Origin of the sequence: Arcicella sp. LKC2W (genome assembly GCF_034931005.1) — a bacterium.
Taxonomy (GTDB): Bacteria; Bacteroidota; Bacteroidia; order Cytophagales; family Spirosomataceae; genus Arcicella.
On sequence record NZ_JAYGIN010000018.1, the window covers coordinates 57,672 to 115,342 of the forward strand.

Below are 57,671 nucleotides of genomic sequence, written 5' to 3' on the forward strand. Positions count from 1 at the left end.
TTTTCATAGTTAGCTTTTAAAAGACTTGGATATTTGAGATAGAAACCGCTTTAAAAGATTACGATTTGTATAGATGTTTTTACCTAAAAAAGCCGTAGGCTTGGTACATTTTGTAGCAACGGATTTCAATCCGTTGAAAATTATATGTCAGAGACATATTAGCGTTGTAGGTTCGAACCATTTTAAATGTTTTGTTACAACTGAACTCTAAAATATAAATATCTTTTCATCAACGGATTGAAATCCGTTGCTACAAAATTTATCGAGCCTATGGCTCTTTTTAGTCGTGTAAAGACAAGCAATTAATTACAAAATTGAAGCTAAATATTCCATTGCAATTGGTGGACTTGCCAAGATTGGCACTTGCTTTTCGTCATCACTTAGCATATCTACGACCCTTGCCATGCTGGCTTGTGCTAACACAATGACATCTACTTTTTTAGATAATTCTTTTAAAGCATCACCCACTTTTTGGTCGTGTGTAGCGGTATCTCCACTCATTAATGCCTCAAAAGCACCTTCGCAAAGTACAGCGGTTATGGCTATATCTTTACCTGCTACTTTTGCCCGTCTTGCTACTAAATCAGAAGTAGGGGCTAAGGTGGTTTGTAGGGTAGCAATCACCCCAATTTTATGCCCAATCTGAACGGCTTTATCTGCCATTGGTTGGTCAACTCGTAATACAGGAATATCTTGCAAACTTGCTGCAATTTCTACGGCTGGTCCAATAGATGAACACGTGTATAAAATATAGTCTGCCCCTGCTTCTTTGGCTGATTCGGCATAATTTACAACTCTTGCCGAAGTAGATTTAGTGAGTTCACCACAAGCAATGGTGTTTTTGATAAGGCTATCATCTACAATATTGAATGTTTTTAGATGGGGTAAATATTTGGCACACAATTCTGCAAAAAGCGGTACAAGCGTAGCTGAGGTGTGGATGAGTCCTAATGTTTTTGGCTTATCTAACTGATTTTCGTTTGAATTTGACATATCTATATTTTGTTAAAAAATGCTATTGGTTACTCGGAAACAAATAAAGTAAAGTAATTTTCGCTCCCTACTTGTCCGCCTTTAAAGTTTACTTCTAAGCCCTCAATCATCACATTATCGGAATAGGCTTTGCACAACGGAGCACCTTTCACCACAGGGGTAATCATTTCTACCGCTTTTATTTGCATGGCTCTTGCAGCATAACTACTGGTATCTCCGCCCGCTACAACCACTCGTTTTATATTACACTGTTCAACGGCATATTTGGCAATTAATCCCAAGGCATTTCCCAAAATTTCAGAAGGTAAATTGTCTGTTTTTTTATCGCCTGTATGAACAATTATTTTATTTGATGTCTCGAATTTTTCTGATAATATTTCAAATAGTGTTTCATCTAAACAATTACGCTTACTAATTGCCAAAGCGTCAAGAATTATTTCGTCAAAACCATGTTGTTTTGCATATTTTATCTGATTGGCACTTATGGGTGAACAACTACCCGAAACGACCAATAATTTTTCGGAAGGTGCTAATGTTTTCCATTCTTTTTTTGGATGTAAAATATTGGTTTTATTCCAATAACCACCCAAAGCCATTTCTACGCCAGAGCCACCAACTGAAAATAGTGGAGAATTTTCTGATGCCATTTGCTCCATAAATGCCCCGATTCGTGGCATTTGTTCATTGTAAAGTGCATCTATCAAAATTACTTTTTCATCGGTCAATTTATCTGCCCAATTATTTTGTGGTTGTTGCATTTGCACAAAGTCCAACAAACCAATGTTTTGAGTCGTTTGTTTGGATAAATGGATACGTAAATCACTCTCCGATGAGGGCGTTACGGGGTGTTTGCTCATGGAAGGGTGGCGGTCTAAACGATATACATTGCCTTGACTGCCAATACCCATTTGGGCAAATAAATTGCCAAAAACACAATATCGACCCAATGCAGGTGTGCCACCAATGACAGGTATTTTTTTGTTTTGAAAAACTGCCAAACCACAATCTATTGCCTTGCCGATACTTCCGATATTTTGTGACGAATCAAATGTTGAGCATACTTTATAGTGAATGTGTTGGGGCTGAATTGATTTTATTGCCGTGAATGCTTCCATCAAAACTTCTTCCATTTCTTCGGGGGGCAATGCTCTTGTTTTGCCCGCTACGCCAAAGGCATTCAGATTGGGAAATTTCGCTAATGTTTCTTGGCTTGGGGGGTCGATAAATAATATGCTTTTAGCCCCAGCCGTAGTAATAAATTCCAGTGCATCGGTCGAGCCTGTAAAATCATCGCCATAAAATGCTAAAAGTATTTTTTTCATGTTGTTATTTTTAAGGAAGTATTTAAGACTCGAATACTTGTTGGCAGAAAACCTCACCCGTGCGAATTAAATTATTTCCCGAATTTCTCAGCCGCTTTATCAAATTCCTTGTATTGATTTCTGGCTTCTTCCAACGTCAAACCATCAACGGTAGCTTTCCATGCTTGTTGTAATGCCACCACACCTGCCGCTGCACCCATCGGATGAGCCATAATTCCGCCACCCGCCATATACAGCAAATCAACGGTTTGGGTTCTTCGATAAGTTTCAAATGCCTGTCCACCCCATTGCCCCGACGACACAACGGGCAAAATATTTTTATGATGGGAAAATGGCTCTTTTAGCGATTGAATAGAATTTACAACGCTGTCGTCCGTTTCCCAAAATTTATTTTGGATACCATTTACGTGTAATTGGTCAACGCCCGCTAAACGCCAAATTTTCTGATAGGCTTTAAAATCAATGCCTAATAATGGATGACGAGTCATCATTCCCCAACCATTTCTATGGGCGTGAATTGCCAATGTTCCATTATCGCAAATCTTTTTGGTAGCCGACAAACCGACACTATTAATGCTAATCATGGCACAAGTGCCGCCAGCATTTACTACTTTTTCATAACGGTCTTGCATTTCATCGACTTCGCCAGTAATGTTGAAGGCATACATTATTTTTTTGCCCGTTTTATCCGCATAATCATTGATAACTTTCATCACGACATCCAACCTATTTTCAAAAGTAGAATTGGCGGATGAACCCATTAATTCATCATCTTTTACAAAATCAATTCCTGCTTCTGCCAATGTTTTTACAATATCCGCTGTTTGCTCGGGACTCATGCCAATAGACGGCTTGATGATAGTGCCAATCAAGGGTCGGTCATGTACATTGGTTAATTTTCTGCAACCTTCAATCCCAAATTTCGCCCCCGAATAATGATTTGCATAACTTTCTGGGAGGTCAATATCCATCAATTTTAACCCTGTAAATTGAGTGATTTCATACAAATTACCTTGAAGAGTGGAAACCATCACAGGAAGATTAAACCCAAAATTTTCGATACTCCAACTTACTTTTACAATAGCTCTGTGGTATTTGCCATCTTTGCTATTCGCCCCAGGAATAGCAGGTTCAGTAACGGTTTCCAGATGCTCAATACTTTCTACACGGGCGGCAAATCGTTGCTTTAATTCTTCCGTTTCGTTGGGGACTGACACAAAAGTGCCAGATGATTGCTCGCCCGCTAAAACTGCGGCAGCTTTGGCTACTTCAAAAGGTGTTTCTATATAATATGTTGCTGTAATTCTTTCCATTTTCATTTCAAAAATAGCCTGTAAAACCTCACCCCCGACCCCTCTCCAAAAGAGAGGGGAGATTACTCGGACGAATGCTCCCCTCTCTTTTGGAGAGGGGGCGGGGTGAGGTTGGTAGCACAAATTTGTTACTTAAAATTATTTAATTGTCTCATATTCAACCACATATTCTTTCCCTTTTTCAACCGTCAATTCAAAGTTTTTAGGTGAAATTTCTTTCACAATTCCCTGCTTGCAACTTGGTTTTATGGTACTTTTAAAACGCAAAGTTCCTGTACCTGATTCTGCTCCTGTAACGGTAATTTTCTTATCTGAAACTGCTAATTTTACCTCTCCTTTTGGCGTGGGAACTGAGCCTTCCATCCATTGTAAACCGCCTAATTGTGGCTCTATCAAATACGTTTCGTAGGCGGGTGAAAGTGGTTTTACTCCTAAATAATATTTTCCTAAAAGATAAATTGGACTTGCCCCCCAAGCATGACAAAGGCTTTTTCCAAATTCTCTGCCGTACATTCCATAGTGTTCCGCTCCTTTTTTATTGGGGTTATATTCTTCCCAAAATGAGGTTGCTCCGAGGTTCAACATTCCGCCCCAATAGTCTTTCATTTCTTTCAATACATATTTTTGTTCGCCCAACGCACAAAGGGCTTCCAATTCATAAAAACGCATATAAGGGGTGGTAATTTTCTGGATTTTATCGTTCAAAAGCACGTGCGTTTTGATGTCTTGTTTCTTGGATTCGTCTAAATAATTGAAGAAAATAGCGAACATATTAGTGTAACGAGTTACGTTTTCGGTTTGCTTTCCATCCACTTGGCTATGGACAAAAGCGTGTTTTTCGTTGTTCCAATAATTAGCAAAAAACTTGGTTTTTAGTTCCGTTCCAATGCTTTTGTAACGGTCTGCTCCTTTGTTATCGTTGGCGATATTGGCACATAAAGCCATCGTTTCTAAGCTTCGGGTCAAGAGTAATTGCTCAAAACTTACTTCGCCTTTTTTGCTCAGACCTTCTGCCCAGTCGATAAAAATCCAGTCACCCGCCAAGCCTTCCATCATGCCATTTTTATTTCTACGACTCAAACAATATTCCATTAACGTCTGCATTCTTGGATAAAATTGTTTGATAAATTCTTTGTCGCCCGTGTATTGATAATAATCGTAAATGCCTAAAAACCAATAAAATGTATAATCCATAATGGTATTAATGTGGCTCGTTACGGGGTCTTTTCCACGCAATGCCAATAAAGTACGGCTCACGGTTGGCGAATCGAAAAAGAGGTAATAGTTCATCAAATAACTTTGGTACGCATCGCCCGACCAAATCCAACGGTCACGCTTGATTCCGTCGATAAAAAACTCACGTGTATTGAGGTGCAAGGTATATTTAGCAACGTCGTAAATCTTATTAATTTGCTCATCCGAACAACGAAAACCACCTCTTTCAGCAACGGGTAAATATTCGTACAACATTGAAACAGAATCAAGCGAAATTGTACCGTCAAAAGTTACGTTTACATATCTAAATGCTTTGGTCAATTCCATCGTGGAATCCTTTTTTTGCGAAAGATTAATTTCCAAATTATCTAAGGTTTCGCAATGTTCGGGCGAAAGGGCTTCTTCTTTCGATTCTCCGTAATAAATCGTCAAATTCCCTTTTCCTTTCAAGCCTTTTAACTTCACAAAACCGAACGTTTCTTTTCCAAAATCCAACAAAATGGCTTTATCTTTTTTCTCCGTTTTTACAGCAAATTGCTCTTGTGTAGTCAACGAAAATTTAGAAGGTGGAATTTGTGGCGTATTAAAATTCCAGAATCCTGCATTCAGCCAAGTTGTTCCCGATTGGTCGGATGCTTTTCCTGTTTCATCAATCCATTCTTTGTCTTCAAAAGTCACCAACCACGTTCCGTCAGATACAATCGTTTTTCCTTTTACGAAAATAGAAGGCACTCTATCCTGACAAAAAACCTTTAAACTAATGCGGTGTTTTCCTGCGGGTACGGTAATTTTTTTTGGATAACCTGTAAATGGTTTGCCGTCTAATTTTACGTTATATTGTCCTTCTACAAATAATTCAACTTCCTCATTTTCAGGCACATTGAAGTCTTTGTGAAAATCAATTAGGTTATAATGGCTATCTAATTTCCAGAATGGAGGCAAAAACGAACCCCGTTCTGTACGACGATTTTGCATTTTATTGCCCAACCAAACTTCATAATCCCCTGGATACCAAATCCAAGTAGCTTGTTGTGCAAACGTGGGCAATGAAAGTAAAAAGAACAAAAACGCCGACAGCATTTTTGTCAAGGAAGGAAACTTTTGTATTGACATTGTTTTTGATTTTATATTAGTAACACAGACTTTAGTCTGTCATTTTTCCTTTCTTTTTTACAGACTGAAGTCTGTGCTACTTTTACCCAAAATATAAGTACAAACTCACCATTACAACGGCTAAGGAAATCCATAAAATCCATACTCGGCGGGTGGGTTTTATACGGTCGCTGATTTCTTGTGCAGTCGTTTCATAAACCGTAGGATTTTTGTCGAATAATGAAATTAGAACGGCTACCACAAACAAAAAGGCAAAAATGTAAAAAGATAAAAGCATATAATGAGGCCAAATTGGGTATTTATCGGGCGTAAAAACCCATAAATACAATACGCCCACGCTTAAACTAAAAGCCGAACCGAATGATAAAATACCATTTACCGCTTTACGAGTGGTACGTTTCCAGAAAACCGTCAAAAGAAATACGACCGATAAAGGTGGAGCGATGAAGCCTAAAACCGATTGAAAAACATCAAAAAGATTCAGTCCTTTGATGTTATCAATTGCCAACGCCATCATAATCGCAAACAAACAACCAGCGATTACCGACATCCGCCCAACCTTGATGAGTTCCTTATTGGTAGCGTTCGGATTTATCTTTTTGGCATACACATCCATCGTGAAAACCGTACTTAGTGAGTTCAACGAAGAGCCAATTGTACCAACTAAAACAGCAATCAATACTACAATCACAAGCCCATTCATGCCCGCAGGAAACAGGTTTGTTACCATCGTCATGTAGGCTTCCGAAGGGTCTTTTAAGTTAGGATAGAGGATAAAACAGATAACGCCCGTTAGGATAAAAAGGGGTAAAGACAATATTTTTAACCAGCCGATAAAATTTACGCCCATTTGCCCTTGTTCCAAATTTTTTGCTCCCAAAACCGATTGTACCATTGCTTGGTCAGTACAAAAAAAGGCAATTGCCGAAACGGGATAACCCAATAAAATGGCTTGCCAAGGATATTTTTTATCGTCGGAAGGATGAATTAACGACCAATAATTACTCGGAACACTGTGGTACATCGCTGAAATTCCGCCTACTTTTATCAAGCCCAAAATCGTTAAAGTCAGCGAAACGCCAATCAATAAAATCATTTGAAAAACATTCACTTTAGCAATGGCTTTTAGTCCGCCCGCAAAGGCAAATAAACCCGCAAAAAGTACCAAAACAATCACCGATTGCCACATCGGAACGCCTAAAATTTGTCGAACTAAAAAACCTCCTGCGAACAAACCCAATGATAACCAAGAGATTAAAATTTTGATAAGAGCGTACCAAGCTAAAATATTTTGGGTAGAATTGCCGTAGCGTTTCCCCATAAATTCGGGCATCGTGGACACGTTGGCAGCCAAATATTTTGGAGCAAAAACGATGGCTAATAAAAACAAAAATACGAAGGCGTACCATTCAAAATTGACTGCCACAATGCCCGTGCTGTACCCAATACTGGCAAAAGCCAAGAGCATGGAAGGACCAACATTTGTTCCCCACATATTGAACCCGATACTTGCCCAACCCAATGATTTATTGGCTAAAAAAAGGGTTTCATCATCTTTGGTTTTGGCAGAAAAACTGGCTCGATACCCGATAATTATCAAAATAACCAAATAGGCAATCACGATAATATAATCCAATGTGGTTAAACGTTCTACGATATTGGTCATGTTAGTAGCATAGACTTTAGTCTGTATAAATTTGTAACACAGACTTTAGTCTGTATAAATTTGTAACACAGACTTTAGTCTGTATAAATTTGTAACACAGACTTTAGTCTGTATAAATTTGTAACACAGACTTCAGTCTGTAAAATTGTTTATTATTAGGTTACGTACAGGTTAAAACCTGTGTTACTTACCCGTAAAATCAAAATAAAGTACCAATTCAATGGCACGTTTTGGGTCTTTTTCGTAATCATAAAAAATATGTTTCATGCTCATAGACCCTGTATTTTCGACACGGTTTGTTTTTGAACCTAAGCCCGAAATACCTTGCATAAATGAAATATCCCCACTCGGAAAGTTGAGTACATAATTTTGATAAGGGTCTGTTTTAAAAGCTGGCGTAAAGAGTCTGAAAAATACATCTTCGTTTTCGGTAACTACCGTAAAATCTTGGGTAGTAGTCAGAAATTTACACCAATACATATTGGAATGATAGCCCTTAAATTCAGGATAAACGAAAGGAATTTCCCCCGTTTCGGTATTGTTATAATCCTTTTTCCAAACCCCAAATTGATTTCCCTTCATCCGATTTTTCCAAACTCGATAAGGGCCATTTCCCATATATTCCACGCCTTTTATGTCTTTTTCGGGGAAAGAAAAATTAACGCCAAAAAAGGTTGTCAAATAAGCCGCAGGGAAATAGTTAACTTTCATTTTTACCCAACCAGAAGGATAAATCGTCCATTGAAGCGTATTGTAAGCACTTTTTTGATTAAAAGTAGATTCTATAACAAGATTTCCATCGACTGATTTTTGCGTAAATCCTTGAAAATTAGTCGCTCCTTCTTGCACAATTGGACCCTTTGCAAAAGGAATAATGCCTTTTTGGTTTTTAACTTCTTGTAGTAATCCCGTTTTTTTATTGAATGAAATGGTCAAATCTTTTGCCCGAACTTGATAAATTGAATCTAATTCTGTCAACGCTACAACTGTTGAACCTTTCGTTTCTACTAATTTTTTAGCGATTGTTTCGGGTAACGTAATTTTAAAACTCCACGTAAAAATTTCTTTTTTGTACGCATCAAAAGCCGTTACATACAATACATCGTAACGTTGCCAATCGCTTGGTAAATCGATGTTTAGTTGTCCTTTTTCGAGTGGATTTAGGTTTGGAGCATGGATAATTCCTGTTTTTTCGGTATTGTTTTTTGTGCCTAATTGCTTCAATTTCCAAGAAAAAGACGTGTTTTTGAGATTGGTAAAATGATAGCGGTTTTCAATAGTTAGTTTTCCGTCAAAAGCAGAAGTAATTTCTTTGGCTTCCATTTTTATTGGACTCCACACTTCTTTTATCGTGAAATAACTGCCTTCTTTTTCTCGATAAGGACCCACAATTCCATCGGCGGCATGATTTCCGTCGGTGTCTAAAATACCATTTTTATCGGTTCTGACAATTCCTTGGTCAACAAAATCCCATAAAAAACCACCTGCTGAAAGGGGAGATACCCACATTTTTTCCCAATAATCTTCTAAACCTGCTCCGTGTCCACCGTCGTACATTCCATGAAGAAATTCGGTGGGCATTACAATATGATGACCGTTGTCGTAGTTGCCAATTCCATAATTATAATCACGATAATGTTGGGTGTCGAAACCGCCAAAATCTTCCCATGCGTGAATTACAGGACGTTTTTGAATATCTTCTTGCGGAAAAATTGGGTCAAGTTCGTAATTATGTCCGCCTTCATTTCCGTTAATCCAAAAAATAACCGAAGGGTGATTTTCATCGTGAACCATCAATTCTTTCAATAATTTTGTACCCGTTGGCGTGTCATAATTGCCGTGCCAACCCGCTAATTCATCAAAAACAAAAAGCCCTAACGAATCGCAAACTGCCAAAAAATGGTCGTCGGGTGGATAGTGCGACATTCTTACGGCGTTCATGTTCATATCTTTCATCAAACCAACGTCCAATAAACTGATATTTTTGCTCAACGTTCGTCCCGAATTTGCCCAAAAAGAATGACGGTTTACACCCTTAAATTTCACTTTTACACCATTCACATACACGCCGTCACGCTGACGAACTTCCACCGTTCGGAAGCCAATTTGTTTGGTTATTACATGAATTACTTTGCCATTTTTTAGTAAGCTAACCACCAATTTATACAAATTTGGCGTTTCGGAAGTCCATAAATTTATGGCAGAATAGGAGTTTTCAAGAGAGACAATTGTTTGTCCCGCAGACAAGATTTTTGTAAATGAATTGCCAACTTTTCGCCCGTCCATCGTATGCAATTGAGCATTGATTTCTACCTTTTCAGTCAATGAATTTACGTGAATATTGGCTTTCAAATTACCCTTTGCATTGGCATCAATAGCAATTCGATTAATGTGTTCAAACGGTAAAATTTCTACATAAACGGGTCTAAAAATGCCCCCAAAAATCCAGAAATCCCCTTTGCGTTCAGCCTCATTAACTGATTGATTTTCAGAATGTTTACTCGCCGTTACTTCAATGGTATTTGCCCCAATTGTTACTAATTTGCCAATGTCATATTTAAAAGCATAGTAAGCACCATGATGTTTTTCGCCTGCTATTTTACCATTAATTTTCACCTCTGCATCGGTCATAACTCCTTCAAAAACAAGGTTGATAGCTTTGTCTTTCCAAGTGGCAGGAACGTTAAAGGTATGCTTATACAAACCTTGCTCTTTTCCCCTCGAACTGTCCTTTGAAAAGCCGTAATTGTACTTGCCAAAACCTTGTAATTCCCAATTGGAAGGTACAGGAATGGTAGTCCACTTTCCCGAATTTCGTCCTGCGGTACAGAAGAAATCCCAATTTACGGTTTGGTCATTTCCTGTGCCAGATAGATACACTTTTTGTGTTTCTTGGGCAGAAATTAATTGGGGAAAAATTAAGAAAAACAGTAAGTAAAAAAGGTATTTCATCTGATTTTATTTCGTTCTAAAAGGTCTTGCAGGAAGTCCAGCTTGGTTAAATAAATTGGGTTTGGCGGTTTCATCCCAAGCAAATCTAACTGCCGTTGGATTGGTAATATTTGGAGCAGAAACGATAACTTTATTCTCCTCAATAATGGCATCGGCAGGTACAAATTGCCCATCTTTTCCTGCTATTTCAAAGAATGTCAAAGGTTTTTCGTCCTTACTATACAATCCATTTTCAACATTTTTGAAAGAAATTATAATCTTTTCGTTTTCAATTTTCATGCTCTCGAAATCTGGTCCAGATGCTACGATTTTATTCTTACCATAATCATTTTTTAAAGCCAAAAAAGCCAATCTTTTGCCAATTTCCCATTTATAAGAAGGGTGTAATTCGGTCAAAGAATCAATCAAATCGGTGGTTGTTACATAATCGGTTTGGGACAGAATTTTGCTCACGTTGGCCTGTGCTTCCCAAAATGCAGGTAGTGTTCTGTTGTTTAAAACCACTTTTCCTTTTGATGAAGAATATAAATAAGGGACGATTTGAACATAATAAAAAGGCATTTTTTTGTCATGCCAAGCCTTCCGCCAACTCGAAATAAGCGTGGTCAATTTCTGCGTATATTGGACAGAATCCTTCAAAAAACAATTACTTTCACCTTGATACCACAAAAAGCCACGCATCGTAAATTGTTCAAGTGGACGAATCATGGGATTATAAAATTTGGCGGGTTCTCCATCCACTTTTTTGTCCTTGAAATCAGGTGATTCGGCAAACCCTTCCGTTGAAATCCAAGGCTCAATTCTACTGCCCGGAATTGCCGACGAAATCATTCCGATTGGTACGTCAGTTTGTAAATTTATTTCCTTCGCAAAAAAATACCCAACTGCCGAAAATGAACGAAGTGCAGAGTCTTTGGCAACACTCCAACCACGATGTAAAGAATCAGGCTTTACGAGTTCTTTACGGTTCACTAAAAAAATGCGAATATTTGGATTTTTGGCAAATTGCAATTCATCCACTGGATTTTGTCCTTGTACGTTTGGGCGTGTCACTTTGTTATTTTTCCGCATGGTATATTCCATATTCGATTGTCCCGAACAAAGCCAAACTTCTCCTACCAAAATATTCTTTAAGGTTATCGTATTTTTCCCTTGAATAACCATCTCTGCAGGAATATTTGATGTTTTCAAGGAGGCTAATTTCATCCTCCAATTGCCTTCTGAGTCGGTTTTTGTAGTTTTACGTTGCCCTCCAAATTGTACGCTTACTTGTTCACCAACGGAGGCTTTTCCCCAAACGTTGAGCGGTTTATTTCGTTGCAAAACCATATTATGCCCAAATATTCGAGGTAAGATAACCTGAGCATTTAGGGCTGAATTCATATAAAAAATGCTTAATAATAGCAGATATAGTTGTTTCATTTTTAGAATTTGGTAGGACAGGTTTTCAACCTGTCTAAAAATTATATTGTTTCGCTAACAGGTTAAAATCTGTCCTATGATTTATTCCAAGACAGGTTTTAACCTGTGCTACTTTTGGAGCAACGCATTTAAAATTCTCTTTTTTACCTTGAAAATCGTTCCGTGTTTATGTCCTTCGGGAATTGAAATTTGTTTTGAAATATCTGTAAACTTCTCAAAATCAGTCGTTTTCATCGCTCCATACGTTTTGTCTTGATAAGAATCATAATAAATCAGCCATTCATTTCCAACTTTCACCACGGAAGGACCTTCGGTAAAATTCTTGGTAAATGGAGCGGATACATTTGTAAAATCTCCCGTTGGCGTTTTGCCAAAGGCTACTTTAATATTGCGATTGGGGCGAGTGTTATCTTTTAAAATCAAGATAAAATCTTCCTTCTTTCGCTCGACAATCACTGCATCAATTACACTAAATTTAGGGTCAAGTAATAGTTTTGTAACTGTAAATGTTTTGAAATCAGCAGTTTGTGTGAAATACATTCGATGATTATTATTTTCATCTTCAATACCTTTTTCAAAACGATTTGGAATACATGATGCCCAAATGATGGTAAATTGTTTGGTTGATTTATCGAAAAATAACTCAGGAGCCCACACATTTATCGTGGTAGGTTCATGTTCCATGACCTTGATAAATTGTTGTTCCGACCAATGAATTAAATCTTTTGAATTGGCGTAACCAAATCCCAAATCTCCCCGCCAACTACTTGTCCAAACCAAATGAAAAGTGCCGTCATTTCCTTGCACAATGGACGGGTCACGCATTACTTTTTGACTGCCACTGGTGGGTTTTAACAAGATTTTATTCAAGTCCTTCCAATGATAACCGTCGGTGCTGTGGAGCATTCGCAAGCCATCGGTAGCAGGTTCGTGAAAGGACGTAAACAGATATACGTCTTTTGAACAAGCCGTTGCGAAAAGCGAAAGGAATAGTAGATATAAAACATGGCATAATTTAGTGGGATTAGAACTTCCCGAAAGTTTAAAACTTTCGGGAAGTTGAGCCAATAAGTTATATGTCAGACTATAAATTAGGTTATTTTTCATGGGAATTGTAACAGGTTAGAAACCTGTTCTACAAACTAATTAAGTTTAGTAGCTTTAAATGATTTGATATAAAAAATAGCCTCTGGGTCTTGCTCTCCCGCTTTTTCTACGTCAAAATTTTGGTCAGTTGGCGTATCTGCATTTGGATAACGACGAATTTCTCCTGTTCTGAAAACTACTTTTTTAAAGGAAGTCACAGGAGCAAAAAACAGTTTCGTTCCCTTTTTTTGCCCATTGATATACACGTCATACATCCGCTTAAAACGGTCGAGTTCAAGGCGAATATCGTATTGTTTATTGGCTTCGTAAGACTGAATTCCCGAATGGCGATAGCCCACTTTTGCTTTTAACAAACTATCCGAATCGAATATTAACCGCACGGCAGCATTTCCTTTTTCATCTTGAAATTCAATATTTAAAATGCCTTTATTGGTCTGTGATGGAATAATCGAAAATTCAACATTCACTCTTTTTGAGGTTGGAATTACTCGTTCTACTTTGGCAAAATCAAATTTATCTTTATCTCGCAAAGTCAAGGCTTTTGAGCCATCGGGAGCGTTTTCAATTTTCACCGAAGCCCACAACGGACTATAAATATTCCATAGATTTAAGGCTTTTTCTTGGGGCATTTTGGCAAAATCTTCCGCAATATTTTCGGTAACATCTTCCGTTACTGGCACAGGAATTTTTGCTACCCAAATATCTTCTTTGTTCATGCTATAAGTCACCCACAAATTGCCATCGGGTGGCGTGCCGTTTCCTTCTTCAATACCTCTGACATATTGAGGCCCATAAGATTTGAAATTACCGCCGTAACGCATCGTTGTAATTTCGCCATTTACTAACAATAAGTTCTTGTAATCCAGTCCGTTATCACTCGTAGAAATTGCCAAAGGCCAACGAAATTCCGATGGATTATAAACCGTTGCATAACGTCCATCCGATAATTTTTGACCCCAAATTTTAGCATTACTATTCACAAATCCCGGGGCTCTGAGGGGATTATATTCCCACGTTTTGCCTTCATCTTTACTGATTGAGGTCAAAGCGTGTTTCCATAGTCCGACCACATTTTTATTGAGTAAATGATAATAACTAAACGCTTTTGCTTCTCTTTTTAATGGAATCAAAGGGTCATCTCGGTCTGCTTCTTCCACCCACTGTTGCATCATCAAAGGCGTTGCCAATAATTCGTCACAGGCTTCAATAAATCCTTTGTCTTTGCTGCTCGAATAAAAGGGATAAGCCGATTTTGATTTATCCCAAGTGGCATTATTCCGAATAAAATAAATGCTTCCAAATGTTCCGTCGGGCAATATTTCACGAACCACTCGCCCGATTCCTTTGCCGTCGTTGGGGTCGTCTTTGGCATCCATTGTAATCCCGTAATATGCCAAAACCAACAAGCGATTTTTCTTAGATACAAAAAAGCCCATACGTTGGTGCATCACAGCAAATAAATCTTTCGCCACACCTTTATAGCCTGTTTTTGTCCAACCATCGGGAATTTTATAAGGAGGAAAAACGACTACTGGTTTAGACCAATTATAACCGTCTTTTGAAGTCAATAAATATGATTGACTTGGCGGAATATGCTCGCCAATGGGGTCGCTGAGGTATTCTAAATAAAAAGTATTTTGCCAATATGCCAACATTGGAGCGTGATTATACGTCCAATTACTACCTCCTGCCAGTTCTGGATGCTCACGATTTGCCCGAAATGTTTGAATATTATGGACACCAACCGCAGGCGTTAATTGCCCATGATGATAGTCCACATTCACGAGTGTATTGCCCGTATAACGGACAGTATCTTGGGCTTTTACGCAAAAAAAAGTGGCAAAAAATAATAGAATTAGTGAATATTTCATGGGTTGAATTAGCTACGGTTAAAAAGTTAGTACACAGATGACACGGATATTAAAAATAACACAGATTTTCACAGATTACAGAACAAAATCTGTGTCATCTGTGTCCCATTGTTTGTGCCAAACTCTTTATAGTTTTGACAGATTAGAAATCTGTCCTACTCAACGGCAACCAAACACTCATTTCTGACTGTCCTCGATTTGCCCAAGCAAAATAGGGAATTAAGGTAATTTTTGTCTTGGTTGACGCTTTGGTGCTAATGGGTTGATAAAGCGAATTTTTCCAGTCTTTTTTCCCTGCCGATTTTACCGTTCCATCAAGCGTTATTATTTCTGCATTGCCGATTTTACTTAATTTTGCCGTCCATTTTGTATTCGTAGGAATCGAAATTGAGCTTACTTTTTCAGCATTTTGCAAGTCGTTTGACTCTAAACAATATACAATTGGCCCTCTTTTTACGGCTACTTGATTACGAGTTTCTTCAACCAAAGGATTCGATTCCATCAATTGCACTTCCATCGGTAAGCGTAGTGATAAAATATCTCCTTTTTTCCAAATTCGTTTGATTTCAATGTATTTTCCTGCCTCAATTTTATTCGTTAAAGCAACACCATTTATCAGAATTTTAGCATCATTAGCCCAAGCGGGAATTCGTAAGAAAAAAGCAAATTCACTTTGTTGTATTTTATTGATTTTCAGCTCGATAGAGCCATTCCAAGGATAGTTTGTTACTTGTTCCAACGATAATTCTGAACCATTTTCTACGATTGTATTCAACTTATTTGCTCCATAAAGATGTACATAAAGCCCATTATTTACGTGACTATAAAAATAATTACTCACTTCGGCAATGGTACGCACTATGTTGGGCGGACAACAATTTGACTTACTAATATATGCCTGACGACCGCCATTCCAACGCAATTCATACGGAAAATCGTTGGAAGCACGGAGCGGATTGGTGTAAAAAAACTTGTCGCCATCCAGATTGATACCCGATAAAATACTATTGTACAAAGCCAATTCCATAATGTCAGCATATTTGGCATCACCCGTAATTTGCAACATCCGCCAATTCCACAATAAATTCCCAATATTCGCACAGGTTTCGTTATGGGCGGCATGGTTTGGTAATTGAAAAGATTTCCCATACGCTTGGTGAATTTTCTGAACGGTATCAGGTTTATAGGCAGTTCCATCGGGTGAAACGCCATCGTACAATGCCCCACAAGCACCTGTGATGTACATTTTATGATTAATTACATCGTCCCAAACTAAATCAAGAGTCGAAAGCAACGATTTATCACCTGTTTCTGCGTAAATATCTGCCGCCCCTGCAAACAAATAATTGGCTCTCACGGCATGACCAATCACCTTTTTCATTTGTCGAAAAGGCACACGGTCAGAATTATCATCCGTACCTTCCGATTCCCCTCGAATATCAATGAGTTTTTTTGCCAATGCCAAATAACGTGGCTCGTTCGTGGTGCGGTACATTTCCACAATACCCATATAATGCGAAGGACAAATGGCGTTTCGGGCTTGTTCGGGCGAAGCAGTATTATAAAAACCAATTAAAAAATCAGTGGCTTTTTTAGCAATTTCTAGCAAATTTGTTTTACCCGTTGCCCGATAATGTACGCAAGCTGCCGTCATTAAATGTCCAAAATTGTAGGCTTCAAAACTCAATTTATCATCAAACATTTTGGGTTTATTGGTTACTTTTTGTTCGATGATAGATTTGGTATAAATATATCCGTCCGCTTTTTGTGCCTTCCCAATTACTGCAATGGCATTATCCATCAACAAATCCAATTTTTTGTCTTTGGTTTGGGCGTACATACTTGCCAGAGCTTCAAGGGTTTTATAAAAATCTCCATCATGGAATGACGGCCCTCTAAAACGTCCTTTTGCCAAGCCAGCGGCTACTTCAAAATTATGAAAAGCATGGCACGAAACGGTATCATTATAACGATTCCATAAGGTCGGAACCATCGTATTTTTACAAACTTCAAAACGATTTGCCCAAAAACCTGTCGTCCAAGAAACATTTCCTAAATCGACACTTTTGAGTTTAGCGAAATTGCTTTTATTGGTATTAGTCAAGCCTTTATTTTGAGCTTTGAGTTGACCTACTGATATCCAAAAAAAGAGAAAGATATAAACGTTATTTAGATATTTCGACATTATTGATGCACGTTAAACAGAATTGATTTTATAAAATCTTATCATTACAAAACAAAGGTACGGTCATCTATAAGGTTTTATTTGTACCATTTTCTCAAAGTATTATACCATTTTGTCTTTCCATAAAAATACTTTTCTTTGAAATTAATATGTTTTAATTCATAAACTGCTATTCTGTGTTTTTTAGGCTATGAATGGGCAACTTATACGGTATGATAATATTGTACCTAATTGAAATGAATATATTTCAAAATGAGTAACTTTTAAGGAACGGCTCTTTTAAAGGTTGTGACTAATAAATTCAAAATAATAAACTATGAAAAACCTACTCGTATCATTTTATTTAGTCAGTATTTTATTAGGAATATGTTTCAAAAATTTCGCTCAAACGACGATTGATGATTGCAATATTACTTGGACAAGTCAAAGCAAAAATTCCAGCGAATCAATGCCTTGCGGTGGGGGAGATATTGGGCTAAATGTATGGGTAGAAAATGGCGATTTGTTGTTTTACATCGCTCGTAGTGGCACATTTGACCATAATAATTCTTTACTAAAATTAGGCAGAATGCGGGTGAAATTGTCGCCAAATCCGTTTGAAAATGGTAATTCATTCAGTCAGACATTAGTTTTAAAAGATGGAAACGTAGTCATAAAAGGGAAAAAAGGCAAACTCGAATCAGCCATAAAGATTTGGGTTGATGTTTTTCACCCAATTATTCATGTTGACATCCAAAGTAATCAAAAAACTCAGATGGTAGTTGCTTATGAAAGTTGGCGACAAGAAGACCGCATTTTAAAGGGCAAAGAAAACAATCAAAACTCCTATAAATGGGCTCCGCAGAGTATCATAAAAACGCTAAAAGATAATGTCAGTTTTGAGGATAATAATCTCCTTTTTTATCACCAAAATCAAAATGAGTTGTCAGCTTTTGATGTAACCGTGAAGCAACAAGGTTTAGACAGTCTTAAAAGATTTTTGTATAATCCTATCAAAGATTTAACCTTTGGAGGATTCATTGAAGCTCGAAATTGTAATGCCATTGGAACGACTTTGGGGAAATATCAAGATACCGATTTTAAGGCTTGGAATTTTCAAAGTAAAAATAAAAGTAATAGCCATGAAGTCAATATTTATTTACATACCGAACAAAGCGAAAAGTTAGGAAATTGGCAGAATGAGCTGATTAAACTCATGTTTGAGAATCAAGGAATTATAAAAATAAATCAAAAAAATACTGAAAATTGGTGGCAAAATTTCTGGAATCAAAGCTATATTTTTATCAATAATGAATCTGCAAAAGATAAATCAACATGGGAAATTGGGCGTAATTATCAGTCGTTTAGGTATCAATTAGCTTGTAATTATTTTGGAAAATATCCTACAAAATTTAACGGTGGCTTATTCACCGTTGACCCGTCACATACTGATTCGACGTTGAAATTTACACCTGATTTTAGGAATTGGGGCGGTGGTACGCATACGGCACAAAATCAGCGGTTAGTATATTGGGGAATGTTAAAATCGGGCGATGTGGCGATGATGAAACCGCAGTTTGATTTTTATCTCAATATCCTAAAAAATGCTGAACTACGCACCGAATTTTATTGGAAACATAAAGGTGCTTCTTTCACGGAACAACTCGAAAATTTTGGCTTGCCAAATCCAGCCGAATACAATTGGAAACGCCCAAAAGACTACGACAAAGGCATGGAATACAATGCTTGGTTGGAATATGAATGGGACACAGTCTTAGAATTTTGTTTGATGATGCTCGAAACGGAACGCTACGAAGCCAAAAATATCAACGAATATGTTCCTTTTATCGAAAGTTGTCTAACATTTTTTGACGAACATTACCAATATTTAGCCAGAAATAGGGGCAGTAAAGCACTCGATGGTGAAAAACACCTGATTTTATACCCAAGTTCGGGAGCGGAAACCTACAAAATGGCGTACAATTCTACGTCAACCATTGCAGCTTTAAAAACAGTTTTATCTCGATTATTAGCCTTACCGAAAGGATATTTATCCCAAGAAAAAAGAGAACATTGGGAAGCTATGTTACAACGAATTCCCTCAATAAATTTTAGAACTTTTGAGGGAAAAACCACCATTTCGCCTGCCAAACATTGGGAAAGAATTAACAATTCAGAATGTCCACAATTGTATCCCGTTTTTCCTTGGGGAATGTATGGAATTGGCAAGGCAGGTTTAGATACTGCCATCAATACCTATTTATATGATGTTGATGCTCAGAAGTTTAGAAGTCATATTGGCTGGAAACAGGATAATATTTTTGCGGCTCGTTTAGGACTTACCGCAGAGGCAAGTCGATTAACATTACTAAAATTACAAAATGCTCCTCGTCGTTTTCCAACTTTTTGGGGACCAGGTTATGATTGGACTCCCGACCATAATTGGGGAGGCTCGGGCATGATTGGGTTGCAGGAAATGTTGTTGCAAACGGATGATAAAAAAATCTATCTTTTTCCTGCTTGGGATAAAAGGTGGGACGTGCATTTCAAACTTCATGCACCTTATCAAACAACCATCGAAGCAGTTTTGAAAAATGGAAAAATAGAATCATTGATTATTACGCCCGAAAGTCGGCAAAAAGATGTGGTGTTGATGTTGAGATAAATATTAAGCACACAACTTCCCGAAATAACTCCGTTATGAGTTAAACCCAAAATGGATATTGTTTCGGGAAGTTGCTCAATCAAAATAAATTAAAAATTATTTCGGTAGTATATACTTAATGTCGCAAGTTAAATTTGAGTCGAAAAAAACCTCACCCCCGACCCCTCTCCGATGGAGAGGGGAGCATTCGACCCTATTTTTCTCCCCTCTCCATCGGAGAGGGGTTGGGGGTGAGGTTTTGCGACATTAAGTACATACTACCGAATTATTTATACGAATAAAGTTGAAGTTTTTGAATTTCATAATCTCCAACGGAAATTCGTAAATGTCTGCCTTGGTGAATTTGGTCGCCGTTCATGTGTCGGCGAGTTTTCCAGATATTATTTTCAAAATAACCTTCATCAACTTTCAAAATACCAATATTTAAAGCTGGGTTTTCCAAAGATTTAAAGGTCACCACCACGCCAGAACCTGCCACATAAAACTCATCTTCGCCCGTTTGAATAATAATCACACTGGTCATTGGCCATTCAGCAGATTTTGCTTCTGGCGACCAACCCAAAGTATAATCGTGGCGAAATGTAAATTGATATTTCCCTAAATTAATAACCGTTTCTTTGGTTTCGTGGTCTAATAAAACCGCTTCAATTTTACCCTGTCCATGATTTTTAATCAATAAAGGCGTTAATTGTTCCAACAAAGCATAACTTTTCCCCAAAGGTTCATTTTGAGGTTTTTCAGGCGATTCAATCGAAAAAGGGGAAAATCCCAATGCCTCATAATGCCCGATAGCATACAAAGATTTCGCCATAACGGTATTATCAAAACGGTGTTCGGGAATGAATAAGGTTTCACCATGACGAGTGTATAAATCATTCCAATGCTTAAAATCGGGATTATAAAAATCAGGCGAAAGCAAATCCATAGCAGGCATGGCGGCTTTCCAAAGGTCAATAACGTGTGGCAAAGGCCCAGCACTCGGGTAACCGCTTCCTGGTAGTTTGTTTGGACGATTCAGAGCGGCATTAACAAACATCGGAATTGGATAGATTTTTTTGCCCGCTTCTGTAATCGTGTTGGTATATTTGGCAAAATACCAAGCCATAAATAATTCATCGGTCGCTAATCCTTTACCAAAAATTTCTTCCCAAGTACCACTATTTTTAAAGCCATTTTGTCCCCATCTTACCAAAATTTCGGGGGCTAAAACTGCTTGATTTTTCTTTAAATAATCCATCAAAACTGACGGCACATCACTTTTAAAAGCCGCATTTGCCAAAGGATGATAATCACGGGCAGAAGGCAACATTCCAATTTCATTTTCAACTTGAACCATGATAACTGTCTGTTCATTTTTATCAAAATCTTTGATAAAAGCCATTAATTTTTCAAAGGCTTTTAAATCTGCTTGAAGATTATTTTCGCTAAATGGCGTTAAAATTTCTTGGCTTTGGTTTTTATCATCTTTTGCTCTTGGAAATCTTTCTTGGTTGAGTTTCACCCAAGCAGGTACATGGCTCGACATACTATTTTTCCATGATGCAAACCAAAGAAAAACAATTTTAATCTGATTTTTACGAGCTTCCGTAATGAGTTGTTGCAGTAAAACATAATCAAATTTTCCTTCTTCTTTTTCGAGTAATTCCCAATAAACAGGCATTAAAACGGTGTTGAGGTTCATTGCTTTGAGTTTCCCCCAAATTGGTTGCATATATTCCATCGTTGAAGCCGACGAATTCCCCAATTCACCACCAAGGATAATCATGGGTTTTCCATTGACAATTAACTCCGTTGTTTTGCCTTTTTTCTCAAGATGTGGTAATTGATTTTGGGCAAAAATTGTTTGCTGAAAAGCTACTAAGAGAAGCGTCAGGATGAGTTTTTTTGGAGAAATTTTCATTAAAATCAATGCTTTTTATTACACTGTTTAATAAGTTATTTCAACTTCCCGAAACAATTCCATTGTGGGTTAAACTTTCGGGAAGTTCCCACAATCAAAGATTTTAGGATAAAAATTATTTAGAAAACTTATTAAACAGTGTATTTATGAGGAATTGCGATAAATAATTTGGACTTTAATTTGCCCAACAAATGAACAAACTAAAGTCCGTTTTACTAATTGAAAATGATTATTTATTTTTCAAAGCATTCAAAACACCATAATACGCTGTTTTCTTAGAATAATCTTTGTTAAATAATAATGGGAAATCTTTTCCTCCATTTGATAACCAACTTGTATCATCCGTCAAACCCCAAATGGTAATACCTGCTTGTTGAGCAGTTGGTACATTTGTCATGTACGACTTCACGATATAAGCGTACATATTAGCTTGATATGCAGCAAATTGTGGGTCTAAAACAAAGCCAACTTTTAGATTTGGATTAACTCGAACATCTAATTCTGAAACTCTTACTTTCAAGCCCGTTGCTGCCATTTTCTTGAACATATTGTCAATATTTGCAAAAGAAGTATTCCAAGAACTGTGCATTTGCGTTCCGATACCGTCAATTTTAGCACCTTTTGCTTTTAATTGAGCAACATAACCAATCAATGAATCCAATTTTGTTGGATTATTTTCAAGGTTATAGTCATTGATGTAAAGTTCTGCACTTGGGTCAGCCGCTGAAGCATAATTAAATGCTTTCAAAGCCCAATCACGACCTAAATATTTCGACCAAAAAAAGAAATCAGTTGCATTACTTGCCACCGAAGTATTGGCATCTGTCCGTAAAGCTCCATTGCCATCTGCCATAGGTTCGTTTACAACGTCCCAAGCTTTTACTTTTCCTTTATAGCGAGTAACAGTTTGCGTGATAAAATCTTTCATGGCTTTATCAACCGCCGTCACTAAAGCAGTTCCTGTTGGTGCAACGGCAGCAGAAGCATCAAATACTTGAACATTATCCACAAAATAAGTATTTGCGGTGCTACCCATATCCATTAAAACCATTGTTTTTGCACCATTTGCTGTAAAAGAATAAGTCTTCAAAACCCAATCAGTTGACACAGAATAATCAGCCGAATATTGAGCAGAAGAGCCAGTACCTCCTGTTGAAATTCGCATTTTTCCACCATTAGAAGAGGATTTAATGAAAAATGTCATAGTATAAACTTTTCCAACAGTTGTGGCAAACTCATCACTTGCCATTTGTACATTCCAAGGATTTCCACTTGTTCCAACAACTACTTTCAAGGCTCTTGAACCAGTTTGTATTTCGGATGTAACTTTAGTTTCTACTAATGAAGTACCACCATTATATTTTGACCAGTTATTAAAATTATCGCCAGAACCAGTTTCAAAACTCCCATTCGCCAATAAATTAACCGCCGCAGGCCCAGAACCACCACCCGTTACAATTTTCATATAAGTAGCATTCTGATTTGCGTGCCAACCCAACGTATGTCCAAAAACTTCTAAACCTGCTGCGGTGGCGGCATTGTACATCGCATCTGATTTAGTAAAGTCAATTGTTCCGTCATTTTGTACCAAAGCACCGTGTTTCATGTGATACCCAAACGTCACGGTTTTTGCCTCAGCCGCTACTGCTCCTCGATAAGTGGCATCATTTAAAAATGGCGTATAATCAACCGCAATGCCAATTGGGAAATTGGTAGCTGCTGATTTTAGCGTTCCATCGGTAACAGGAAATGAGCCAGTATTTAAAACATCAACCTCATACTTACTGCATGAACTTGCCATAAAACTTGCCGTAGCAATCATTATGGATGAAAATATTCTATATTGTTTTTTCATGATTTTTAGCGAATTAATAAGAGGTTGTGTAAAAAGTTTTAGTTTTACTTCGGACAAATTCGGGGCAATTATAACTCTTAAATTGTCCTTTATTCCTTATTTGAATTAGTTAGCAAAATAATACCCAATTAAATATCTTCCTTTTTTCTCTACTGAAGGTTTTAAATCCTTTGGAGGGGTAACACCGAACTAACCTATTCACTTACTTTTTACACTTCACTCTACTTTTTGTGTCTCTTATTTGTACCCTTCGTTTTGGAATTGCGATTTATTAACTTCACAAGTAGCATCTAATTGAGACTGCGGTATTGGACGTAAATAGTGGAAATTACTGATTGTGGCTACATCAGGATTATACCCTTTTGTTTTGGTACGGTCAATCAATTTTCCTCTTAACGCCAAGTCTGCCCAACGGATACTTTCACCGCAAAGTTCACGAGTACGTTCATCCAAAATAAAGTCAAGATTAATGGCACTTGCCGTAATTTGATTTTTAGCAATACGAGCATTCAAATCTGCGGTAGTTAAGTTTGGACGGTACGCCGCACGTGTTCTCAAAATGTTGATTAATTGAGCTGCTTCATCGTTTTTACCAAGAGCCATTGCCGCTTCTGCCGCCAATAAGTAAACTTCTGATAACTTCGCCACCACAAAAGGACGACCAGAAACATCTTGAAAATTGGCACGGTTTACGGCTTCATATTTTTTCAACGCAGGGTAAATATTATTTACTCTCTTTTGATTTGTGTACATTTCGCTCGGTGCAAAAACGACAAATTTCTTAGCAGCAGCACCTGTTAAGGCCTTCATTCTATTGGCAATTTCTTCGGTTGGAGCTAAATAAAAAGCCGTATCTCCTAATGTTAAATTAATCGAAGCCATATTTGCCACATAAGTATCATAGTCAGCAGTACCTTTTGTGTAAAAAGTCGCCACATAATAAGTATCACGGAAGGTGTGCATAAAACGGCTATCATTAAACTTGTCAGCAAAGGCAACATCTAAAGTCCATCGGGTTGGTAAAAACTGACGTAACGGACGACCATATTGTAGTACACGAACTGGAAAAAATGCCTTACCACCTTTTGTAACTGCCTGATAATTAGACACAAAAAAGTTACAAGAAATATTAACCTTTTCAGCAAAATCGGTACTTGGGTTATTTACTTCATTGGCGATATTATTCAAAGGAGTACGTTCAATTGAGAAAATAACTTCTTTGTTATAATCATTTCCTTCTTTGTGGACATCGCCATAATCTTGCAATAAATCCACTCCGTATTTTGCTTTATTATCAATTACTTTTTTGGCATTATCATAAGAATTCTGAAAATCTGTTGCTTGCTTAACCGTAGAATAAGCACGGTACAAATAAACTCTTGATAATAAATGTAATGCGGCAACTTTTGAAAGTCTAAATTCTCCCGCTGGACGTTGGTCTGGAAGGTTTTCACTCGCAAAAATCAAATCATCAATCATCGCTTTGTAATTCTTTTCGAGTAAATCTGCTCCCAAACGATTGAATTTACAACTCGGTGTTGCATTGAATTTTAATTCTCCAGAGCCTAAATCTAATGGAACTGCTCCAAAATTTTGAACCAATAATAAATAGTATAATGCTCTTAAATATCTGGCTTCGCCAACCAATTTTGCTTTTGAAGTAGCATCTAATGTTACCGACGGAGCAAATTCTACAACGGCATTACACAGGTTAATATTGGAATAATTACGTCCCCAAGGTGTACCAATAGCACCATTTGTTGGACTCAAATTATATGTTCCCAATTCACGAGTTTGGTCTGTTGCTGCTCCTTGGTCGCCAAAACTGAATTCGTCTGTACCAACATTCGCTAAAATTAAAGCTCCTTGAGGACCAAAATCATAGCGCATACCTGCATAAGCCGTATAAACTGCCGAATACAGACCGTCAGAAGTTTTGAAATAATCAATGGTAAAGGCAGTTCGAGGTGTTTCTTCCAATACCTCTTTACAACTTAGGAAACCACCGCCCATAATAACCGACAAGAGAATGGCTGATATTTTATGTTTTATTTTCATTTGATGTCAAAATTAAAAATGTGTTTTACTCGTACTTGCTTGGCAAGTTTTGAATAGAATTCAGTTATCAATTTGCTGAATATCAATAAATTGAACTATTCAATCCTAAAACCTACTTAAAATGAAATGTTAGCTCCAAAAATAATCCCTTTCGTCGGAGGTGTTGAAAGTCTAACATTTAGGTTACGTCCCGAAATATTTCCAGGTCCACCACCTACTAAACCCGATGAGCCTTGACCGCTTGGTTCTGGGTCAATTCCACCTTTATCTAAGTACGGAGCAAATAAAATAAATGGATTCGTTGCGGTTGCATACACTTTTACACCACTCATTTTTACTTTTTTGAGTAAAGTTTCGGGTAAATTGTACGCTAAATTGATACTTCTAATTTTGATGAATGAAGCATCGTAATACCCAAGCGTTGAACCTGCCGATAAGATTGGACTTATTGAAGCAGAAGGCATTGGAAAATCATTTGTTGGATTAGAAGGAGTCCAATAATTTACGGCTAACTGATTTCTACGACCATCTAAAATAGTTGCATACGTTGAAAGTGGTTGGTGCAAAGCACTTACCAAAGTTCCACCCATACGTACAAAGGCAACAACCGATAATTCAAAGTTTTTATAACTAAAACGGTTCGTCATACCACCTTGCCAATCAGCTTGAGAGTTACCAATTACACTTCTATCAGCATCCGTAATTTTACCGTCATTATTGAGGTCTTCTAATTTAATTTGACCTGGAACAGAATTATATTTAGTTGCTACATCGGCTTCGTTTAATTGCCAAATACCAATTTTTTTGTAGTCATAAATGGCAGTTAAAGGATAACCCACGTGTAAACTATTCGCAATATTTTGAGTAACTGAACCGTCTAATTTTTCTAATTTATTACGGTTAAATGATAAATTGAAGTCGGTACTCCATTTAAAACCACTCGCAGATTGAACATTTACAGACGAAAGACTAAACTCCATACCATAGTTGCTCATTTCTCCGATATTTGTCAAATATTGACCTGTAATACCAGAAGTTGGTGGTAAGGTTACGCCATATAAAACACCTTTTGTGTATTGTGAGTAATAATCTACTGAACCAGTGATTCGGTCATTTAACAAGCCAAAATCAAGACCAATGTTTTTGCCAACGGTGCTTTCCCAAGTTAGATTGGCATCTGGCAAAGCGTTTACATTATAACCTGAAACAACCGTATTTCCGAAATTATACTTGATTGGAATTCTTGAACCACCTTGAAATAAAAACGGAACAACGCCACCGAGTGTAGAATATGGCCCAATAGATTGATTGGCAGTAGTACCTGTTCCTGCTCTCAATTTCAAGTTTGAAACAGTGGCATTGTTTTTCAAAAATGCTTCATTAGAAATATTCCATCCTAAAGAAACCGCAGGATAAAAAATGGCTTTACGACCAACGGCTAATACCGAAGATTCATCTTGGCGACCCGTTAAAGTAATTAAATAACGGTCATCATAAGCATAATTTACTCTTGCCATCGTCGAAATCAAGCCTCTTGACGATTCAGAACCATTCATTAAGGTATTGCTTGAAGCCTGAGATAAATCATAATATTGAATGAAATCAGCCGCTAAGTTTTCACCTTTTGTGTAAGTATTATACGTTTGAGATTTCTGAACACTCCATAATCCTGTAAAACCAACTTTATGTTTTCCGATAGTTTTGTCAAAGTATAATAAATGTTCCATCAAAAGCGAATACGACTTTGCATTATTCATACTGGCAAAACTCGTTTGTCCTGCTCTGAAATAACTGTCTGCTTTTTGGAATTGTGCATTTTCTTGAAATGAAAAATCAGCCCCAATATTTAAGCGATATTTTAAATTATTCAAGATTTGAACTTCTCCATATAAATTATTGAAAGTACGTAAACGTCTGGTTTTATCTTCCCACGAATTAGGGTCTGAGTTTAATAACAACGGACTGTATTGATTGGCATCATCAAGGTTTCCCGCTGGAGCTTTGATAACACCTCCGTCTGCATTATAAGCTGGCATTAAAGGACTTAATGTCAAAATTGGAAACATTGGATAAACAAATTGCTGACCATTGATGGTATTAAAGGTGTTAAAAGTGCTTAAACCAATTTTCAATCTTTTACCAATTTTAGTATCTGTCGAAGCCTTCAAGGTAAAACGCTCAAAATCTTGCCCAGGCAAAACCGTAGTTTCTTTGAAATATCCACCACCAATGGTAAATAAATTATCATCTTTACCACCTGAAGCCGTGATATTATGGTCGGTGATATAACCAGATTTATACATCAAATCTTGCCAATCAGTTGTTCTTCCATTAGCAATAGATTCCAATTCTGGAGCTAAATATCCCGAAGAATAAACCGATAAATTACGCATGGCTTGGTATTGAGCCGCATTGTAAACAGGATATTTACTGATGATATTTGTGATACCATGATAGCCATTGTAACTAACTTTTGTTTCGCCTGATTTTCCACGTTTGGTAGTAACCAAAATAACCCCATTAGCACCTCTTGAGCCATAAATAGCGGTGGCAGAAGCATCTTTCAATACATCAATTGAAGCAATGTCATTTGGGTTAATATCATTCAAATTGCCTCCTTCAAAAGGAATTCCATCTAAAACTACCAATGGGTCGTTGCTACCATTAATTGAACGCTCTCCACGAATACGAATTTGATTCCCAGAACCTGGCGTTGAGCCAGTTCTCTGAATTTCTAAACCTGCCACACGCCCTTGTAAAGCTGAAACCATATTAGAAGTTGGTACTTCTCTCAAGGCTTTATCATTAATTGAAGCGATTGAACCCGTTACGTCACTTTTCTTTTGTGTACCGTAACCCACAACCACTACTTCTGCTAATGCTTTATTATCCGTTGCAAGCGAAATATTAATAACTGTTCTCGCACCAACGGTTACTTCTTGCGTAATATAACCAACAGAACTAATAACCAAAATAGCATTAGTACCAGAGGGATAAGTAATTGAAAATTCACCATTTGCATTGGAGCTAACACCTTTTGAGGTGCCTTTCAATAAAATATTTGCCCCTGGTAAACCCGCACCATTTTCATCAATAATTTTTCCTTTTACTGTTTGGTCGGCTGGTAATATTGTATTGATTCCACCATTTTCGATATTAATTTTCTCAATTTCTTGACTATTCAGAATAATTTGTCCACCCACAACTTGATAGTTTATTTGTAGCGGACGTAATACCATTTCTAATACTTCCGAAAGTTTACGTTCGGTTGCATGAATACTTACTTTTCTATTGGGTTGGATTGCTTTTGAGCTATAAACGAATTTAACGTCGGCAGCTTTTTCAAGATTACTTAGGACTTGTTTAAACTCTACATTATCCACTCTTAGACTTACCGTTCGATTTAGCAAGTCTTGTGTAAAGCTATTTGCCACCGAAATCGAGGAAAACAAACAGACTAAAAGCAATTGACACAAGGAATATTTCATAATCCTAAATAATGGAGGTTTAATTTTTTGATTTTTTTGCATAGTTTTACTTGTTTTTGTTAAATTTTGAACGGTTTGACTTAAATACTAAGGCTATCGGTGCTGCAACACCTTTAGCCTTTTTTGCTTTTTTGACTCGATAATCAAGTCTTTTACTGACATCCTTTACCACTAATTAATATTTTTGTACCACGCACTTCATAAGTTGCCCTTAGCGTAGCACAGATAATATCAAGTTTTGTATAAAGGTTACTCTCGGTTAAATCTGCCGTTAATGGACAATTGTTTAAATGTTCATTTTCGACAATAATTTCAATACCATAAGCCTCTTCCAAATCGCTAAGGACATCTGCAATTGTTGTCTCATCGTATTTGAAAGAAGGCAAAATGGTAAGCTGTGTTGTCCTTAGCGGCTCAGGGCGAATCAACACAGGGTTTTTAACGATTCCTGTCACAAATACTTTGTTCTCAGGAAAATAACTTACTTGCTGATTCGGTGTCAAAATCACGCCGCTTTTGGTCGTTTTAGAAATGTAGTCAGCTTTGGCATCTTGCTTAAAAACAGATACTTTACCAGTTACCACCGCCACTTCAACTTCATTGTTTGGATTGGTAGCTTTCACCCAAAAACTTGTTCCCAAAACCTTCGTAACGATTTCATTTGCATACACTAAAAATGGTTGTTTGGGATTACGTTTTACCTCAAAAAAAGCATCCCCATTCAAAAAAACTTCACGCTTTTCACTCGCCCATTTCTCAGGATAATCAATTGAGCTTTTGGCACTTAGCGTAACAATACTTCCGTCGGGCAATAATACTTTTTCCGCTTTACGGGTATTGTTTTCGTGATGCACAAAATTTTTATACTGTTCCGTAATCGTGGCATTGGCAACGTTATTACTTCCCTGATTTTTCCAGAAAAACCCTCCAATACCAATCAGAATTAATACACTTGCTGCAACACGGTAAAAATTCTTTTGCTGATACCAACGGATAGGACGAATAGTAACATTTTCAGGTAGCTTGCTTTTTGCTTTCACTTTTTCCCACAGTTCTCGCTCCAAGTCATCCAACGACAAAGACGGAAAGAGAACTTGGTGGTCTTCATCCAACAACTCGTACCATTGTTCTACTAATTTTCGTTCTTGTTCTGAACAAGTTCCTTTTAAGTAGCTTTCAAGTATGGCTTTAAATTGTATTTTACTCATACATTTTTCATTTTGAGGATTTCGGGATTTATAAATGCGTACAACCATTAACCTGCCCTTATATACAAGTCTAAAAAATGGTACTTAACCGCAAATAAATATTTAAAATCACAGAAAGTTTATATAAATTTTACTTTTTATATAAAATATTATCAAAATAATACAATACTATTTTAGACATAAAAAAACTGAAAGAGAGGAAATAATCCTGTAAATGAAGACGCAAAAAGCGTAAAGATTGGGTAATATGGTACTCGACAGTACGTTCGGGGATTTGTAATTTTGCAGAAATTTCTTTGACTGATTTTTGTTCAAAACGGCTCATCTGAAAAATTTCTTTGGTTTTTTGAGGTAATAATGCAACCGCAGAAGCTAAAGATTTTTCAAAATCCTTAAGTTCCAAAGAGTCATTTGTAGAATTATCGGGGATTTCTAAATATTCAATTTGTGTTTCAAGCTGACTTTTATAGGCAGAAATAACCTTGAAGCGAATGGCAGCATTCAAGTAAGCACTCACATTTGTTATTTTTAATGAAGCTCTACGTTCCCATAAATCAACAAAAATTTCCTGTGTAATTTCTTGAGCCAAATCTTGGTCTTGCGTTTTATTGACAGCCGTCACAAAAAGTTTTTTCCAATAACGATGATACAATACCTCAAAAGCTAAGGCATTGTCTTCATTCATGAGAGCAATGAGTTCGTTATCAGAAATAAAAGTTTGATTCAAGGTTATTATTAGTGTTAGATAAAATGCTTAATTTTTGAGATTCAATTGAAAGGATAAAGCACAAATAAGTTGTTAAATACTGATAGAGCACAAAATTTCAGAATTCAAAATTAGTAATTTTATGACTATATAATCTTATCATAAATTGGAATAAAACAATTTTACTTAATAATCAATAATTTGAGAAATTTGTTTTAGGAAATTAAAAGTAAATTTTACTTTTGATAATCTTTAATTATCAAAAGTAATTATATTTGTTAAAAATCTGTAAAATGAATTCAAATCTAACAATTACAAATCAAGAATCATCTAATCAATCGCTTTCTCTTTCTACTGAATTAAAAGAGAAATTAAATGAATATGGAAGATTAGGATTGCAAGGTGCGTACAATACACAACGTGCTTACAAAGCAGATTTGAAAAATTTTAATGAATGGTGCGAAACTAATGGTCAAGTTGCTTTGCCTGCTTCACCCGAAACCTTAGCGGGTTATGTGGCTCATTTGGCGGATACTTGCAAATGGGCAACCATCAATCGTAGGTTAGCGGCAATCTCAAAATTACACCAATTACAGAATTTAGAAACACCAACTCAAAATAGAGTTTTCAGAACGGTAATGGAGGGAATCAAACGTGCAAACGGGATTCGACAAAAACAAGCACCTGCCTTTAAACTCAACAAATTAAAGTTAATGCTCAGAGAAATTGATACTGAAAGTAATGCAAAATTAAGAAATAAAGCTTTGCTACTTTTAGGTTTTACAGGTGCTTTTCGTCGGTCGGAATTAGTGGCTTTAAATGTTGAAGACTTACAATTTACAGAAGAAGGGCTAATTGTTTCAATGAAAAAATCTAAGACAAATCAATACGGAGATTATGAAGAAAAAGCCATTTTTTATAGTCCAGAAGCCATTTTGTGTCCTATCAGAACGTTGCAATCTTGGATACAAAGATTAGAAAAAAGTGCCGACGCCTTATTTGTAAGAGTGCGGAAAGGCGATAAAATAACCACCGAAAGACTGACCGATAAAACCGTAAATGATTTAGTAAAAACCTATTTTGGAACTGAGTTTTCTGCCCACTCACTTCGTGCATCATTCATTACTATTGCTAAAATAAATGGAGCCGACGACTCTGAAATTATGCGACAATCGAAGCATAAAACTTCTGCAATGATTCAACGATACACTCGAATTGAAGACATAAAACAACATAATGCCGCCATGAAACTGGGTTTATAAAGTGTCTCAGAATTAAATATTTCTTCACAGAATGCAATCTCATCAATTTTGACGAAATCTCAAGTCGTTCAAAATAAACTCAAATCAATAATTTTGAGTCTTTCATTATTGATAATCAACAACTTAATAGAATACATTTTACTTCATTTATGATGATATTTATGCTCATTTGAAGTGTAATATTCATTCCTCAAAATTAATTTTCTCTTTGATATATTTATATTTTGTTTACTATTCATTATTTATCTTTTATTCGTAATTTTCAATATAAATTGTACCATACAAAGAGTAAAATTGACTAATCAATGAAATATTTTCATTTTACTATTTATTATTTTCTTTTATTTATTTTTATTTTCGATTTATTCCTTTTAAATTTGATTCAACAATATGGCAATACTACCAAATCAGCGACGAGATAAAATTTTAGAACTACTTAAAGAAGATGGCTCAGCCAAAGTGGTTGATTTATCAAGACTCTTTAAAGTTACTGAAGTCACGATTCGGCAAGACTTAGAAAAGTTAGAAAGTGAAGGCTTGATTATTAAAGAACATGGTGGTGCATATCTCAAAAATGTAGAAGACCAAGTGCGAAGTTTTTCATTGGTTCATCAAGATAATCTTGATAAAAAGGAGAGAATAGCACATAAATGTTTGGAATTTATTGAAAGTGGTGATACTATCATTTTGGACTCGGGAAGTACAACTACCGAAATTGCCAAAAAGCTAAAAGGCTTAAAAAATTTAACGGTCATTACTAATGCGTTGAACATTGCTTTGATGTTGGGAACAGAATCGGGGATTGAGGTAATTATGACTGGTGGAGAGTTTAAACCACCAACTCTTTCATTGACAGGGCAAAAAGCTGCTGATTTTTTTAAAGGATTAAATGTTCAAAAATTGTTTTTAGCAACGGCTGGCATATCCCTAAAATCAGGTTTGACTTACCCAAGTATTAGTGATTTAGTGGTAAAAAAAGCCATGATTGATGCCGCCGAAGTGACCTATTTAGTGGCAGATAGTACCAAAATTGGCAAAAGTGCTTTAGCAAGTTTGGGAGCATTATCATTGATTGATTATATCATTACAGATACTGGAATTGAAGAAAAACATAAGCAAGTTTTTAATGACAATGAAATCGACGTGATTATTGCCAATTAGAAACAAATTATATATTCGTAGCCGTCAGGTAGGCTAATTTTTGTGGTTGAAAATCTAAAATAATAGCAAATCTGTTTATTTAATTCTCTCAAAAAAACTACTGAACTAAACTAAAAGAGATAATTAAATACCCAAAAATGATACTATTTTAAAGCTAAACTGACGGCTACGGAAGTATTTGTTAGAGAAATATCCCAAAACAATTTCCATAAAACAATAATGAAAAACAAATTTATTTTCGCCATTCTTTTAACGGCATGGACGCTGATTTTATCAGAAAATATAGCCTTTGCTCAGTCTTCAAAATCAAGCGTTAAGAAAACAACTTCTATCAAGCCACGTACCATTGTTACGACAGATGGTGAATTAGATGATGTGGATTCATTTATTAGGTTATTGCTTTATTCGAATGAATTTAATATTGAAGGACTTATTATTTCGAGTTCTCAATGGCATTATAAAGGCGATGGAAAAGGTACAAAGTTTACTTCTGAAATGGAAATGACTAAGAATCTCTATGGTGAAAGAACAGAATTGCGTTGGCCTGGTACAGATTGGATTACCAATCTGATTGATGCTTATGGAAAAGTATATCCAAATTTGAAAAAACATTCAGATAGTTATCCAACTGCCAACCATTTAAAAAGCCTTGTGAGCATTGGGAATATTGATTTTGAGGGTGAAATGGAAAAAAACACCGAAGGTTCTGATTTTATCAAAAAGAAATTGCTTGATGAGGATATGACTCCGCTTTATTTGCAAGTTTGGGGTGGTACAAATACCATTGCAAGAGCTTTAAAATCAATTGAAGACGAATATAAAAACACGGCTAAATGGCAAGAAATTTATGCAAAAGTGTGCAAAAAAGCCATTATTTATGCCATTCTCGACCAAGATGCTACGTACAAAAAGTATATTTCGGTAAACTGGAAAGATGTTAAGATTTACTATAATTCAAAACAGTTTTGGAGTTTAGCTTATTTTTGGAAAACAGCCGTTCCGAAGGAATTGCATTCGTTTTTGGAAGGAAAATTTATGGGTGATAAAATCATCAACAATCACGGAGCGTTAACTAAAATGTATTATAGTTATGGCGATGGAAACCCTCCTGCGGGCGAAATTGATGATATTTACAGTAGCATGGAAAAAGCTAAAAAGAATCAATGGGGAAGTTTTGGACAATATGATTTTATCTCTGAAGGTGATTCTCCTGCATTTTTACATTTAGTTGATGTAGGTTTAGGAAACCTCGAAAATCCTCAAAATGGTGGTTGGGGCGGTCGTTTGGTACAGTCGAAAACTACTCCAAATCGTTGGGAAGATGGCGATGCTACGGCAGATTTCAACCCATATACCCAAAAATTAGATTTAGCTTATGGGCAAACTCGTTGGTTAGAAACCCTCCAAAATGACTTTGCCGCTCGTGCTGATTGGTGTATTAAGGATTATAAAAATGCCAATCACGAACCAACAGTAAAATTAATCACCGCTTCAAAATTGACGGTTTCCCCAAATAGTACCGTAAAATTAAGCGGAATAGCAACTGACCCCGATGGCAATAAATTAAATTATCGTTGGTGGCAATATGAAGATGTGGATACTTACGGTGGTAAAATTTCCATCCAAAATGCCGATAATAAAAATGCCTCATTCAAAATGCCAAATGATATTAAAAAAGGGGAAACCATCCATTTTATTTTAGAAGTAAAAGACAACGGCACGCCACAATTAACTCGTTATCAGCGAGTTGTGGTAACTGGGAAATAACATATATTTTGAACGGAATAAATTTGCGAATATGTAGCACGGGAATCTTTCCCGTGAAGCCTACAAATAGACTTGACTCCGCTTCACGGGAAAGATTCCCGTGCTACAAATAATATAAACGATTATTTTAAAAATATGAAACAATTAAGTTTAGGCGTTATCATCGGGAATCGTAATTTTTTCCCTGATAGTTTAGTGGAATTAGCACGTGTAGAAATTCTTGAGGTGCTAACAAAAATGAATATCAAACCCATTTTATTGGATAGTAACGATACAAAATTGGGTGGTGTTGAAACCTTTGGTGATGCTCAAAAATGTGCAACATTATTCAGACAACACGCTGATGAAATTGTAGGAGTATTGGTGGTACTTCCAAATTTTGGAGATGAAAAAGGTGTAGCAGACACCTTGAAAATGGCAAACTTAAATGTACCTGTTTTAATTCAAGGTTATCCAGATGATTTGAATAAATTGGATGTTGCTCGCCGACGTGATTCGTGGTGCGGTAAAATCTCGGTTTGTAACAATTTATATCAATATGGCATTAAATTCTCATTGACTTCTCAACACGTTGTTAGACCGTCAGATGCAAGTTTTCAGCAAGAATTGAAAGATTTTATGGCTGTTTGTAGAGTTGTAAAAGGTTTGAAAAACGTCAGAATTGGAGCAATTGGAGCAAGACCAACTGCCTTTAATACAGTACGTTACAGTGAAAAAATCTTACAAAGAAATGGTATTTCGGTTGTTACTTGTGACCTTTCGGAGATTCTTGGAAAAGCCAATAAATTAACAAAAGATGATTCGGTAGTAAAAGAACGTTTGGAGAAAATCTCGAATTATGCCAAAACTGGAAAAACGCCGAGTGAAGCATTAGTGCAAATTGCCAAATTAGATGTTGTTCTGAATGATTTTATGGCTGAAAACGTACTTGATGCAACGGCTATTCAATGCTGGACTTCATTACAACAAAATTATGGTTGTAATGTATGTACAAGCATGAGTATGATGTCGGAAAATATGCTTCCAAGTGCTTGTGAGGTAGATGTTACGGGAACTTTGACGATGTACGCCATGCAATTGGCATCAGGTTCGCCGAGTGCATTGGTGGATTGGAATAATAATTATGCCGATGATGAAAACAAATGCGTGTTGTTCCACTGCGGAAACTGGGCAAAATCATTCCTTCCAGATATTGAAATTAGTAACGCCCCAATTTTAGGAACAACTGTTGGCGTAGAAAATACCTACGGAGCATTGGACGGCAGAACACCAGCCATGCCATTGACTTACGGACGTTTGAGCACAGACGATACAAAGGGCGTTATTAAGGCGTATATAGGTGAGGGTGACCTTACAGATGATGCCCTAAACACATTTGGAAACCGTGCAGTTGCCAAAATTCCAGATTTACAGAAATTAATGCAATACGTTTGTAGAAACGGTTTTGAGCATCATGTGGTAATGAATGCGTCGAAAACGGCGGGTATTTTGAAAGAAGCATTTGAAAATTATATGGGTTGGGAGGTTTATCAACACTAAAAATAGTTTATTTTTACTACGATATATACGTGAATTCAATTACCGATTAACGCAGGCAGGGTTTTGAACCCTGCCTGCGTTCTAACCCGTATAAATTGTAGAAGTGCCAGAAAAGGTTATTTCTTAAACGTTAAAATATTGATAGATTTCACCCAAGAATTATAACATGAAAAATTCGATAAAAAGCCTCCTTATTGATAAGAAGATATTTTTTTACGCAATTGTCTTCTTATCAAGTATTTTCTCAAATGGAGTTATTGCTCAATTTTCGGATAAAATAAAACCCCGTATTGTTATCACGGCCGACCCAGAGTTGGATGATAATAATTCTCTTATACGCTTTATTTTATATAGCAGTGATTTCGATATTGAGGGTTTGATTTATGCAAGTAGTGGTTTTCACTGGAAAGGCGATGAAAAAGGTACAAAATGGTTTGTGCCAGGAAGAGAATATGCTCGTTTTGGTTTAAATGAATGTCCATGTACGTCTTGGCGATGGGCAAAAGATGAACATTTTATTCATGATATTGTAGATGCTTACGAAAAAGCATATCCAAATTTAAAAATTCATAATCCTGAATATCCTGACCCAAAATTATTAAAGTCAAAAATCAAATATGGAAATATTGAATTTGACGGTGAAATTTCTAAAAATACAGAAGGTTCAAACCTAATCAAATCATTAATTTTAGATAATAAATCTGGTCAATTATTTATAGCTGCTTGGGGAGGTCAAAGTACAATTGCAAGAGCCTTGAAATCAATTCAAGAAGATTATGAGTTTACAGCTGAATGGGAAAATATTAAGAAGAAAATCAACCGAAAAGTTGTCCTTTTACCTTCTGGCGACCAAGACGATACTTATGCAACTTATATAAAACCAAATTGGGCTGATATTGAATATCGTCAATTTAGTGGTGGACCAAACTATGGTTATGGAGCTCAATTGAAAGCTTCCAAAGAAGATTCTTTATTCCTAACGGCTTCGTGGATGAAAGAAAACGTTTCGGATAGAGGCTCATTTGGAAATTTATACCGTGTTTGGGGCGATGGAAAGCAAATGGTAAAAGGTGATAAATTAGATTATTTTGGCTTATCAGGCTATACCAACGAAGAACTCAAAAAAATGGGTTATGCTGTTTGGATGCCTGTTCAGCCAAAGGGAACATGGTTGGGCGAGGGAGATAATCATACTTTTATGAATATGCTTGGCAATGGTTTACGTGCTTATGAAATGGGTACTTATGGTGGTTGGGGCGGTAGCGTAAATAGCAAAAGAGAAGCAATAAATTTTGCAACTCCATCAGATACAAGTGCCAACGCTATGGCAAATATGCTTGGCTCAATGAACACTAAAAATGCTGAAGGAATGGCTTATCCAAACTTTTTCCCGCAAGCTCAACAAAGTTTTGCCGCAAGATTAAAATGGTCAGTTACCTCTCAATATAAAAATGCTAACCATGAACCCGTAGTTAATATTGAAGGAACTATGACCGTGATGGCTTCGGCAGGTGAAAAAATTAGATTAAATGGAATTGTGTCCGACCCTGACGGAAATACGGTTACCACAAAATGGTGGCAATTGAATGTTGGAAGTTATCCAAATAAAGTTCAGATTATAACGCCAAATGCTTTGCGGACGGAAGTTCAAATTCCAAAAGATGCCTTGAGTGGACAAACAATTCATTTAATTTTTGAAGGAACTGACAATGGAACACCGTCGCTAACGAAATATCAGCGAGTAATCGTTTATGTTAGAAAATAAATAAAATTTGGATTTTCCACGACAATAATTTCGGCTTTTGAGCCAGTTTTGGAATAAAACCTAAATAAAATGACAAGTATAGAATTGCAAGAGAAATCTCGGATTTATAGAAGAAAAATCCTTGAATACATCTACAAAGCCAAAGCAGGTCACACAGGCGGAAGTTTATCTTGTATCGACATTTTGAATGTATTATATAACGATACGATGAATGTAAATCCAGAGAACTTCAAGTCTGGCGACCGAGACAGATATATCCAAAGTAAAGGACATTGCGTTGAAGCATTGTTTGTTGTGCTGGCGGATAAAGGGTTTTTCCCAGAAACTGACCTCGAAACATTGTGTAAATATAAGTCGCATTATATCGGGCATCCAACCCGAAAAGTCAATGGTGTAGAACAAAACACAGGGGCATTGGGTCATGGCTTACCCATTTGCGTTGGTACGGCTTTGGCTGCAAAAATGGATGAAAAATCATACCGAGTTTTTACTTTATTGGGCGATGGAGAATTGCCAGAGGGTTCAAATTGGGAAGCTTTTTTATCAGCATCACATTATAAATTAGATAATTTATGTGCCATTTTGGACTACAACAAATTACAAATTACAGGTAAAAATGCCGATGTTTTAAATACTGAACCCATTGCTGATAAGCTAAAAAGTTTTGGTTGGGCAGTACGGGAAGTTGATGGCAACGACCCTCAAAAATTAAAAGAAACATTAGACCAATTACCTTTTGAGGAAGGAAAACCAAGTTTTGTAATCGCTCATACCATCAAAGGAAAAGGCGTAAGTTACATGGAAAATCAACTAAAATGGCATCATGGCGTTCCCACTGCGGAACAATATGAATTGGCAATTTCTGAACTATCTTAATGATGAATGATATAAAAATGCCCACGCAAGGGCTTGCAAATCTTGAAGTTTTTGCCGCCACGCTCGAATCGCTTGCGGCAGTTGATAGAAATATCATTGCCGTAACAAGCGACTCACGAGGTTCTGGTAAATTAACGCCTTTCGGTCAAAAATTCCCAAAGCAAATTATTGAAGTTGGTATTGCTGAACAAAATTTAGTAGGTGTTGCCGCAGGTTTGGCTTCGGCAGGAAAAACCGTGTTTGCAGTATCTCCTGCTTGTTTTTTGACGGCAAGAGCATTAGAGCAAATCAAAAATGACGTAGCATATTCCAATAATGCAGTGATATTGGTCGGCATTAGTGCAGGCGTAAGTTATGGAGCATTAGGCACAACGCACCACAGTTTACACGATTACGCAGTTTTGAGAGCTATCAATAATTTAATTGTTGTTGCCCCTGCCGATAATTTTGAAACAGAACAAGCAATTTTACAAGCAGCCGCTTTAAACAAACCAATTTATTTACGATTTGGGAAAAAAGCGATGCCTTTTAATTTAGTTATTAGTGATTGGTTATTAGCTACGGGTAATGAAGCTGAAAACCAATTCCCCAATAACCAATCAACCAATAACCAATTCCAACTCGGTAAAGGTCGAATCGTAAGAGAGGGTTCGGATATAACTTTTATTGGAACAGGAGAAACCGTTTTACCTGCTTTTGAAGCGGCTGAAAAATTGGCCGCTGAACATGGCATTCAAGCAAAAGTGGTGAGTATGCACACGATTAAACCGTTGGATTATGAATTAATAAATACGATTGCTTCGGAAGGGAAACCCATAATTACAGTTGAAGAACACATGATAAATGGTGGTTTGGGTGAAGCAGTTGCATCATATTTAATGCAAAATAGTTTTCGTAACTCATTCAAAATCATGGGAATACCTGATGAATACACTGTTACGGGTTCTCAGAATGAGATTTTTAATCATTATGACATCACAGGAGTAGGCATTGCGAAAGAGGCATTGAAATTGATGAATCAATGAAAAAACACATCAAGTATTTTCAGGTAGGATTCTTCCTAACATTCTTCATATTGGATGCTTTTGCACAGTCAAAAATTGAGCAATGGGATAGATTTGAAGCCAAATTCGAGCATAAATCAAGTAAAAATAATTTCTCAGAAGTCAATATTTCTGCGACTTTTACAGGTAAAGATACTACTATTTCTGTGCAAGGTTTTTATGATGGGAATACCACTTTCATAATCAGATTTATGCCTTCCAAAATGGGTATTTGGAAATATTCAACCCAAAGTAATATTGCCGAATTAAACAATAAAAAGGGGGAATTTGAATGTATAAAAGCAGAAAGTAACAATCATGGCATGGTGAAAGTTAGCGATGTTTATAATTTTAAATATGCTGACGGCAAACAATATTTTCCGTTTGGAACAACCGCTTATGCTTGGACGCACATGACCAATGATGTTCAAGAAATGACCCTTAAAACCTTGAAAAACACAGGTTTTAATAAAATCAGAATGGGCGTTTTTCCTAAAAATTATGATTTAGTAAAAGAAGAACCTACGCTTTATCCGTATCTCATTAAATCAACGAAGAAAGATTCGTTAGGAAAGGAAACTAAAATTTGGGATTTTACGCAATTTAATCCTGCCTTTTTTCAGCATTTAGAAAAACGAATTGATGATTTGAAAGGCTTGGGAATTGAAGCCGATTTAATTATTTTTCATCCTTATGACAAAGGACGTTGGGGTTTTGACGAAATGCCTATGGAGGCTAATTTGCAATATATCAAGTATTTAACGGCTCGACTATCGTCTTTTAGAAATGTTTGGTGGTCGATGGCAAATGAGTATGATTATGTAAAAAGTAAAACTGATGCCGACTGGATTACATTGACAAAAGCAGTCATTAAAAATGACCCGTACCAACATTTATGTTCAATTCATGGTAGTACAGGCAAGTATTTTGACTATTGGCGACCAGAATTTACGCACGTTTCAATCCAAGATGAAGCCCCAGTGATGAATTATGGAGCCGCTTCAATTGTGCGAAATATTTACAATAAACCGACCATTTTTGATGAAGTTGGCTACGAAGGTAATCTTAGCCAACGTTGGGGGCGTTACAGTGGCGAAGAAATGAATCATCTGATTTGGATGGGATTAATCGGAGGAACGTATGTTACGCACGGCGAATCATATATGTTAAAAGACCTCCGAGACACCATATTTTGGGCAAAAGGAGGCGAATTTAAAGGCACAAGTTGGAAGCGAATCGGTTTTATTCGTAACATTTTAGAAGCTGCAAACGCCCCAATCGAACAAGCTGATATTAGCAGAGATAGCAAAATAGCGACCACAGGAAAAGGGATTTATTTCATCTATTTTGGTAAGGAAATTAATGAAAAATGGCTATTTAATTTGCCTAATAAAAATGCCAATTTTGAAAAACCCAAAAAAGGAAATCGCTATAAAGTAGAAATTATTGATACTTGGGACATGACGATAAAAGCAGTTCCAACCATTTTTGAAGTTGGAGAAGTGAATGATTATCGTCTTTATGACAAAGATTTAAAACAGGTGAGATTGCCCTTGAAACCTTATATTGCCTTACGCATAACCGAAATTCGTAAATGACATGAAAAACTATCTCTTTTTAATTTTATTGGTTTTCGGGTGTCAGCCCAAAACAACTGATACTTCTCCCAAAAAAGTGGCGGTGATTATTTCAACGCTCAATAATCCTTGGTTTGTGGTGTTGGCAGAGGCGGCTTCGGCAAAGGCAAAAGAATTGGGGTATGAAGCCAAAATATTTGACTCTCAGAATAATACGGCTCTCGAAACTGACCATTTTGATAATGCCATAGCTTCTGGTTATGATGCCGTTTTGTTCAACCCTACCGATGCCGATGGTTCAGTTGTGAATGTAAAAAAGGCGAAAGAAGCAGGTGTAGCAGTATTTTGTATTGACCGAGAAGTGAATTCTGCCGATGCAGCAACTTCACAAATTCTTTCAGATAATTATTCTGGTTGTGTTTCTATCGGGAAGTATTTTGTAGAAACCATGAATAAAAAAGGCAAATACGTGGAATTACTCGGTTTGGTGGGCGATAATAATACTTGGAATCGTTCAAAAGGTTTTCATTCGGTAGTTGATAAATTTCCCGATTTGAAAATGGTTGCTCAACAAAGTGCCGATTTTGACCGCAATAAAGGTTTGGAAGTAATGGAGTCGATTTTACAGGCACATCCAGATATTACAGCGGTTTTTTGTGGTAACGATGCGATGGCAATGGGGGCATTTCAAGCCTTAATTTCTTCTGGAAAAGCCAATCAAGTAAAGGTTTTTGGTTTTGATGGTGCAGATGATGTTTTGAGTTCAATCAAAAGCAAAAAGATTTCAGCGACGTGTTTGCAGTTTCCAAAATTGATGGCACAAACTGCGGCTATTTTTGCCGACGAATATTTTAAAGGTAAACGAGATTTTCCTAAAAAAATGCCCGTAGCCGTTGAATTAGTTTCACAAAAAAACATCGCCGACTATGAATAAGATACTAAAAAATGGACTTGGATTATTGATTTTGGGCGTTGTCGCTTATAATTCTGTGTATTTCAAAAAATTAGATGAAGTTAAGAAAGGCAATGGCAAAAATACTTTGGATGCAAAAGTATATGCAAATAGTTTTTACCAAGATAAAATACTAAAAAATGTCGATAAATCCATAGAAATCAATGAATTAACGAATAAATTAAAAACAAATCCAGAGGAAACATTTAAGCAATATGCACATTCGTTGGGCATCGGAAATATTCGTTATTTTTTGGTAAAAGCAACGGGGAAAGTTACTAAAATTAACGAAAACACCATTGATATTGAAGTAGATGGAAAACCATATTCGGTAGCAACAGAGTTTATTTTTGGCAATGCTGTTAGAGATGCTTCTGGAATCATTACGATGACAACTTTTGAAAATACGATGGATTTCAACAATGTTTCCTCAGAATTAAATGAAATTATTCGCAATAAAGTTGTGCCTGATTTGAAGAAAAAGGCCACGCTTGGGAGTCAAATTAGTTTGATTGGAGCAATAGAATTGAATCAGAAACACTTGAAATTGAATGAGATAGAGGTAATTCCAGTTTTTTTAAGTGATAAATAAATGCGATTACACTTCCCGAAAGTTCTTTCACTTTCGGGAAGTTCTCAATAGGATTCAACTTCCCGAAAGTAGAAGAAACTTTCGGGAAGTGCTAAAAAATATCATTTATAACTCATCATTCAAAAAAACGTGATTTTACAAGTCCAAAATATAACCAAACGTTTCTCTGGTGTTGCGGCACTTGAAAATGTCAATCTTGCCTTTGCAAAAGGAAAAGTTACCGCTGTGTTAGGTGAAAATGGAGCGGGGAAATCAACTCTGATGAAAATTTTGTCAGGGGTTTATACCGACTACGAAGGACAAATTATCTATAAAAACGAGTCTGTTCATTTTGCCAATACAAAAGATGCTCAAAATGCTGGAATTGCTATTATTCACCAAGAATTAAATCTGATTCCGTATTTGAGCATTCAAGAGAATATTTTTCTCGGGCGTGAAATAACAAATTCTTGGGGCGTATTGGATAAAAAAGCCATGTACGCTAAAACTTCTGAGTTGCTAAATACCCTTAAATTATCACTTAATCCAGAAACCTTAGTTGCCGACCTTAAAATTGGACAACAACAAATTATAGAAATTGCCAAAGCCTTATTGCTTGATTCTGAGGTAATTATCATGGACGAACCCACTTCCGCCATTTCAGATTCGGAAGTTGAGGTACTTTTTAGCATTATAAACGACTTATTAATTTCTGGAAAAACCATCATTTATATTTCTCACAAATTAGATGAACTTCGTAAAATAGCTCATAATTATGTCATTCTTCGGGATGGAAAAAGTATTGATTCGGGAGAATTGAAAGACATGACACATGATGAACTGATTGCCAAAATGGTTGGTCGGGAAATCAAAATGATGCAAAGAGCCGTTCCTGATTTCTCAGAAAACAATTTATTGAAAGTCGAAAACTTGTCTCTAAAATCAACACAGAAAAATAAGGATTCAATACTCAACGACATTAATTTTCATCTTAAAAAAGGAGAAATTTTAGGAATTTGTGGCTTAATGGGAGCGGGAAGAACAGAATTATTTGAAACACTTTTTGGCTTACACCCACAAAATATTGAAGGTAAAATTTCAATAAACGGAAACGATTGTCAATTCAAAAAACCTTCCGATGCCATCAATGCAGGTTTAGCGTTTGTAACCGAAGACCGCAAGCACGAAGGATTGGTTTTGGGAATGTCTGTGAGAGAAAATTTATCGATTACTACCTTAAAAGAATTGGAAAAAGGTTTATTTGTCGATGAAAAAGCCGAAGAAAATCTCACCGAAAATTACATTAAAACGCTGAATATCAAGACTTCAAGTCAAGAACAATTAGTGCAAAATTTAAGCGGTGGCAATCAACAAAAAATTGTAATAGCCAAATGGTTAGCGACCAAACCACAAATTTTACTGTTGGACGAACCCACAAGAGGCGTTGATATTGGAGCAAAAAATCAAATTTACAAAACCATTATTCAGTTAGCAGATGAAGGTTTGGGAATTATTGTCGTGTCTTCTGAATTACCCGAAATCATGTTATTAGCTGACCGTATTTTAGTCATGGCGGAAGGAAAAATCACCGCAGAAATGCGTAAAGAAGATGCCACAGAAGATAAAATTTTGAAAGCAGCAATTTTAACGTAGCACTGGAATCTTTCCCGTGAAGCCTACAAACAAATTGGACTCCGCTTCACGGGAAAGATTCCCGTGCTACATTTAACTCATCACTAAAAATATGTCATTTCGCTCTAAAATAGCTCAATTCCAGTCACTTATCGCATTATTTATCTTGTGCGTTTTGATAAGTTTTTTGTCAGATAAATTCTTGACAGTCAATAATGGGTGGAATGTTTTACGTCAGATTTCAGTCAATATTGTTATTTCTGTGGGCATGACGTTGGTCGTTCTCACCGCAGGAATAGACCTTTCAGTAGGCTCAATTTTGGCAATTAGTGGAGCTGTTACCGCAGGTTTACTTAAAAATGGCATTTCCATTCCTGCCCTTAATTTATTCATCGGTTTTTCTTTATTGGGAGCAATTTTATCAGGCTTAATCGTTGGCTCGGTATCAGGATTTTTTAGTGGTTTTACCATTACTCGTTTCAAAATTCCACCATTTGTAGCAACGCTCGCCATGCTCACAATCGCTCGTGGTTTGACGATGCTTTACACTGAAGGTTTCCCTATTTCAGAATTAGGCGAAAACTTCGCTTTCTTTGGCACAGGTTGGCTTTTGGGCATTCCCGTACCTGTTTGGATATCTGGTTTAGTGATTTTAGTTGCCGTTTTAATGACTCAAAAAACACGCTTGGGACGTTATATTTACGCCATTGGAGGCAATGAAAATGCCGCAAGATTATCAGGAATTAACATCAATCAAGTTAAAATATTTGTTTATTCTGTGGCAGGAATGTTGGCAGCAGTTGGTGGGATTTTGGTAACTTCTCGCTTGGATTCTGCCCAACCAAACGCAGGAATTAGTTACGAATTAGATGCCATTGCTGCCGTTGTTATTGGTGGAACATCACTTTCGGGAGGCAAAGGAACAATCATGGGAACGGTTTTAGGAGCAGTTATTATTGGTGTTTTGAACAACGGCTTAGTTTTGCTTGATGTATCGCCATTTTGGCAACAAGTGGTAAAGGGATTAGTGATTTTAGTTGCTGTAATTATTGATAAACAGAATAGTAAGCAGGATTAAAACAGGTTAGTATTTTAGGTCAAATTCTTACATTTGTTTTAAAACAATCTTGTTACAAAATTTATCCTAAATACTAATGAAAAAACTGTTAATTCTCCTTTTTTTGAGCGTTGAAATATTCGCTCAAAAAAATAATTCACTTCCACGAAGCACGCCCGAAGCCGAAGGTATTTCTTCCGAAGCTATCAATAATTTTATTGAGGCGGTTTCAAAAAGTAAGCACGAACTGCATAGTTTTATGATTGTGCGACATGGAAAAGTGGTCGCTGAAAGTTGGTGGAATCCGTACCGTGCTGATTTAAAACATACCCTTTATTCAACGAGTAAAAGCTTTACGGCTACCGCAATTGGTTTTGCAGTTGCTGAGAAAAAACTTACAGTTGATGACAAAGTAATTTCTTTTTTTCCTGAAGATTTGCCTGCTAAGGTGAGTCCAAATTTGGCGGAATTAAAAATCAAAGATTTATTGAGCATGAGTGTTGGGCATGAAAAAGAAAATTCTGCTATTATTGCCACAACCGACAATTGGGTAAAAGGCTTTTTGAATACGCCTATTGCTTATAAACCTGGTACAAAGTTTTTGTATAACTCGCCCGCAACGTATATGTTATCGGCAATTGTGCAAAAAGTAACGGGACAAAAAGTTATTGATTACCTAAAACCACGATTATTTGAGCCTTTGGGAATTTCGGGTATGGATTGGGAAGTTGACCCTAAAGGTATCAATACAGGCGGTTGGGGTTTGCGACTCAAAACCGAAGATATGGCAAAGTTTGGACAGTTATTTCTGCAAAAAGGTATTTGGAACGGTAAACAAATTTTACCTGCTTCATGGATTGAAGAAGCATCAAGTATGAAAATCATGCAAAATCCTGATGCTCCTCAAACCAAAAAAGACTCAAGTGACTGGTTACAAGGCTATTGCTATCAAATGTGGCGTTGTAGAAATAACGGTTTCCGTGCTGATGGAGCCAACGGTCAGTATGTAATTGTTTTGCCCGAAAAAGACGTAGTAATTGCCGTAACTGCTGAAACTACCGATATGCAGGGTGAAATCAACTTAATTTGGAAATACCTTTTACCTGCTTTTCAACCTAAAAAATTGCCTGCCAATAACGCTTTGTTATCAAACTTAAAGGCAAAAGAAGCAAGTTTAACCTTAGCAATACCAAGTAAAAATATTCTTACCGAATCAGAATCAAAAGTTTCTGGAAAAACCTTCGGGATTATTTCGAGTAACAGAAGTTTTGAAAATATTACGTTTGATTTTAAAAATGAAACGTGTGTATTGAATTTAAAAACTGATTCAACAACTCATATAATTGCTTTTGGAGCAGGAAAATGGGAATTAGGTGAAACCACAAAATTTGGGCCTTATTTAGTGGAACGTGGCAGAGCCAATAGAGTTGGATTGCCCCGTTTCAAAGTGGCAGCAAGCTATACTTGGAAAGATGCTAAAACGTTGGAATTGACACTCCGTTACATCGAAAGTCCACATACTGAAACCATCGTTTGTACTTTTGATGGCGATTATATGAATGTAGATTTCCAAAATATTTTTAACCAAAAGGCAAAACGTTTTATTTCAAAAGGTGTTTTGGTGAACAATGTTTCCAATCCTGCAAAATTGATTATCAGAGGAGACGACATGGGTTATTCACATTCTGGAAATGAGGCACTTATCAAGTCATTTACAGAAGGAATCGAAACTTCGATTGAGGTAATTGCTCCTTCACCGTGGTTTCCAGAAGCTGTAAAATTATTAGCTCAAACACCAAAAGTGGACGTTGGGTTGCATTTTGCCATCACAAGCGAATGGGATAATATTAAATGGCGACCTTTGACGGATGCACCGAGTTTGAGAAATAAAGATGGCTATTTTTATCCAATGCTTTTTCATAATCCTAATTATCCGAAACAAGCAGTTATTGACAACGATTGGAAAATGGAAGACATTGAAAAAGAACTGAAAGCACAAATTGAGTTAGCTCTGAAATATATTCCTCGCCTAAGCCATATTTCTGGACACATGGGCAGTACAGGTTTTACTGCGGAAGTAAAAGATATGGCTCGACGAGTGGCAAAATCTTATAATTTAAAAATGGTTGATGTTGATTCTCAGAAAGATAACGACATTGCTTACGTTGGTTTTGATTTCAACAATAAAACTATCGAAGAAAGAATTCAAGGATTTATTGCGATGTTGGATAAATTAGAACATGGTAAAAACTACGTTTTTGTAGAACATCCAGGACTTGATAATGACGAATTAAAAGCCATTTCTCATATCGGTTATGAAGACGTTGCCCAAGGAAGACAAGATGTCACAACCATTTTTACGAACGAAAAAGTAAAAGAAGCAATCCTTAAAAAAGGCATTAAATTAGTTAGTTACAAAGAGATTTTAAATAAATAAGAGTTTTAGGATTTAGGGGTTTTGTATTAAGTCCGAAGTATTAAGTATTTAGAAAATAAAATTTCGTATTTATTTTGGCTTATATGCTTAGGACTTAATACATCATACTTTTTACATAACCCCTAACCCTCCAAATTTACATAATTGCATATCATTAAAATTAAATATGAAATTCGTTTTAGCCATAGACCAAGGAACAAGCAGTACCAAAACATTGATTTTTGACAATGAAGCAAAAGCTGTTGCCAAAGGTTGCGTTGATTTAAAAACTAATCATTTCGATAATGGTTTTGTGGAGCAAGACCCCGAAGGAGTTTATCAAAATTTGTTAGATTCTGTACAAGAATGCCTTGTGAATTTTACGAATCAAGGGTTTGATATTCAAGACATTACCTCTTGCGGAATCAGTAATCAACGAGAAACTTTTGTACTTTGGGATAAATCAGGAAACGCCCAAAGTCCTGCCGTTGTATGGGCTTGCAAACGTTCCATTTCTATTTGTGAAGACTTAAAATCCAAGGGTCAAGAACCATTAATCAAAGAAAAAACAGGTTTAATTATTGACCCCTATTTTTCGGGAACAAAATTGCTTTGGCTTCTCCAAAACGATGCAGATTTAAAAGCGAAAGTTGTAGCAGGTGAAATATTTTTCGGGACGATTGATTGTTGGGTTTTGTACAAAATGACCAATGGAAAATCGTTCAAAACAGATTATACCAATGCTTCAAGAACATTATTTTTCAATATTCATACTTTAACTTGGGACGATGAAATTTTAAAACTTTGGGGATTAGAAAACCTAAATCTACCCGAAGTTTGCCCTTCGTCATCGGATTTCGGATTGTGGGGTTTATGGAACGCAGATGACGCAGATGCTTCGCTGCACAGATTTTCACAGATAGAGGAAAAAAAATCTAAGAAAATCTGTGTTGGAACATCTGCGTCATCTGTGTACCATACCCTCAAAATAACTTCATTAATCGGTGATTCTCATGCGGCTACTTTTGGAGAAGGGTGTTTTGAACAAGGAACTGCAAAAGTAACTTTGGGAACAGGTAGTTCAATAATGATGAATATTGGCTCAAAACCTGTGACTTCGTTAAATGGAATGTTGACGACTATTTGTTGGAGTACCGAAAACCGTGTTGATTATGCTTTGGAAGGAGCAATTGTTTCGTGTGGTTCAACGATTGAATGGTTAAAAAATGAATTAAATCTTTTCAAAAATCCTGCTGAAACGGCTGAAATGGCAAATGCAGTAGCGGATAATGCAGGTGTTTATTTAATTCCTGCCTTTAGCGGTTTGGGGGGGCCACATTGGCAAATGAACCGAAAAGCGTCTCTTGAAGGGTTGACTTTTGGCACAACTAAAAATCATATTGTTCGGGCGGCATTGGAAAGTATTCCGTATCAAATAAAAGATGTAGTTACCGCAATGGGACAAGATATGCAAGCACCTTTGAAGTCAATTTCTGTGAATGGTGGCATGACTCGCAATGAATTTGTCATCAAGTTTTTAGTTGATTTATTGGGATTGTCCCTCAAAAAACAACAAAATGCAGACGTTTCGGCACTGGGTGCAGCGTATTTATCGGGGTTAAAAAGTGGCGTTTATGAAAGTATTGAACAGCTACAAGCCATAAATCAACGTCAGACCGAAGAAATTTTGCCTGATTTTACCAATCAAATTGTACAAAAAGGGTATGAAGGTTGGCAGAAAAAAATCAGCTTTCAGTAATATTCATTTACTCATTCAGGGGAAATCTCAATCTGCCTGCCCAATAAATGGGGATAAAGTTTAGTTTCCCCTGAACTCCCAATGGTGCATTTGAGAAAATAATGGCAGAATCAATATGTAAATTATGTTCTAATAAATAATGTAAACTCTTCAAAGAACCATTTTTACCAGATTTTACCTCAATTGGAATAATTTTTCCATCACGGACAATCACAAAATCTACTTCTGCACTACTTCCAGGGCTTGTTCTTGCCCAATAATTTAACACTTCTTTTTGTGAAGCAATGATTTGTTGAGCCACAAATTGCTCTGCTAACATTCCATTAAAAGCAGCCGTGAGATTCTTTTTTAAATAAACATCTTGAAACGACAAATTACTTTTTCTCAATAAAAGTCCAATGTCAAGATGGTATAATTTGAATTGTTTTCCTGATGGCGTAAGTGGCAAACCTGCAATAGAAATATTTTGAACTGAATTTAGTAACCTCGCTGTGCGTAAAACTTCAACGCCTTTTTTGATAGTTGGACTCGAAAAACGGTCAGATAAATGTGTATAAATGATTTGATTGCTTATCAATAAGGCACTTTTTTCTAAAATATCGTTCAGTGCATCACCATCAACCATTGGTTTATATTTCTTAAAATCTTGTTCATAAGAATATAGCAAATTATTCTGTATTTCTTGAACACCCAAAAAATCCTGATTTTCAATAAAATGCTGAACACATTCGGGCATACCTCCTACGATGAAATAATTATTAATTTCTTCATTCAAAATTGTGCTTGCTATTTCTGGTAAAACACTTGGTTTTTCATTCAAAACATGGGCAATTGTTTCTTTTTTTCTTGCCAATAAAAATTCATAAAAAGTCATCGGATGCAAATTCATCACATCTACCCTACCAACTGGAAAAGGCTGATTTCTAAATTCAAAATCTAATAATGAACCCGCTGCAATTAGATGTAATGCTTGTTTGTCTTCATAAAAATATCGCAGACTTCCCAACGCCTCAGAACAAGCTTGAATTTCATCAAAAAAAAGAAGGTCATTTCCCACATCTATTTTTAGTCCTAAAGCAAATTCCAATTCAAATAAAATTCGATTAACATCAAAATTCGTTTTGAAAATGATATGTAAATCTCTCCTTTTCTCAAAATTTATGGTAATGACTTTCTTCTCAAAAAATTCTTCTCCAAATTTTTGCACCAACCACGACTTTCCTACTTGTCTTGCTCCGTTCAAGATAAGTGGTTTTCTATTTGGCTTTAATTTCCATGCAGCCAGTTCTTTAATTTTTTCTCTATACACGAAATTATGTGATTAAATTCTAATACAAAGATAAAAAAAATCAGCATAATGGTTATTATTTTAAATTAATTGTTTAAAATAATAACCATTATACTGAATATAAAGTTGAAAAAACTTATTAAACACAGAGATTTATTAGAGATGATAAAAAAATTATTGGCGATAATCTAACTAAGAAAGTATAATGACGAATTAAGAATTACGATTATCATAAGCCTGATAATCAATAGCTTGTGGGATTTTAAAATCATGTTTTATTTTGTCTCATTACTTACTTAAGCACTGCACATTTCCTATTTCTTTAATCGTTCAATATGTTCGGCGATATTGAGCATCGTGTCAATATAAATTTCGCTTTCATGTTCTTTTAAATAGTGAACTAATTGACTGTGAGCTTCTTTGGAAACATTAAGCCCATGTTCGCCACCCACACCATGAAACAAAAACACCAATAATTTACCCGACTTTTGAGCTTCTTTAACCAATTCAATCATCTTTTCGCCTGATGTTCCTTCCATGCTGTAACAGTCCATATCCAAGAGATTTTGCTCTTCAAAAGAGTGCATTTGACTTCTCACGGCACGTGCGGCTATAAATTCACTGGCGAGAGATTGGATAAATTCTCCTTCAATCACTTTTTTATGTCCGCAAGTGAAGGCAAAAGTGCGTTTATTTTTTCCATCAATAGCGTTTAAATAAGTATTGCACATTTTGATTTCATCTTGAATTTTCCTCAAACTGTATTTACTTAAATCATACTCTGGCTTCACCCAACTCATGCCTTCTCTGGTAGCATCGCAAGGGTGATAAAGCGTATGATTACCCAACTCGTGTCCATTAGAAGCAGCTTTTCGCCAATCAATTATTCTTTTTGTTCCTGCATCCGACGAAGCAGTTAGATAAAAAGTCCCTTTCAAATTCAAGGAATCTAACACAGGAATTACATTATCAAGATGAACATTGAGGGCATCATCGTAAGTCAGCACGACCGAACATTTTTTACCTTTCCAAGACTTTGCATCATCTAAATTTTCACTGTCAGTTCTGAACGGCGAAGCAGGTAAATTTGCTGAATTATAGAAGTTTAGACCTTCTGGATTATCCTGCCAAGCATACCGAACATATTTTGGTGTTTTCACAGTTTCATTCCATAATTCAATTTTATCTTTTCCAATAATATGTGCTTTCGCCCAAACAAATTTCTTGTCATAATCAGCAATGGAAAACCACCGCAATTCTTCTCCATCTTTTGAAACAATTCCTTCACCTACATTATCGAAAGTCAATATAACCTTATCATTTTCAAATACTTGACTTTTCAAAGAAGGTCCAGAATGAACAATAGATTTCTCATTATAGGCAATATTTTGAGCAGAAAGAGCCAAGCGTTTTCCTATATCTTTTTTGTTTAATGGGTGAATATCGTTCCATTCTCCTAAATCTATGGTAGTTGTGACGGCTGTGTTGGGGAGGGTCAATGCTTTATTTTGTGCTTCCCTCATTCTTGCCCAATTGCTCTCCATTGGGGTATAGTTTACATCCTGATAATTAGCCAATTGCACCACAAAAAATGGCAATTTTTCGTCTTTCCAAAGATTTCTCCAATTCGTAATTAAGGTTGTGATAAAGCCATCATATTTTTCAGGAAAAGCCGTATTACTTTCTCCTTGATACCATAAAAAACCTTTTACTTTCATCGGTAAAACGGGGGCAATCATAGCATTATACAGTGCCGTTGGTTGATTTTGTTTTACCAAACCATTCGTTCCACTCAAATTTGTGGGTTGAAACACCTCTCCCACCTTATATTTCCAAGTTCCTTTTAAGTCAATTTCATCTCCATTGGCGGTCATGTAATAAGGTTTATCTGTAATAAAACCTCCTTTCCCTATTGTATTCGTTACCCGAATGACAAAGGTATTTTTCCCTTCTTTGAGCAAATCAGCAGGGATTTCATAACGTCTTGGTGGATATTGATACGTGATATTGCCAATTTTTTTACCATTTACATACATTTCATCAGCATCTACAATTCTTCCCATATAGAGTTTTACCGATTTCCCAAGCCAATTTTTAGATACTTCAAATTCTCTTCTGAACCAAACTACTCCGTTTAAATCCTTCAACCCTTGGTCTTCCCAATAGCCTGGAATATTGAAATTTCTCCAACCTTTTTCCTGATAATCAGGACTTTCCCAATGTTCAACAATTCCTAAATCTTTTATGATTGGTCGATTACTGGGAGTTGATGCAAGACGACGATTCAAGGAATTCACATAACTGGTATCTTTATTCTGACTAATAATTTTCTGATAATCATCCATTTTTTTAAAGCCTTCTTCACTAATCCAAGCCTCAATCGGGGTGCCTCCTACCGAACTATTAATCATACCAATAGGTACTTGATATTTTTGGTAAAGGTCATGGGCAAAAAAGTACGAAATTGCACCAATCGAAAGAATATTATTGGCGGTTGCCGTTTTCCATTCGCCTTGAGGGAAATCATCCTTTGAGGTATTAAGGTCGGTAAGTGTTGGCACAAAAAAATAGCGAATGGCAGGAAAATTTGCCGAAGAAATATCTTCAGGGAAACGCTCTTTTATTCGTTCCATCGTAATTGTCATGTTACTCTGTCCGCTACAAAGCCAAACATCTCCGAAGGCAATATTTTTGAGAATTATTTCATTTTTCCCTTTCAAAACCATCTGAAAACCTGTTCCTGCCGATTGGGCAGGCAAAATAATTTCCCATTTTCCATTCTCGGAAGTGATGGTCTTAAAGTTTTTTTGATTGAGAATAAGCGTGATTTTTTCTTTTGGCGAAGCCCAACCCCAAATTTTAATTGATTGGTCACGTTGCAAAACCATGTTATCAGAAATAAGTTTTGGCAGTCGGATTTGTGCCACGCTGGCGAAGCAATTGGTAATGCAAAAAAGTAGTAATAGTTTAAATAATCTCATGGCTGAGTTAAGCAAAGGTTAAGTAAAATTCTTATAAAACAGAATAACCAACTTTTTGAGTCGGTTATTCGCCAATTTCTAATGTTATACTCAAACAACATAGAATTCAAAACACATTATTTTATAAATCATTCTAACGATACGGCTCAATAGTTTGTATTTTTCCATTGGCATCATATTGAATTTCAGTCACTTTGATGCTACGCAAGTGAGTTACGCCTTCCGAAAGACTTGAATCGTGATAGAATAAATACCATTTTCCTGATACCTCACAAATGGAATGATGCGTCGTCCAACCAACAACAGGATTCATAATCCGTCCTTGATACGTGAATGGCCCATAGGGATTATTGCCTGTGGCGTAGCAAAGAAAATGCGTATCACCCGTTGAGTACGAGAAATAATATTTGCCTTCATAAAAGTGCATCCACGAAGCCTCAAAAAAACGACGGTCGTTATCTCCTGCTAAAAGTTCATTGCCGTTTTCGTCCAAAATTAAAATTGCTTTTGGCTCTTCAGCAAATTGAAGCATATCGTCTGTCAATTTTGCCACCAAAGGACAAAGTGCTGATTGGTTTGGTTCAGGTTCTTGATTATTTTCTGAATAAATATTATTACGATAACGCTGAAGCTGTCCGCCCCAAAGTCCACCAAAATACATATAATAAGAACCGTCTTTATCCTCAAATACCGCAGGGTCAATCGAATAACTCCCTTCAATTGCCAAAGGCTCTGCTTTGAAAGGACCAATCGGGGAATCTCCCACCGCTACCCCAATTTGGAAAATGTCATCAGCCTTTTTCGCAGGGAAATACAAGTAATATTTTCCGTCTTTATGAGCCGCATCAGGAGCCCACATCTGGCGTTCTGCCCATGCAACGTCTCTCACGTGCAGTGCCACCCCATTATCAACTGCTTCACTATCAACAGAATCCATTGAAATGACGTGGTAATCTTCCATCGCAAAATGACTTCCTAAATCATCGAAAGGAATTCCAGCTTCAATGTCGTGCGAAGGATAAATATAAATTTTACCATCAAAAACATGGGCTGATGGGTCAGCCGTATAAATATGTTTTACGAGCGGTTGTGAAATGGCTCGACTGTTTAAATCTTGAAAATCAATGTGTTCTACGCTTGCTTCTGGCATTTTTTATAATAATTAATTTCTAAATACACTATTTTATATGTTATTTCAACTTCCCGAAACAATATCCATTGTGGGTAAATAACTTTCGGGAAGTCCTCTACCCTCTTCTTTCTTTCAATTCTCTTTCAAGTTTCAATTCCATTGCTTTGTCAATTTCGTACCAAATCACTAAAATTGCCCCTGAAATAAAAATGATTCCTGGATAAATACTTACTGCCATTTTGATTCCCGAAACCGCTTCAACGGTTTGATTGGCTTGTTCTGCCACATAACCATAATTGGATAATAAAGCCGCTCCAATTGCTCCTCCAATACTCAAACCTGCTTTTAAACCAAAAATCATTGCTGAGAAAATAATAGCAGTTGCCCGACGATTATTTTTCCATTCGCTATAATCAGCCACATCGGCAATCATTGCCCAGAGTAGCGGAATCGTTACGCCATACGTAAATCCGTGTAAAATTTGCGTGATGAAAACGATACCGATGGAATTTTTATCGTAGAAATTGAACATGATTAAACACAAAGCCGAAAGCGTGAGGAAAATCCCGAAAACATTACGTTTCCCGAATTTATCCGCTAAAGGTTTTGAGAACATAATGCCCACAATCATAAAGATAATGCCACCCGCATTAAACAAACTATTGGCGGAAGTGGGAGCATCTTCTGGCCATTCAAATTTCCCTAAACCTAAGCCTGTGATAGTTTCGTTAAGTCCAACGATGAAGCGATTAAAACCGATTCCTTCCAAAAATGTCGCTTGTGCTTCTGGATTCAAATAATACTTGAAATAGTAAATATACATTCCGCCTTTCAAGGATAAAGTAATGAAAACTAAGATGGTAAGCAAAAGCATAATGACCCAAGGACGGTTTTTTACTAAGTCCGAAAGGTCTTGTGAAATACTGTTTTTCTCCGAAACAGGCGGAACAATACGTTCTTTAGTCGTTAGAAAAGTAATGATAAAACAAATAACGCCAACGATAGCAAAGAAAAACATCACTTTCTCAAAACCAACTGCTTTATCGCCATGACCCAATGAAAGAGCCAAAGGTAAAAGCAAAGATTGAATGATAAATTGTGCCACCATCACGGCAACAAATCGGTAAGAAGATAAACTATTTCGGTCTGACATATCGCCTGTCATGACACCACTTAGGGCAGAATACGGCAGATTATTCGCTGAATAAACCAAAACCAATGATAAATAAGTGACTAAAGCATAAACAACTTTTCCTGTTTCGCTGAAATCTGGCGTTGAAAAAGCCAACAAGGAAATTACACCAAAAGGAATGGATGTCCAAAGTAACCAAGGGCGGAATTTTCCCCAACGGGTAGAAGTTCTATCAGCAATAATCCCCATCAAAACATTGAAAAAAGCTCCGATAATTCCGCCCGTAAAGATGATTAAACTGGCTTTTCCTGCGGGAATTTTATAGACATCGGTATAAAAATATGCCAAAAAAGTCATCAATGTTTGAAATATCAAATTGGCAGCTAAATCGCCAAGACTATAACCTATTTTTTCTAAAACGGATAGTTTTTGAGATGTTTGATTCATAATTATTAGGGTTGGGATATGTTAATTAGTGGGTTTTGATTTGAGTTTCATAATGGATAAATATGCTTTTTTAGGCTCAAATCCTCTATCAAATAATAATGGATAATTCGTGCGGTTTTTAATGGGCCAACCGTTTAGCCAAGAATGACTATCATTAACGCCCCAAAAAGTTACTCGACTGATTTTATCTTTATGTTTTAAGAATACCTTGAACAGATTTTCGTAACGCTCGGCAAGACGATTTTGAACAGAATCGGGCAAAGATTCTTTGTAAGGATTCATCTTAGGGTTTTCTT

General features: G+C 36.5%; 37 protein-coding genes (2 of these 37 cut by a window edge). 15 read left to right on the plus strand and 22 right to left on the minus strand.

The features are described 5' to 3' along the window. From VB796_RS15240 to VB796_RS15290, 11 genes are all read right to left on the minus strand, one after another. Nucleotides 1-7: the beginning of a bile acid:sodium symporter family protein gene (locus VB796_RS15240; protein WP_323347424.1), read on the minus strand. Its footprint begins 1,283 nt before the window's first position; the window shows 7 of its 1,290 coding nt (coding positions 1-7); its start codon is at nucleotides 5-7; the stop codon falls past the left edge of the window. A 299-nt stretch (nucleotides 8-306) separates the two neighbouring features. Then, a complete protein-coding gene (locus VB796_RS15245) occupies nucleotides 307-993 on the minus strand; it encodes an aspartate/glutamate racemase family protein (protein ID WP_323347425.1) in 687 nt (228 codons plus the stop codon). 29 nt (nucleotides 994-1,022) lie between these two features. Beyond that, nucleotides 1,023-2,315, minus strand: coding sequence for a four-carbon acid sugar kinase family protein (locus tag VB796_RS15250; RefSeq protein WP_323347426.1), 1,293 nt, complete (start codon nucleotides 2,313-2,315; stop codon nucleotides 1,023-1,025). 71 nt (nucleotides 2,316-2,386) lie between these two features. Next, on the minus strand, nucleotides 2,387-3,628 hold the full coding sequence (locus tag VB796_RS15255; RefSeq protein ID WP_323347427.1) for a ribulose-bisphosphate carboxylase large subunit family protein: 1,242 nt from the start codon (nucleotides 3,626-3,628) through the stop codon (nucleotides 2,387-2,389). Nucleotides 3,629-3,766: 138 nt separating this feature from the next. After that, on the minus strand, nucleotides 3,767-5,956 hold the full coding sequence (locus VB796_RS15260) for an alpha-rhamnosidase (protein WP_323347428.1): 2,190 nt from the start codon (nucleotides 5,954-5,956) through the stop codon (nucleotides 3,767-3,769). Nucleotides 5,957-6,038: 82 nt separating this feature from the next. Continuing rightward, nucleotides 6,039-7,622, minus strand: coding sequence for a sodium:solute symporter family transporter (locus VB796_RS15265; protein ID WP_323347429.1), 1,584 nt, complete (start codon nucleotides 7,620-7,622; stop codon nucleotides 6,039-6,041). 183 nt (nucleotides 7,623-7,805) lie between these two features. Then, the gene (locus VB796_RS15270; RefSeq protein WP_323347430.1) at nucleotides 7,806-10,574 is read right to left on the minus strand and encodes a glycoside hydrolase family 2 protein; all 2,769 of its coding nucleotides are present in this window, start codon (nucleotides 10,572-10,574) and stop codon (nucleotides 7,806-7,808) included. A gap of 6 nt (nucleotides 10,575-10,580) precedes the next feature. Beyond that, on the minus strand, nucleotides 10,581-11,996 hold the full coding sequence (locus tag VB796_RS15275) for a sialate O-acetylesterase (protein WP_323347431.1): 1,416 nt from the start codon (nucleotides 11,994-11,996) through the stop codon (nucleotides 10,581-10,583). Between the two features lie 108 nt (nucleotides 11,997-12,104). Then, nucleotides 12,105-13,103 (minus strand): glycoside hydrolase family 43 protein, encoded by a 999-nt coding sequence (locus VB796_RS15280; protein WP_323347432.1) that lies wholly within the window; start codon nucleotides 13,101-13,103, stop codon nucleotides 12,105-12,107. Between the two features lie 35 nt (nucleotides 13,104-13,138). After that, nucleotides 13,139-14,974, minus strand: coding sequence for a six-hairpin glycosidase (locus tag VB796_RS15285; protein ID WP_323347433.1), 1,836 nt, complete (start codon nucleotides 14,972-14,974; stop codon nucleotides 13,139-13,141). Nucleotides 14,975-15,116: 142 nt separating this feature from the next. Beyond that, on the minus strand, nucleotides 15,117-17,159 hold the full coding sequence (locus VB796_RS15290) for a glycoside hydrolase family 127 protein (RefSeq protein ID WP_323347434.1): 2,043 nt from the start codon (nucleotides 17,157-17,159) through the stop codon (nucleotides 15,117-15,119). 316 nt (nucleotides 17,160-17,475) lie between these two features. Here VB796_RS15290 and VB796_RS15295 point away from each other — a divergent pair, with 316 nt between their 5' ends. Further along, complete coding sequence (locus VB796_RS15295) at nucleotides 17,476-19,803, plus strand: DUF5703 domain-containing protein (RefSeq protein WP_323347435.1); 2,328 nt, start codon at nucleotides 17,476-17,478, stop codon at nucleotides 19,801-19,803. A gap of 265 nt (nucleotides 19,804-20,068) precedes the next feature. On the opposite strand, the gene VB796_RS15300 is transcribed toward VB796_RS15295, so the two are convergent. The 6 genes from VB796_RS15300 to VB796_RS15325 all read right to left on the minus strand — a co-directional run bounded on the left by VB796_RS15300 (nucleotide 20,069) and on the right by VB796_RS15325 (nucleotide 31,039). Beyond that, on the minus strand, nucleotides 20,069-21,703 hold the full coding sequence (locus tag VB796_RS15300) for a DUF5597 domain-containing protein (RefSeq protein ID WP_323347436.1): 1,635 nt from the start codon (nucleotides 21,701-21,703) through the stop codon (nucleotides 20,069-20,071). 229 nt (nucleotides 21,704-21,932) lie between these two features. Continuing rightward, nucleotides 21,933-23,558: an endo-1,4-beta-xylanase gene (locus tag VB796_RS15305; RefSeq protein WP_323347437.1), complete on the minus strand. Its 1,626-nt coding sequence runs from the start codon at nucleotides 23,556-23,558 to the stop codon at nucleotides 21,933-21,935. A 237-nt stretch (nucleotides 23,559-23,795) separates the two neighbouring features. Further along, nucleotides 23,796-25,616, minus strand: a complete 1,821-nt coding sequence (locus VB796_RS15310; RefSeq protein WP_323347438.1) for a RagB/SusD family nutrient uptake outer membrane protein — start codon at nucleotides 25,614-25,616, stop codon at nucleotides 23,796-23,798. A gap of 116 nt (nucleotides 25,617-25,732) precedes the next feature. Next, entirely contained in the window at nucleotides 25,733-29,146 is a 3,414-nt protein-coding gene (locus VB796_RS15315) for a TonB-dependent receptor (RefSeq protein WP_323347439.1), read from the minus strand. Nucleotides 29,147-29,256: 110 nt separating this feature from the next. Further along, complete coding sequence (locus VB796_RS15320) at nucleotides 29,257-30,312, minus strand: FecR family protein (RefSeq protein ID WP_323347440.1); 1,056 nt, start codon at nucleotides 30,310-30,312, stop codon at nucleotides 29,257-29,259. Nucleotides 30,313-30,442: 130 nt separating this feature from the next. Next, nucleotides 30,443-31,039, minus strand: coding sequence for an RNA polymerase sigma factor (locus VB796_RS15325; RefSeq protein ID WP_323347441.1), 597 nt, complete (start codon nucleotides 31,037-31,039; stop codon nucleotides 30,443-30,445). A gap of 272 nt (nucleotides 31,040-31,311) precedes the next feature. Here VB796_RS15325 and VB796_RS15330 point away from each other — a divergent pair, with 272 nt between their 5' ends. The 14 genes from VB796_RS15330 (at nucleotide 31,312) to VB796_RS15395 (ending at nucleotide 50,395) form a co-directional block, all read left to right on the plus strand. Continuing rightward, nucleotides 31,312-32,280, plus strand: a complete 969-nt coding sequence (locus VB796_RS15330; protein ID WP_323347442.1) for a site-specific integrase — start codon at nucleotides 31,312-31,314, stop codon at nucleotides 32,278-32,280. Between the two features lie 396 nt (nucleotides 32,281-32,676). Continuing rightward, the gene (locus tag VB796_RS15335) at nucleotides 32,677-33,441 is read left to right on the plus strand and encodes a DeoR/GlpR family DNA-binding transcription regulator (protein ID WP_323347517.1); all 765 of its coding nucleotides are present in this window, start codon (nucleotides 32,677-32,679) and stop codon (nucleotides 33,439-33,441) included. Between the two features lie 219 nt (nucleotides 33,442-33,660). After that, nucleotides 33,661-35,208, plus strand: a complete 1,548-nt coding sequence (locus tag VB796_RS15340) for a DUF1593 domain-containing protein (RefSeq protein WP_323347443.1) — start codon at nucleotides 33,661-33,663, stop codon at nucleotides 35,206-35,208. Between the two features lie 135 nt (nucleotides 35,209-35,343). After that, nucleotides 35,344-36,747, plus strand: a complete 1,404-nt coding sequence (locus tag VB796_RS15345) for an L-fucose/L-arabinose isomerase family protein (protein WP_323347444.1) — start codon at nucleotides 35,344-35,346, stop codon at nucleotides 36,745-36,747. Nucleotides 36,748-36,913: 166 nt separating this feature from the next. Next, nucleotides 36,914-38,512, plus strand: a complete 1,599-nt coding sequence (locus tag VB796_RS15350) for a DUF1593 domain-containing protein (RefSeq protein ID WP_323347445.1) — start codon at nucleotides 36,914-36,916, stop codon at nucleotides 38,510-38,512. 69 nt (nucleotides 38,513-38,581) lie between these two features. Beyond that, nucleotides 38,582-39,388, plus strand: a complete 807-nt coding sequence (locus VB796_RS15355; RefSeq protein ID WP_323347446.1) for a transketolase — start codon at nucleotides 38,582-38,584, stop codon at nucleotides 39,386-39,388. Between the two features lie 2 nt (nucleotides 39,389-39,390). After that, nucleotides 39,391-40,413, plus strand: coding sequence for a transketolase family protein (locus tag VB796_RS15360; protein WP_323347447.1), 1,023 nt, complete (start codon nucleotides 39,391-39,393; stop codon nucleotides 40,411-40,413). Then, nucleotides 40,410-42,029, plus strand: a complete 1,620-nt coding sequence (locus tag VB796_RS15365) for a DUF5060 domain-containing protein (protein ID WP_323347448.1) — start codon at nucleotides 40,410-40,412, stop codon at nucleotides 42,027-42,029. The genes VB796_RS15360 and VB796_RS15365 overlap by 4 nt, the downstream gene beginning before the upstream one ends. 1 nt (nucleotide 42,030) lies before the next feature. Then, the gene (locus VB796_RS15370; protein WP_323347449.1) at nucleotides 42,031-42,942 is read left to right on the plus strand and encodes a D-ribose ABC transporter substrate-binding protein; all 912 of its coding nucleotides are present in this window, start codon (nucleotides 42,031-42,033) and stop codon (nucleotides 42,940-42,942) included. After that, on the plus strand, nucleotides 42,935-43,552 hold the full coding sequence (locus VB796_RS15375; RefSeq protein ID WP_323347450.1) for a DUF2291 domain-containing protein: 618 nt from the start codon (nucleotides 42,935-42,937) through the stop codon (nucleotides 43,550-43,552). Before VB796_RS15370 ends, VB796_RS15375 begins: the two co-directional genes overlap by 8 nt. A 129-nt stretch (nucleotides 43,553-43,681) precedes the next feature. Then, nucleotides 43,682-45,184, plus strand: coding sequence for a sugar ABC transporter ATP-binding protein (locus VB796_RS15380; RefSeq protein WP_323347451.1), 1,503 nt, complete (start codon nucleotides 43,682-43,684; stop codon nucleotides 45,182-45,184). Between the two features lie 91 nt (nucleotides 45,185-45,275). Beyond that, nucleotides 45,276-46,241 (plus strand): ABC transporter permease subunit, encoded by a 966-nt coding sequence (locus VB796_RS15385; protein ID WP_323347452.1) that lies wholly within the window; start codon nucleotides 45,276-45,278, stop codon nucleotides 46,239-46,241. A 76-nt stretch (nucleotides 46,242-46,317) separates the two neighbouring features. Further along, nucleotides 46,318-48,657 (plus strand): ChbG/HpnK family deacetylase, encoded by a 2,340-nt coding sequence (locus VB796_RS15390; protein WP_323347453.1) that lies wholly within the window; start codon nucleotides 46,318-46,320, stop codon nucleotides 48,655-48,657. Nucleotides 48,658-48,823: 166 nt separating this feature from the next. After that, a complete protein-coding gene (locus VB796_RS15395) occupies nucleotides 48,824-50,395 on the plus strand; it encodes an FGGY family carbohydrate kinase (RefSeq protein ID WP_323347454.1) in 1,572 nt (523 codons plus the stop codon). A 7-nt stretch (nucleotides 50,396-50,402) separates the two neighbouring features. Here the strand turns inward: VB796_RS15395 and VB796_RS15400 are convergent, their stop codons facing one another. The 5 genes from VB796_RS15400 to VB796_RS15420 form a co-directional block, all read right to left on the minus strand. After that, nucleotides 50,403-51,704, minus strand: coding sequence for an ATP-binding protein (locus VB796_RS15400; protein WP_323347455.1), 1,302 nt, complete (start codon nucleotides 51,702-51,704; stop codon nucleotides 50,403-50,405). A 293-nt stretch (nucleotides 51,705-51,997) separates the two neighbouring features. Then, entirely contained in the window at nucleotides 51,998-54,610 is a 2,613-nt protein-coding gene (locus VB796_RS15405) for a sialate O-acetylesterase (RefSeq protein ID WP_323347456.1), read from the minus strand. A 187-nt stretch (nucleotides 54,611-54,797) separates the two neighbouring features. Continuing rightward, a complete protein-coding gene (locus VB796_RS15410; RefSeq protein WP_323347457.1) occupies nucleotides 54,798-55,814 on the minus strand; it encodes a glycoside hydrolase family 43 protein in 1,017 nt (338 codons plus the stop codon). Nucleotides 55,815-55,911: 97 nt separating this feature from the next. After that, nucleotides 55,912-57,375, minus strand: a complete 1,464-nt coding sequence (locus VB796_RS15415; RefSeq protein ID WP_323347458.1) for an MFS transporter — start codon at nucleotides 57,373-57,375, stop codon at nucleotides 55,912-55,914. A gap of 21 nt (nucleotides 57,376-57,396) precedes the next feature. Then, nucleotides 57,397-57,671: the end of an endo-1,4-beta-xylanase gene (locus tag VB796_RS15420; RefSeq protein WP_323347459.1), read on the minus strand. The gene runs 838 nt beyond the window's last position; the window shows 275 of its 1,113 coding nt (coding positions 839-1,113); its start codon lies beyond the right edge, outside the window — the gene reads right to left on this strand; its stop codon occupies nucleotides 57,397-57,399.

Excerpts from the sequence above, each read along its gene's own strand:
- VB796_RS15250 (WP_323347426.1), bottom strand. The coding sequence starts at position 2,315 with ATGAAAAAAATACTTTTAGCATTTTATGGCGATGATTTTACAGGCTCG.
- VB796_RS15370 (WP_323347449.1), top strand. The coding sequence starts at position 42,031 with ATGAAAAACTATCTCTTTTTAATTTTATTGGTTTTCGGGTGTCAGCCC.
- VB796_RS15300 (WP_323347436.1), bottom strand. The coding sequence starts at position 21,703 with ATGAAAATTTCTCCAAAAAAACTCATCCTGACGCTTCTCTTAGTAGCT.
- VB796_RS15375 (WP_323347450.1), top strand. The coding sequence starts at position 42,935 with ATGAATAAGATACTAAAAAATGGACTTGGATTATTGATTTTGGGCGTT.
- VB796_RS15360 (WP_323347447.1), top strand. The coding sequence starts at position 39,391 with ATGAATGATATAAAAATGCCCACGCAAGGGCTTGCAAATCTTGAAGTT.
- VB796_RS15340 (WP_323347443.1), top strand. The coding sequence starts at position 33,661 with ATGAAAAACAAATTTATTTTCGCCATTCTTTTAACGGCATGGACGCTG.
- VB796_RS15395 (WP_323347454.1), top strand. The coding sequence starts at position 48,824 with ATGAAATTCGTTTTAGCCATAGACCAAGGAACAAGCAGTACCAAAACA.
- VB796_RS15270 (WP_323347430.1), bottom strand. The coding sequence starts at position 10,574 with ATGAAATACCTTTTTTACTTACTGTTTTTCTTAATTTTTCCCCAATTA.
- VB796_RS15390 (WP_323347453.1), top strand. The coding sequence starts at position 46,318 with ATGAAAAAACTGTTAATTCTCCTTTTTTTGAGCGTTGAAATATTCGCT.
- VB796_RS15385 (WP_323347452.1), top strand. The coding sequence starts at position 45,276 with ATGTCATTTCGCTCTAAAATAGCTCAATTCCAGTCACTTATCGCATTA.
- VB796_RS15255 (WP_323347427.1), bottom strand. The coding sequence starts at position 3,628 with ATGGAAAGAATTACAGCAACATATTATATAGAAACACCTTTTGAAGTA.
- VB796_RS15415 (WP_323347458.1), bottom strand. The coding sequence starts at position 57,375 with ATGAATCAAACATCTCAAAAACTATCCGTTTTAGAAAAAATAGGTTAT.
- VB796_RS15315 (WP_323347439.1), bottom strand. The coding sequence starts at position 29,146 with ATGCAAAAAAATCAAAAAATTAAACCTCCATTATTTAGGATTATGAAA.
- VB796_RS15290 (WP_323347434.1), bottom strand. The coding sequence starts at position 17,159 with ATGTCGAAATATCTAAATAACGTTTATATCTTTCTCTTTTTTTGGATA.
- VB796_RS15245 (WP_323347425.1), bottom strand. The coding sequence starts at position 993 with ATGTCAAATTCAAACGAAAATCAGTTAGATAAGCCAAAAACATTAGGA.
- VB796_RS15345 (WP_323347444.1), top strand. The coding sequence starts at position 35,344 with ATGAAACAATTAAGTTTAGGCGTTATCATCGGGAATCGTAATTTTTTC.
- VB796_RS15310 (WP_323347438.1), bottom strand. The coding sequence starts at position 25,616 with ATGAAAATAAAACATAAAATATCAGCCATTCTCTTGTCGGTTATTATG.
- VB796_RS15350 (WP_323347445.1), top strand. The coding sequence starts at position 36,914 with ATGAAAAATTCGATAAAAAGCCTCCTTATTGATAAGAAGATATTTTTT.
- VB796_RS15295 (WP_323347435.1), top strand. The coding sequence starts at position 17,476 with ATGAAAAACCTACTCGTATCATTTTATTTAGTCAGTATTTTATTAGGA.
- VB796_RS15330 (WP_323347442.1), top strand. The coding sequence starts at position 31,312 with ATGAATTCAAATCTAACAATTACAAATCAAGAATCATCTAATCAATCG.
- VB796_RS15265 (WP_323347429.1), bottom strand. The coding sequence starts at position 7,622 with ATGACCAATATCGTAGAACGTTTAACCACATTGGATTATATTATCGTG.
- VB796_RS15320 (WP_323347440.1), bottom strand. The coding sequence starts at position 30,312 with ATGAGTAAAATACAATTTAAAGCCATACTTGAAAGCTACTTAAAAGGA.
- VB796_RS15275 (WP_323347431.1), bottom strand. The coding sequence starts at position 11,996 with ATGAAACAACTATATCTGCTATTATTAAGCATTTTTTATATGAATTCA.
- VB796_RS15355 (WP_323347446.1), top strand. The coding sequence starts at position 38,582 with ATGACAAGTATAGAATTGCAAGAGAAATCTCGGATTTATAGAAGAAAA.
- VB796_RS15305 (WP_323347437.1), bottom strand. The coding sequence starts at position 23,558 with ATGAAAAAACAATATAGAATATTTTCATCCATAATGATTGCTACGGCA.
- VB796_RS15285 (WP_323347433.1), bottom strand. The coding sequence starts at position 14,974 with ATGAAATATTCACTAATTCTATTATTTTTTGCCACTTTTTTTTGCGTA.
- VB796_RS15365 (WP_323347448.1), top strand. The coding sequence starts at position 40,410 with ATGAAAAAACACATCAAGTATTTTCAGGTAGGATTCTTCCTAACATTC.
- VB796_RS15410 (WP_323347457.1), bottom strand. The coding sequence starts at position 55,814 with ATGCCAGAAGCAAGCGTAGAACACATTGATTTTCAAGATTTAAACAGT.
- VB796_RS15280 (WP_323347432.1), bottom strand. The coding sequence starts at position 13,103 with ATGAAAAATAACCTAATTTATAGTCTGACATATAACTTATTGGCTCAA.
- VB796_RS15260 (WP_323347428.1), bottom strand. The coding sequence starts at position 5,956 with ATGTCAATACAAAAGTTTCCTTCCTTGACAAAAATGCTGTCGGCGTTT.